The 52,269-nt window shown below is 46.3% G+C and carries 38 protein-coding genes and 1 other RNA gene (1 of these 39 cut by a window edge); 23 read left to right on the top strand and 16 right to left on the bottom strand.

Annotated elements, in window-relative coordinates:
• On the bottom strand, positions 1-2,149 hold the 5' portion of the coding sequence (locus tag AAA939_RS06930; protein WP_338208189.1) for an NAD(P)H-dependent oxidoreductase. It extends 242 nt beyond the left edge of the window; only the first 2,149 of its 2,391 coding nucleotides appear in the window; the start codon lies at positions 2,147-2,149; the stop codon falls past the left edge of the window.
• Between the two features lie 161 nt (positions 2,150-2,310).
• Here AAA939_RS06930 and AAA939_RS06935 point away from each other — a divergent pair, with 161 nt between their 5' ends.
• A complete protein-coding gene (locus AAA939_RS06935; protein WP_338208450.1) occupies positions 2,311-3,228 on the top strand; it encodes a LysR family transcriptional regulator in 918 nt (305 codons plus the stop codon).
• 137 nt (positions 3,229-3,365) lie between these two features.
• Here AAA939_RS06935 and AAA939_RS06940 read toward each other — a convergent pair whose 3' ends face one another.
• From AAA939_RS06940 to AAA939_RS06950, 3 genes are all read right to left on the bottom strand, one after another.
• Positions 3,366-3,677 carry a hypothetical protein gene (locus AAA939_RS06940; RefSeq protein WP_338208190.1) on the bottom strand — a complete coding sequence of 104 codons (312 nt, stop codon included), beginning with the start codon at positions 3,675-3,677 and terminating at the stop codon, positions 3,366-3,368.
• Positions 3,678-3,937: 260 nt separating this feature from the next.
• On the bottom strand, positions 3,938-7,048 hold the full coding sequence (locus AAA939_RS06945; protein ID WP_338230650.1) for a MucBP domain-containing protein: 3,111 nt from the start codon (positions 7,046-7,048) through the stop codon (positions 3,938-3,940).
• 188 nt (positions 7,049-7,236) lie between these two features.
• Positions 7,237-10,356 carry a MucBP domain-containing protein gene (locus AAA939_RS06950; protein ID WP_338208192.1) on the bottom strand — a complete coding sequence of 1,040 codons (3,120 nt, stop codon included), beginning with the start codon at positions 10,354-10,356 and terminating at the stop codon, positions 7,237-7,239.
• A 394-nt stretch (positions 10,357-10,750) separates the two neighbouring features.
• Here AAA939_RS06950 and AAA939_RS06955 point away from each other — a divergent pair, with 394 nt between their 5' ends.
• A complete protein-coding gene (locus AAA939_RS06955; protein ID WP_338208193.1) occupies positions 10,751-11,377 on the top strand; it encodes a hypothetical protein in 627 nt (208 codons plus the stop codon).
• A 142-nt stretch (positions 11,378-11,519) separates the two neighbouring features.
• Complete coding sequence (locus AAA939_RS06960; protein ID WP_338208194.1) at positions 11,520-12,092, top strand: NADPH-dependent F420 reductase; 573 nt, start codon at positions 11,520-11,522, stop codon at positions 12,090-12,092.
• A 341-nt stretch (positions 12,093-12,433) separates the two neighbouring features.
• On the opposite strand, the gene AAA939_RS06965 is transcribed toward AAA939_RS06960, so the two are convergent.
• From AAA939_RS06965 to AAA939_RS06980, 4 genes are all read right to left on the bottom strand, one after another.
• Positions 12,434-13,180, bottom strand: coding sequence for an alpha/beta hydrolase (locus AAA939_RS06965; RefSeq protein ID WP_338208195.1), 747 nt, complete (start codon positions 13,178-13,180; stop codon positions 12,434-12,436).
• A 103-nt stretch (positions 13,181-13,283) separates the two neighbouring features.
• Positions 13,284-13,550 carry a hypothetical protein gene (locus AAA939_RS06970; RefSeq protein WP_338208196.1) on the bottom strand — a complete coding sequence of 89 codons (267 nt, stop codon included), beginning with the start codon at positions 13,548-13,550 and terminating at the stop codon, positions 13,284-13,286.
• Positions 13,551-13,768: 218 nt separating this feature from the next.
• Positions 13,769-15,520, bottom strand: coding sequence for a 1-deoxy-D-xylulose-5-phosphate synthase (locus tag AAA939_RS06975; protein ID WP_338208451.1), 1,752 nt, complete (start codon positions 15,518-15,520; stop codon positions 13,769-13,771).
• 146 nt (positions 15,521-15,666) lie between these two features.
• A complete protein-coding gene (locus AAA939_RS06980; RefSeq protein WP_338208197.1) occupies positions 15,667-17,106 on the bottom strand; it encodes a C69 family dipeptidase in 1,440 nt (479 codons plus the stop codon).
• 121 nt (positions 17,107-17,227) lie between these two features.
• Between AAA939_RS06980 and AAA939_RS06985 the strand changes: the two genes are divergently transcribed.
• The 8 genes from AAA939_RS06985 to AAA939_RS07020 all read left to right on the top strand — a co-directional run bounded on the left by AAA939_RS06985 (position 17,228) and on the right by AAA939_RS07020 (position 24,384).
• Positions 17,228-18,124 carry a YitT family protein gene (locus AAA939_RS06985; RefSeq protein ID WP_338208198.1) on the top strand — a complete coding sequence of 299 codons (897 nt, stop codon included), beginning with the start codon at positions 17,228-17,230 and terminating at the stop codon, positions 18,122-18,124.
• 51 nt (positions 18,125-18,175) lie between these two features.
• The gene (locus AAA939_RS06990; protein ID WP_057707072.1) at positions 18,176-18,370 is read left to right on the top strand and encodes a 2-hydroxymuconate tautomerase; all 195 of its coding nucleotides are present in this window, start codon (positions 18,176-18,178) and stop codon (positions 18,368-18,370) included.
• Between the two features lie 76 nt (positions 18,371-18,446).
• Positions 18,447-19,772: a diaminopimelate decarboxylase gene (gene lysA, locus AAA939_RS06995; protein ID WP_338208199.1), complete on the top strand. Its 1,326-nt coding sequence runs from the start codon at positions 18,447-18,449 to the stop codon at positions 19,770-19,772.
• A 240-nt stretch (positions 19,773-20,012) separates the two neighbouring features.
• A complete protein-coding gene (locus AAA939_RS07000) occupies positions 20,013-20,927 on the top strand; it encodes a prenyltransferase (protein WP_338208200.1) in 915 nt (304 codons plus the stop codon).
• Positions 20,928-21,097: 170 nt separating this feature from the next.
• On the top strand, positions 21,098-21,874 hold the full coding sequence (locus AAA939_RS07005; RefSeq protein ID WP_338208201.1) for a potassium channel family protein: 777 nt from the start codon (positions 21,098-21,100) through the stop codon (positions 21,872-21,874).
• Positions 21,875-22,082: 208 nt separating this feature from the next.
• Positions 22,083-22,802 (top strand): WxL domain-containing protein, encoded by a 720-nt coding sequence (locus tag AAA939_RS07010; protein ID WP_338208202.1) that lies wholly within the window; start codon positions 22,083-22,085, stop codon positions 22,800-22,802.
• 38 nt (positions 22,803-22,840) lie between these two features.
• On the top strand, positions 22,841-23,884 hold the full coding sequence (locus AAA939_RS07015; protein WP_338208203.1) for a WxLIP family cell surface protein: 1,044 nt from the start codon (positions 22,841-22,843) through the stop codon (positions 23,882-23,884).
• A 224-nt stretch (positions 23,885-24,108) separates the two neighbouring features.
• Complete coding sequence (locus AAA939_RS07020) at positions 24,109-24,384, top strand: hypothetical protein (protein WP_338208204.1); 276 nt, start codon at positions 24,109-24,111, stop codon at positions 24,382-24,384.
• Positions 24,385-24,559: 175 nt separating this feature from the next.
• Here the strand turns inward: AAA939_RS07020 and AAA939_RS07025 are convergent, their stop codons facing one another.
• On the bottom strand, positions 24,560-25,369 hold the full coding sequence (locus AAA939_RS07025; RefSeq protein WP_338208205.1) for a Cof-type HAD-IIB family hydrolase: 810 nt from the start codon (positions 25,367-25,369) through the stop codon (positions 24,560-24,562).
• Between the two features lie 142 nt (positions 25,370-25,511).
• Between AAA939_RS07025 and AAA939_RS07030 the strand changes: the two genes are divergently transcribed.
• Positions 25,512-26,882, top strand: coding sequence for an RsmB/NOP family class I SAM-dependent RNA methyltransferase (locus AAA939_RS07030; RefSeq protein ID WP_338208206.1), 1,371 nt, complete (start codon positions 25,512-25,514; stop codon positions 26,880-26,882).
• Positions 26,883-26,976: 94 nt separating this feature from the next.
• Here AAA939_RS07030 and AAA939_RS07035 read toward each other — a convergent pair whose 3' ends face one another.
• The 5 genes from AAA939_RS07035 to mvk form a co-directional block, all read right to left on the bottom strand.
• Positions 26,977-27,147 carry a hypothetical protein gene (locus tag AAA939_RS07035; RefSeq protein WP_338208207.1) on the bottom strand — a complete coding sequence of 57 codons (171 nt, stop codon included), beginning with the start codon at positions 27,145-27,147 and terminating at the stop codon, positions 26,977-26,979.
• Between the two features lie 167 nt (positions 27,148-27,314).
• Positions 27,315-28,355 (bottom strand): type 2 isopentenyl-diphosphate Delta-isomerase, encoded by a 1,041-nt coding sequence (gene fni / locus AAA939_RS07040; protein ID WP_338208208.1) that lies wholly within the window; start codon positions 28,353-28,355, stop codon positions 27,315-27,317.
• Between the two features lie 114 nt (positions 28,356-28,469).
• Entirely contained in the window at positions 28,470-29,561 is a 1,092-nt protein-coding gene (locus AAA939_RS07045; protein WP_338208453.1) for a phosphomevalonate kinase, read from the bottom strand.
• Positions 29,562-29,619: 58 nt separating this feature from the next.
• Positions 29,620-30,600, bottom strand: coding sequence for a diphosphomevalonate decarboxylase (gene mvaD, locus AAA939_RS07050; protein WP_338208209.1), 981 nt, complete (start codon positions 30,598-30,600; stop codon positions 29,620-29,622).
• Between the two features lie 15 nt (positions 30,601-30,615).
• Positions 30,616-31,554: a mevalonate kinase gene (gene mvk / locus AAA939_RS07055; protein ID WP_338230653.1), complete on the bottom strand. Its 939-nt coding sequence runs from the start codon at positions 31,552-31,554 to the stop codon at positions 30,616-30,618.
• A 406-nt stretch (positions 31,555-31,960) separates the two neighbouring features.
• Between mvk and AAA939_RS07060 the strand changes: the two genes are divergently transcribed.
• From AAA939_RS07060 to AAA939_RS07085, 6 genes are all read left to right on the top strand, one after another.
• A complete protein-coding gene (locus AAA939_RS07060; protein ID WP_338230656.1) occupies positions 31,961-34,765 on the top strand; it encodes a helicase C-terminal domain-containing protein in 2,805 nt (934 codons plus the stop codon).
• A gap of 72 nt (positions 34,766-34,837) precedes the next feature.
• Positions 34,838-35,338, top strand: a complete 501-nt coding sequence (locus AAA939_RS07065; RefSeq protein ID WP_338208212.1) for a cell wall elongation regulator TseB-like domain-containing protein — start codon at positions 34,838-34,840, stop codon at positions 35,336-35,338.
• Positions 35,339-35,359: 21 nt separating this feature from the next.
• Complete coding sequence (locus AAA939_RS07070; protein WP_338208213.1) at positions 35,360-36,559, top strand: pyridoxal phosphate-dependent aminotransferase; 1,200 nt, start codon at positions 35,360-35,362, stop codon at positions 36,557-36,559.
• A 20-nt stretch (positions 36,560-36,579) separates the two neighbouring features.
• Positions 36,580-37,875: an asparagine--tRNA ligase gene (gene asnS, locus AAA939_RS07075; protein ID WP_057707333.1), complete on the top strand. Its 1,296-nt coding sequence runs from the start codon at positions 36,580-36,582 to the stop codon at positions 37,873-37,875.
• Between the two features lie 79 nt (positions 37,876-37,954).
• Positions 37,955-38,689 carry a DnaD domain-containing protein gene (locus AAA939_RS07080; RefSeq protein ID WP_338208214.1) on the top strand — a complete coding sequence of 245 codons (735 nt, stop codon included), beginning with the start codon at positions 37,955-37,957 and terminating at the stop codon, positions 38,687-38,689.
• Between the two features lie 473 nt (positions 38,690-39,162).
• Positions 39,163-44,664, top strand: coding sequence for a BspA family leucine-rich repeat surface protein (locus tag AAA939_RS07085; protein WP_338208215.1), 5,502 nt, complete (start codon positions 39,163-39,165; stop codon positions 44,662-44,664).
• Between the two features lie 326 nt (positions 44,665-44,990).
• Here AAA939_RS07085 and AAA939_RS07090 read toward each other — a convergent pair whose 3' ends face one another.
• Both AAA939_RS07090 and recU read right to left on the bottom strand, forming a co-directional pair.
• Positions 44,991-47,297, bottom strand: coding sequence for a PBP1A family penicillin-binding protein (locus tag AAA939_RS07090; protein WP_338208216.1), 2,307 nt, complete (start codon positions 47,295-47,297; stop codon positions 44,991-44,993).
• An 11-nt stretch (positions 47,298-47,308) separates the two neighbouring features.
• Positions 47,309-47,932 (bottom strand): Holliday junction resolvase RecU, encoded by a 624-nt coding sequence (recU, locus tag AAA939_RS07095; RefSeq protein WP_338208217.1) that lies wholly within the window; start codon positions 47,930-47,932, stop codon positions 47,309-47,311.
• A 279-nt stretch (positions 47,933-48,211) separates the two neighbouring features.
• On the opposite strand from recU, the gene AAA939_RS07100 reads away from it, so the two are divergent.
• The 5 genes from AAA939_RS07100 to AAA939_RS07120 all read left to right on the top strand — a co-directional run bounded on the left by AAA939_RS07100 (position 48,212) and on the right by AAA939_RS07120 (position 52,166).
• Complete coding sequence (locus tag AAA939_RS07100) at positions 48,212-48,781, top strand: SLOG family protein (RefSeq protein WP_338208218.1); 570 nt, start codon at positions 48,212-48,214, stop codon at positions 48,779-48,781.
• Positions 48,782-48,855: 74 nt separating this feature from the next.
• Entirely contained in the window at positions 48,856-49,197 is a 342-nt protein-coding gene (gene gpsB, locus AAA939_RS07105; RefSeq protein ID WP_057707095.1) for a cell division regulator GpsB, read from the top strand.
• A gap of 16 nt (positions 49,198-49,213) precedes the next feature.
• Positions 49,214-49,590: RNase P RNA component class B (rnpB, locus tag AAA939_RS07110), an RNA gene on the top strand.
• Positions 49,591-49,764: 174 nt separating this feature from the next.
• Positions 49,765-50,913, top strand: coding sequence for a THUMP domain-containing class I SAM-dependent RNA methyltransferase (locus AAA939_RS07115; protein WP_338208219.1), 1,149 nt, complete (start codon positions 49,765-49,767; stop codon positions 50,911-50,913).
• A gap of 407 nt (positions 50,914-51,320) precedes the next feature.
• Entirely contained in the window at positions 51,321-52,166 is an 846-nt protein-coding gene (locus AAA939_RS07120) for an aldo/keto reductase family protein (protein WP_338208220.1), read from the top strand.
• The last annotated feature ends 103 nt before the right edge of the window (positions 52,167-52,269 follow it).

The following is a 52,269-nucleotide window of genomic DNA, read 5'->3' on the forward strand; positions in this document are numbered from 1 at the left end:
TAACGCCCAAGTATTGATTTGGTTCCAAATCGATGTCATCAAGGTTGGTTTGTGCAAGGTCGTTTTGTGGCGTAACACTAGCGATTTTACTTGGTTCAGCATGATTATCTGAAGTAGCAGTGTCACTCTTGGGCTTGGCCGCATTTTCGCCAGCAATTTTACCAAAGATGAGGCATTCTGCTAAGTTATTACCACCTTGATACAGATTGGTGTTAATCCCACCTAATTCACCGGCACCGTAAAGATGGGGCACAGGTTCACCATTTAAGCCAATGATTTCTGCATTCGCGTTTCGTTTTGGCCCACCTTGCGTGTTGAGCATCGTATGGGTTAACGCGGCTGCATAGAAGGGGCCGTTGTCAAATTTTCGCATGGATGATGGTTCACGGTGGTACTCATAATCTTTTCCTTGTTCAGCAAATAAGTTGAAGTCGGTCACAGTATTGACGAGGTTGTCCGAATCAACATTGAGCTTTTGTGCCAACTGCTTGATGCTATCGGCCTTAACTAGTGTGTCCAAGAAATCAGAATAAGGGATGTTTTTATTAGCCTTGATCTGTTCTAACTGAGCCTGATCAAAAATCAAGTATGGATGCAGGTTTGCACGAGGGATACGCCATGTCCCGTGGTCCCAAATATGACCGTGACGGCATTCTTCGTCTTCTTTGAAGTAACGGGTCGCATCGTCCGCAATGGTTAAAATACTCCCGGTATATAGGTCTGGCCAGTAGTCGAGAATCAAGCGCGCACGTTTGCCGTCTGGAACCTTAAAAGCGAGTCCGTGAAGGAAGCCAACCGCTTCGTAGTTATGCATATGCCATAACTTAGCGCCAACTTCGGAGGCCATTCGAATACCATCGCCACGGTTATAAAGGGTGCCGAGTGGTGACAACTTTGCTTCGCCAAGGTAATCTTGGATTTGTTCTTTATTATTTTCAAAGCCACCAACGGTTAAAACGACCCCATTTTTCGCACGAACGTTGTAAGTTTCTCCGTTACGTTCGATTTGTGCACCCAAAACAACTTTACTGATTGGATCTTGAATTAAATGCATTGCCCGGGAGTTTAACCAAATATCAATTGAATCCGAACGATCAATTACTTTTTGGCGAATGATTTTCCAAAGTGCCGCGTCAAAGATCCCGTTATGCACGGTCAAAGCGTCCGTTGAATCCGCGCCAGCAAGTTCTGGGAATTCTGAGATGACACTTTTGGCAAATGCGGATAACTGACCACCACTGTGCTTGAAACTATACGGTTTAACGTCCAAATAGTTTTGAAGATAGTTAGGAAAATCGACCATTTTTTCAACGAAAATGTCGATCATTTTTTCGTCGAGATCAAATGGTGCGGTCATGGCTTTATAGTAGGCCTTTAGTCCAGAAACATCATCTCCAGAAGCTAAAATTTGAGCAGCGTAGCGGGTGTTACCACCTTCGTGACCAGCGGGTGCGGCATCAACTAATAATACTTTGGCACCACTGTCCGCTGCGTGGCGGGCTGCGGTAGCGCCAGCACCACCAAATCCGAGTACTAATGTGTCATAGGTTGTACTCCAAGTGATTTTATCGACATAGTTCATTTCAGTATCCTCCTCAGTTAAATCTGGGACCATTTTATGAATGAAATCTAGATAGTTATCGAAACATTCCGTTAAGAATGTGATAGTTTGTTTATTTTTTAACTTGTGATTGGCATCAAATTCATCCCGACAGTTTCCTAATAAAAATTCATTACCTGGAAGTACTAGCGCGTTAACACCGGGTGAGTCCAAAATCTGTTTTAAATTAGTTTGGGCACGTGAGGTTCCCTGACTGCCATAAGATGCGCCAACGACCATGACGGGTTTGTCTTTAAAGGGATGACTAGTACATGATAGCCATTCAATCATACTTTTTAAGGCAGCTGGAATTGCGTGATCGTATTCTGAAGTTGCGATAATGACACCGTCAGCATCGTTGATTTGTTGTGAGATTTCTTTGACAGATGCTGGGACGTTATGACAATTGTTTTCATTAAAAAGCGGTAATTGATCGATTTCAACGAGATCGATTTTTGCCCGGTCGCTAAAAATACTTTGCATGTATTTTAGTAGAAAGCGATTGAATGAATAGTCAGCATTAGTCCCTGTTATACCAATGAGTTTCATTACTTCACCAGCCTTTGTGTTATTATTAACAAGTCTTGTTAAATTGAGCGTTCCTAATTAGTTCTCCTTCATTATGAAACCGTTTTCTGTTAAAGTAAAAGTACTTATCGGCATATGGCTATAACTGATTAGTTATAGAAAGGGGCCTAATATTGAGTGCGATGAATGATAAATTAAAAGATATTTTGGAAGGCGTTACGAAGTATTCAACGATTACGCAAGTTTCGCAGGCGTGCTACGTCAGTCAGCCCTACATTAGTCGTCTACTAACAGAAACCGAAACCAATTTTGGCACTAAACTTGTTAATCGAAACTTAACGCCGATTAGTCTGACGTATGCTGGGACCCGGGTTTTAGCATACTTACAAGAAGAAGTTTTGATTGATCGGAAAATGCAATCAGAAATGCAACAACTTTCGGAGCATCAGGGTGGTTCATTGACCATAGCCGTGTACCCCGGGTTTGCTAATTTTTGGATGCCACGGTTGTTGTTTAAAATTCAACGCCATTTTCCGGCGCTACACATCAAGATCGTTGAAGAAACGACGAGTATTGCTGAACGTGACCTACCATCTGGAAAAATTGATATTTTTATTGGAAAGGTTATTTACAATGAAAAAATTAATAGTTCAAGTTTAGGGCGGATTCCACTGTATTTAGTGATTCCAGAGTATTCTAAATTATTTAAGCGGGGTCACTTATACCGAGATAGCGTGAGTGATGACATTAAAATCCTGAATGGCGCGCCCTTCATAACCATTTCACAAGAGTCACGGTTCCAAGAAATGATTGATCATTTTTTAAAGGATAACGGGGTTCGGGTTAGAAACGTCGTGGAAGTTCAAAATACGATGTTAGCAACTTTACTCGCTGCAAACGGGGGTGGGTATACAATTACGATGAAACAGATTATTGAGAATCTTCCCAAAATTGGGGACATCAACGGGCTAAAATTACCGATCGATCAATTCTCTTTAGACGTTGGCATTTCGTATTGTGAATCAAGTTCAACGTCTAAGTTTATCAAGGAAACGGTCTCAATAATAAAAGGGGTTGGGTTGAGCGGATTAGGTTGTTGAAGCTTAAAATAATTGATTTAGAGATTAAAGAAAGCGACTCACCGACGAATGATCGTTGTCGGTGAGCCACTATTTTACTGTAAGAAGGCAATTCTTAATCTAAGGAATTCTTTTGCTAGAAAGAATTATATTTATGCTTAAACCGGGTCAGGAGCGGGACTTGCATAATAAAAGAATAAGACTTTGTATACGTTGAAACTATTTGCCACAAAGCCATTAGCTTGAAAATGATAGGGACTAATATCATACTGCTTTCCGCCGGCTCTAAGAGAACTGGTTGGTGTTGTGGATACTTTAGGGTTTACCTTCATGACTGTCCGAAATTGTCCATTTATTAACATGTTCATTTTGATTGCATTTATAGGTGACGTTGCGAGTATTAAAGTTGTTACAATGAAAATACCTAGTACCGCAATTATCGATTTCAACCAATGCTTACGCTTGATCATGGAAACTTACCACCTTACTAAGGCTAAATTATTTAGCTAAAATTCCAGTTAACGTCGAATACCCATCTTAACAAATCCGGATTGGCGAATTTGTTAAGGGACTATAGCAAATTACGTTGGTCACAGACATCTAAATACTAGCTAGTACCTTCAGTATACTAGGCCTTGTAAACACTTTCGAGTGCTTTTGTTCCAAATAAAGTACCGCCATCCCCTTGAGGTGAACATTAAGGGGATGGCGGTACTTTATTTATGATTAATTAAAAACGTTTGAAAAACTTGACGCCTAAACCAATTAATCCTAGTAGGCCAGCAACGGCAATCCAACGAGTGCGGGATTCGTTAGTTGCTGGGAGGGCTTTATCAGTTGTTGACTTTGTTTGAACCTTTGCCGTCGTCACCGTTTTAATTGGTGACGTTGGTAGGGGCTTGGTTGTTTCTGGCTTCTTAGATGGTGTACCAGGCTGGTCGGGTTTAACCAAGTCCGGCTCACCGGATGGGTCTGTGGGGAGGACTGGAGGCTCAGTCGAATTGCCGTCGCCATCACCGTTATCACCACTATCGGGAGCCGCTTGCACGTGCAAGCGAACGAGTAAGGTTTGGCCATCGGTGGTACTCAAAGTAACGGGATAGGTGCCAACTTTATGACGATTAGTTTGACTAAGGTCGACGCGCACACTCAAAGCTTGACCATGTTTATCCTGCGCCACGGCTTTGAAATCACTGGCCGTCGGTGCTGGGCCGTCCACGACCATCGTAAAGTCCTGCCCGGTTAATTTCCGGTGATCCTTGTCAGGAGTCTGTTGCTGGTAAAAGTAACTGACAGTCTGAGCCTGTTCGTTGAACGTTCCGGTAGCGGCACCCGTTGTTTTAACGTGGGTATAGCCGGCAATTGCTTTAACGGCAGTGGTGTACGCCGTCTCTAATGGGCCAGTCAGCGTATCTTGAGGTGCTAAGGTGTGGCCGTCTAAATCCAAATAGTTGACGATTACTTGTCCTAATTTAGCAGCTTGCTTAGCGTACGTTAGTGTAACAGTGGCTGATTTTTCACTAAACTGTCCGGTCAGGCCGCCATCAGCGTGCTGGTATTGGTAATCCTTAAACGTCGGTGGCGTAATGGTATAAGTGGCCGCAATGGTTCCGGTCAATTCAGTATCGGGTGCCAGGGTTTGACCATCGGTAGTTTGGTACTTAACGATGACTTGCCCTTGCTTTTCCTCGGTGGCGTGGTAAATCAACGTGACGGCTTGATCGTCTTTGGCAAAGGTACCAGTTAAGTTGCCTTCAGCATGGTGATACGTGTAACCCGCAATGTTTGGTTGGCTAACGACGTAGGGCGTGTCGACATCGCCAGTTAAACTGGTCGCGGGAGCCAACGTTTTACCCTGATCATCCAAGTAGCTGACGGTAACTTTTCCCTGGGCCACGGCATCCTTGCGGTAAGTTAGGGTAACGGTCTTAGCGGTCGTCGTAAATTGTCCGGTCAGGTCACCTTGAAGGAAGGTATAGCCGTCAATGGCTTTCTTTTCAATTGTGTAATCGGTTGCGACTGGTCCGGTCATCGTCGTGGATTCGGCCAATTGTTTGCCTTGTTCATCAACGTAGTTCACGGTGACCGTTCCTTGAGCAACTTGTTTGCGATAAATGAGATTGACAGATTGACTAGTCGTTGTATAAGTTCCGGTCAGTTGGCCCGATTCAAAAGTATAGCCGTCAATGGTTAATGGTTCGATAGTATAGGCGCTACCGAGTTTGCCCATCATGGTTGTCGGCTTAGCTAGAACGTGACCGTCGGAATCAAGATAGTTTACAGTAATACTACCCTCGGTTGGAATTTTGCGGTAAGTCAACGTGACGGTCTGGTCGCTGCTAGTGAACGTGCCAGTTAAGTTACCGGATAAGTAATTGTAGCCGTCAATGGCTTGTGGCTCAATCTCGTAGCTGGTTCCTAAGTCGCCCGTCATTGTCTTTGATGGCGCAATGGTTGTGCCCGCTTCATCTTGATAATTGACGGTCACTTGTCCCTGTTTGGCATAATTGAGCGTAATGGTCTGTGCGGTGCCACTGATGGTACCCGTAAGTGGCACGTCATCTTGAGTGCCCTGATAAGTGTAGCCCGCAATGTCCGGTGGCGTTATGGTGAACGGATCGTCGATTGCACCCGTAATCGTGGTGGCTGACTTGATTGGGTGAGTCGGGTCATCCTGATCGACATAGTTGACCGTTACTGGCTCAGCGGCTTTAGGTTGCCAAACGAAGGTGTCAACCGCGGGGGTGCTGTTCCCATCGTAGATCGATACCAATTGGTCAGTCGTTAAAACCTGGTCCCCATTTGGCTGACTAGCCGTTCCCGTGCCGATGTTTTGCCAATAGCCCGTATATTTATTGGTCTCAGAAACTGAGCGCAGACCGGTGCCAGCAAGCTTGGAATTGGGGCCCAGTTTAATTTCTTTAAGTAGCATGGCACTGTTAAACATTCGCCAAGTCCCACCGTAAGAAGTGCTTAAATTGCGCATGTCAAAAGAGGAGATATCAATGTTGTTGATACCAGCCAGGGTGAACATGCTCTCCATATTGGTGATATGGCTAGTGTTTTGCCAATCGGAAGTGTCAATTGATAGCGCTTGCAATTGATAACCAAAGGTAGCTAGGCTAACTTTGGGCGCCTGAAAATCCCACCCAGATAAATTTAATAGTTTAAATAAACGCTGACTATTGTCATCGAAGGCACCCGCACGACAGAATGTCATGGAGCTACTAGTTAACGAACCGACGTCCCAGTGACTGAGGTCAAGGGTCCCGACTAACGCGGTTGCGAAGAAGGTTCGATCGATGGTCTTAACTTTACTGGTATCCCAGTGTTCGACACCGGTCAAATCCATTAATTGTGAGTCTGCGTAAAATAGATCGTTAAGGTTCGTCGTCCGACTGGTATCGACTTGATCCAGGCCATCAATCTGAGTTAGGTTGCTCAAGCCAGCAAAGAGTCCCGCAGCTGCGGTGTTAAACGTAACTGGTCCGGTGATTTCAATCTTAGTAATTGAGGCGTTGTAAGCTTTCCACGGCGACTTGTCGGTCGTGTTGTTTGCAAAGTCACCGGGGCCAATCGTCAGGGTACCGTCTTGCAATGACCAGGCGCTGGAACCAAACGTTCCCGTGATTGGTTCACTGGTCGTTGTGGTCAAGGCTAAGGACGTCAGATTCTGAGTGGCCAAGGGTGTCACTGGCGTGGATGATTGCGTCAATGAAGAAAAAGGATCAGGTGAGGATGCGTGAACTGATAATTGAGAAAGCGCTGTTATTGTGCTGAAACTTAAAACGACGAGACTGACTGTTTTCCAACGAGTTCTGGATAGTTGGTTGGTAACCATAAATTTTACTCCTTTTAATTTAGTAAATGCGGTTAACAATTAAATCATAGTATATTATGAATGTTGACCAATGTACATTATTCGCAATTGTAATAAATGGGGTATAAAAAAGGCTTTGATTCGATAAAATTGGGTGTTGATAGCTTGTCATCAACACCCAATTTTTGATAAAGCATCATGTAACTGACCTATGATTTAAAACGTTTAAATAAAGCAATCCCTAGTCCGAGTAATCCGATTAAACCCGTAACTGCGACCCAACGAGATCGTTGCTCGCTAGTTGCGGGGAGGACCTTGTCTCTTGTTGACTTTACCTGAGCCCGCTCCGTCGTTGCCGTTTCAATTGGCGACGTGGGTAGTGGGATCGTTGTTTTCGGAACTTCAGTTTTTGAAATACCTGGTTGGTCAGGCTTAACTAAGTCCGGTTCACCCGCTAGGTCAGTTGGAAGAACCGGTGGCTTCGTGGAATTGCCGTCGCCATTGTCGCCGTCTCCGTTGTCACCACCGTCGGGAGCCGCCCGTACGTGCAAGTGAACGATTAACGTTTGACCATCACTGGTCCGCAACGTGACCAGGTAAGTGCCGACTTGGTCAAGCTGTGCTTGAGTGAGATCCACTTCAACCGGTAATGGCTGCCCATTTCTGTCCTGTGCGCTGGCTTTAAAATCGTCAGCCGTTGGGGTTGGGCCATTCACCACCATCGAAAAGTCCTGGCCAGTCAGTTGACGCTGATCGACCTCGGTTGTTGCTGGTTGATAGTAATAGTTGACCGTTTGCGTCTCAGCTGTAAACGTTCCGGTGGGGGCACCCGTCGTTTTGATATACTTGTAACCCGCAATTTGCTTAATGGTAGTCGTGTAGGCCGTATCAATTGCGCCCGTTAAAGTCGTCTTTGGTGCAATCGGTTGCCCGTCCATATCTAAATAATTAACGGTGACTTGTCCGTTGGCAACGGCATCCTTTTGGTAAATCAAGGTAATGGTCGGTGTCGTTGCGCTAAACGTCCCCGTTAACTGGTCACTTGCATGTTGAAAGTGATAGTTTGTAAAGGTCGGTGGCGTAATGGTGTACGCCGAACCAATCGTCCCGGTGAGTTGGGTGTCGTCAGCCAGGGTTTGTCCGTCGCTTGTCTGATATTTGACGTTAACTTGGCCTTGAGGTTCCGGGGTTGCTTGATAAATCAAGGTCACGGTCTGAGGCGCTTTAGTAAATACACCGGTTAGCGGACCGTCAGCGTGTTGGTAAGTGTAGCCGTCAATTGTTAGCTGGCTAACGGCAAACGGGGTATCCACGTCTCCCGATAACGTCTGCGATGGCGCAAGTGTCTTACCCTGATCATCTTGATAATTGATGGTGACCGTTCCCTGTGCGAGCGGGTCTTTGCGGTAGGTCAGTGTGACCGTCTTGTCGGTCGTCGTGAAGTTACCAGTTAATTCACCAGTCAAGAAGGTGTAGCCCGGGATGGCTGCTTTTTCAATGGTGTATTCACTGTCAACGGGGCCGGTCAGCGTTGTTGGCTCGGCAAGCACATGATCTTGTTCATCAACGTAGCGGACGGTCACGGTGCCATGAACAACGTCTTTTTGGTAAATCAGTGTGACCGATTGATTAGTGGCTGTAAATGTTCCGGATAATTGTCCCGATTGGTACGTGTAACCATTAATTGCCGGTGGCGTGATGGTGTAGGCGCTACCAATTTTGCCCGTCATGGTCGTTGGCTTTTCAAGCGTGTGACCTTCATCGTCTAAATAATTAACTGTAATACTGCCTTCAGTTGGGATGGCACGGTAGGTTAAGTTCACGGTTTGTGGGGCTTCCGTAAAGGTTCCTTGAAGGTCACCCGCGACGTAGTCATAACCGGGGATGTCAAGTTGATCAATCGTATACGTGGTTCCCACGTCACCGGTCTTTTTCTGGGCCGGCGCAATCACGTTGCCCGCTTCATCCAGGTAGTTCACTGTGACCTGAGCCTGTTTAGTGTACAGTAAGGTGATGTCCTGAGCAGTCGTGCTAAACGTCCCAGTTAATGCTACGTTACCTTGCGTGTTGCGATAAGTGTAGCCGTCAATTGTGGGCGGGGTGACCGTAAATGGATCATCGATTGCACCCGTAAGTGAGTCCGTTGGGTGAATGACTTGGCTAGGATCGGCCTGATCGACGTAGTTCACCGTCACCGGTTCCCCAGTGTGACGTTGCCAAACGAACGTATCCGTTGCGGGGGTCTGAATTCCGTCGTAGCGGGCGACCAGTTGATTGGTCGTTAACACTAGGTCGCCCTTAGGTTGACGCGTCGTTCCGCTGCCGATATTTTGCCAGTAGCCCGTATATTTATTGTCATTCGGAACCTGGGTGAGATTGGTTCCAGTCAATTTGGAATATGGACCGAGTTTAAGTTCTTTGAGGTTCTCGTTGTTCGAAAACATTTTCCGGGTGCCATCCGTGGAAGTGGGCAAGTGGCGCATGTCAAACGAAGAAATATCAACCTTGGACACCCTTGAATAGTAGAACATGTATTGCATGTCTGAGATGTTACTGGTATTTTTCCAGTCGGAAGTATCAAGGTCGATGTCCGCTAGTTCTTGGAGAAATAGGGCTAGGGAGGCCTTGGGGCTTTTAAAATCCCATCCGGACAAATCGAGCCGTTTAAACTGGGATGTTCCGGTACGTGCAAACGCCAGCGTGGTTCTAGTCAGTGAACTAATGTCCCAATGACTGAGGTCCAGCGTGCCAGTTAAGCCGGTCGTCATGAAGAGGTAGGAAATGTTTTTGACGTTGCCCGTATTCCAGTACTCGATGCCGGGGACGCTTTCTAAGTTAGGGTTGTACGCAAAAAGGTTGGACATGTCGGTCGTCTTGCTGGCATCAACTTTTTCGAGACCATCAATTTGGGTCAGTTTAGGAAAATTCGCAAACAGCGAGTTGGCCGTCGTATTGAGGGTCACTGGGCCCGTGATTTCAATTTTAGTAATCAGGGAGCGGTAGTCAGTCCAGGGAGAACTGTTGACCGCATTATTCGCAAAGTCACCAGTTTCAATAGTCAGCGTATCGTCTTGTAGTGACCAATTACTGGTGCCAAATTGACCCGTGATTGGGTCTTCCTTAGTCGCCGGTGTGGTTAGGTCAAGTAAGGTCGCTGGCGCTGGTAGTGAATCTATTGGCTGGGACTGCGTGACTGAATTGGCTAGTGATAGTGGGGCTGTAAAAGTGGTGGCTTGGGCTGATTGAGCAGTGAGTGTAATGGCGCCGGCACTTAAAAGTACGAGGCCAAGGCCAGTCCACTGGGGGCCGGGATGCCGTTTTGTAAGCATGGGGGCGTTCTCCTTTAGCTGGTTAGTCAGTTTAGTTAACGATTTAAAATCAATTAAATTATAATATGGATAATGACCGGTGTACAACAAATGCTAATGTGAAATATAAAGCATTTGATATGTTGAACATTAAAAATAGATGCTGTATACAATAATACGTGATATCACTGTCCATGTGGTGAAAACAATTTGTGAATTGAGTCGGTGGGACGTGTCATAAGAATCAATATTGATGGTATAGTTGTCACTCAAAAAGATGGCTGTATCACGCAACTAAATATTACACAAAGTTAATTGCAGTTTTCTCAAAAATAAAAATGAAATCGGCAGTAAATGCGTAACTAATAATCACTGTGATAAAATCATGAAAGTTCATTGTTGGGGGAGATTTTGTTTGAAACGAGTAAAGTCAGTTAGCTTAGGGCTATTGTTGGTCATGATGGGGACCGTTTTGGTGGGGTGCAGTAGTGGTGAAATAACGGCTACAACGGATGAAACGTCGTCTTCACAGGTCGAACGGTCAGCGAGTGAATCAGAGGAAGATGAAGCAAGTAGTTCATCAGAGAATGATAAGGTGCCGAGCTCTTCAGAAGATGAAGCGGAAACCAGTTCTTCAACGGACGAAAAGGCGACGAGTTCTTCAGAAGATGAGACGGAGACTAGTTCTTCATCGACCAGTGCCTCATCTGAAAGTCAGGCTACCGCTGAAAGTAGTTCGGCTAGTCAACCAAGTACCAGTGTAACGACCGCGTCTTCTAGTGCAGTTACACCAGCACCACGCCAGAATCCTGGTCAATCTCAAGGTGATTCTGGCCAAGTACAGCCCCATACTAACGGGGTTCCAGATCATAAGGTGTCCACGGCTGGTGATCCACGAATTTGGGGGAATCCGCGCACCAAGCTATATTACACACCAGCTCAAAATTACCGCGGCTTTCGGCCACGACATGCCGTTCCTTTTGATAATGAGGCGGCGGCTAAAGCGGCTGGTTACGTGCAATCATCACGCCGTCCACGATAACGCTAAGCTAATTTTTTAAAAATATAAAAGCACTAATTTCAGACATGTCGATAGATACAGCTATCGTTGAGCTAATTAGTTGACCTTTTTAATTAAATCCCGTATGTTGAAAATAACATAATTTATTAGGAGGTCTGTCTATATGGCAAAAATAACGATTTTTGGTCAAGGCAATATGGGTCAAGCGATTGGGGATGTTTTCAAACAAGGTGGTAACCAAGTCACCTATTTGGGACATCACGATGCAGTGACGGATTTAGGTGAAATTGTGGTATTAGCAGTTCCTTATCCCGCCGCAATTAGCATTGCAAAGGCTAACCAAGCCGTATTAGCGGGTAAAATTGTCGTGGATATTACTAACCCATTGAACTTTGAGACTTGGGATGAATTGGTCGTTCCAGCGGATAGTTCGGCGGCAGCGCAGATTGCCCAGTTATTACCAGACGCAAAGGTCGTTAAGGCGTTTAACACGACCTTCGCCGCAACTTTACAAAGTCGTAAAGTTGGTGACAATCAAACAACCGTCATGGCAGCGAGTGACGCGGAAGACGCCAAGGCGACTTTAGCGGATGCGTTGACTGATAGCGGGGTGGCTTTCGTCGATGCCGGTTCCTTGAAACGGGCACGTGAAATGGAAAGCTTAGGCTTCTTGCAAATGACCTTGGCAGCTAAAGAAAAGATTGGCTGGACCGGTGGCTTTGCATTAATTAAATAAGCGAGACTAATAAAAAGTGGTCAAAATCAGCGTTGATTTTGACCACTTTTTTGATGAAATTATTGATATAGCTAGTTTTGCTCGGTTAAAGCGTGGGGTGCCATGGGACTTGCACCGGATGCGTAGAATAAGGTTAATGCCATGATTTTTTTAAAGGCCGATGCTTGCTTAGTTATGTTGAATAGTGAATGGCAGTATAGTTATGAGGAAAGAAAATAGTTGTGGTCTGAAAATACAATTGGGTATTTTGGATAGTCTAAACGACGATTCTAACTCATAAAAAAGCGCCATGTCGCAATCTTATCAGCGACATGGCGTTTTTGTGATGTTATCAAAATTTGTTAATCTGAAATAAAGTCAGTTGCTAACTGGAGCACCGTTTTCCGAGCAGCACCGTCTAAACGGTGGCTGGCACCGGGGATGAGGTGGAAGGTACTGTTTTGATAGACGTTGTCGTATCGTTGTGAAGCTTGGTTGGAAACGATATTATCGGCGTCTCCGTGAATCAAGCAAACGGGACCAGTGTAATTCTGTGCGGTTTCGTAGATGGGGAGCAATTGCGCCGTGCGAAGGTAAAATCCGCCCAAGACCTTGCCGTTATCCATTGGTAGTTGTGCAGGAATGTGATGCGGATCGTAAGTGAGACCGCGGGTGTGCCCGGCAATTGCATCGTCTTTGAGGGTCGCAGCGGGTGCCATGAGAACTAATTTGTGAATCAAGTCGGGATAGTAACCGGCTAACATGCTGCTGACAACACCGCCTTGAGAATGGCCCAGTAGGTCGATTTGCTTGGGTGCGATTCGGGTCTGAACGGCTGTTAAGACAGCTTGGGCGTCAGCAATTTCACTGAGTACGGTCATGTCGGTGAAATTCCCGTCACTGTGGCCGAGACCGTTAAAATCAAAACGCACCGTACCCACGCCAATCTTGCGTAAGGATTGCGCGAGTTGGACTAGTAAGGCCGTGTCCGTATAACCCCGGTCGCTCATAAAACCATGCATGAGGATGGCAATCGTGCCATTAGGTTGGGGTGCGGGTTCATAAATACCAGCTAAAGTTAAGCCATCACGTGTTACGTTAAATTCCATCTTGAGAAGCCTCCATTTTTCATCGGTACCTCTCTAGGATAGTCGGAAATTGTTAATATTGCTAAACTTTTTTTAAAAGACAGTGGTGCAGCCCCATTAATTGCTAGTGCCATTCGGTCAGCAGTGCGATAAAAATGGCGGCAATGTACGCCGACATTAGGCGTTCTCGGATGCCAGCGGGTAGTTGTCGCAAGGGACGCGTTTTGAGACTACTAATGATGACTAAGAGAATCATGGCAGCGCTGACACCTAAGTTGAGGTAGGCAAATTTTTGACTGGTCACGAGTCCGGACCAATGTGCTAACCCAATCAGCAAGTTCACAAAGCAGCCAATCACAATTGTCACCCACAAGTTATTGAAACGTTTCATCACCCAAAACCTCCCATCAAGACTAAAATAATCGCACTGACCATACACCCGTTCAAACCGAATTTCGATTACAAATTTTTGTACGGTCATTGTCCAAACCAATTAGCGGAACAAATTGCCTTTTGTCACACGTTTCGACCATAGTAATAAGGAAAGCCATCCAGAAATAGCAGTTGATTTCTGGATGGCTTTTTGAGTGTTCATAAGATTGTCAAAAATTAGTTCAAATGGGTCGTGATTTCGGTCACCACTTGTTCAGGGGTGAGTTTGAATTCGTGCCAGAGTGCTGCGGTCGTCTCACGGTCGTTAAACCGCTTGGCAGCACCAAGGTTAATCACGCGCATGGCAGTATCACCATAGTAGCGGCTCACTTTTTCACCAAAGCCGCCACTTAGACTAGCTTCTTCTAACGTTACGACTAGTTTGTGGGTTTCATTTAACCGGTTTAAGGTTGCCGTATCAAGTTCTGAAATGTCGCGTGGATCAATGACCGTCGCGTCAACCTGGTGTTCTAGTAATTGTTGCTGGACTTGTTCAGCCAATGGCAACAAACTACCCACACCAATAATGGCCACGTCTTTACCTGCGTGTAAGGTGTGCATTTGATGAACATCAAAGTCTGGTGCTAATGGTGCCGAATGCACCCCGTTACTAGGTACGCGGATTGCCACGGGACCGGTCGTTTGATGGAGTGACCAGCGCATCATTGCAGCTAACTCTTCCTTGGTAGTTGGTGCTAAGTAGGTCAAGTTAGGAATGTTGCTGAGCATTGCAATATCAAAAATTCCTTGATGGGTAGGATCGCCAGCACTGATACGACCACCCGAAACCATGATTGTAACGGGTAACTGGTTGATTCCTAGGTCGTGTGACAATTGATCGTAAGCCCGTTGAAGGAACGTGCCAGAATGAAAGACGATTGGCCGCAAGCCTTGTTGGGCTTGGCCCGCTGCAAAAGTGATTGACTCTTGTTCAGCAATTCCCACGTCAAAGTAACGGTTAGGATGACGTTTGCCGAAACGCTTTAAGTCGTAACCACCAGGGATGGCCGCCGTAATGGCCGTCAGCGGTGTATGGTGAGTCGTTAATTCATCTTCGAGCACGCTGTGGATGGTATCGTTATAACTTTCACCAGTTGCGGGGTGTAATGTAATCCCCGTTTTTAGGTCAAACGGAACGTGCCAGTGGAAGGCTTCCTTATTTTCAATGGCGGGAGCGTAACCGTGGCCCTTTTCGGTGTGAACGTGAAGGACGATGGGGTGATCGATATCTTTGATGGCTTTAAAGGCATCCAGCATGCTAGCAAGGTCGTTGCCGTTATCGACGTAGCGGTAGTCCAATCCCATGGCTTTGAACAAATTATTTTCACTCTGACCCTGGGTGTCACGAAGTTCCTTTAGATTACGGTATAAGCCACCGTGATCTTCCGCGATTGCCATCCCGTTATCGTTGACTAAGATAATCAAGTTGGAATGCAGCGTTGCCGCGATGTTTAAGCCTTCTAAGGCCAAACCACCGGACAATGAACCGTCACCGATGACGGCCATGACGTTGCCGGATTTGTTTTGTAAATCCCGAGCACTGGCCATCCCCGTTGCGAGTGCAATCGAAGTAGAAGTATGCCCGATGTTGAAGTAATCATGGGGACTTTCTTCTGGTGACGTATAGCCACTGACATCGTCGTAGTGGTCCGGGTCAAGCCAGGCTTCTTTACGACCAGTCAAAATTTTATGGGTGTAGGCCTGGTGTGAAACGTCCCAGACGACTTTATCGATTGGCGAATTGAAGATCGTGTGAAAAGCAATGGTCAACTCAACGACGCCCAGGTTAGGGCCAACGTGACCGCCAGTTTGGCTCACTTTGGTGAGTAAAACGTGGCGAATTTCAGTCGCTAATTCTGTTAACTCGGCCAGTGACAATGTTTTCAGGTCAGCCGGTTGATTGATTTTATTTAAAATAGGGGTGTTCATATGATCGCTCACTTTCTGTTTCAAGGTTACTTTACTAGGTTAGCACCTTCGAGTAACGCTAAGACAAGGTTTTTTTGAAAAAATTAGCAAAAAACCGTTCAGAAATATTTAAAATTTCTGAACGGTTTTTGCGATTAGTCGTTGAATTATAAGTTTAAATCGGTTTGATAATTGAGTGGTGACATATCGGTACTCTTAGTAATTAAATCCGCGGTTAAAGTTTGCATTGCTTGAATCGCCATATCGGCGGCTTCCTGGTTGGCTTGTGTTAATTTAGCCGTTAAAGCGTCGCCAGTGAGTGACGCGATTTCATGATCGGTCACAATTAGGTGGTGACCGAGTGCAATTGCCAATTCCTTTTGCGCAGCTTGCATGTCGCCATGAAGTTCGTGGTAGTGGGCATCAACGAGTACGCCAACGTGCTTAAAAATCCAGTAGGCGGAAGTTGGGTCGTACTTTTCAGTTGCCACTTGGTACGCTGCGGGGGTGTCGCTAGCCCCGGCGTAAAATGGGACGTAGACACTTTCAGCAGCAACGCCCATGGCTAACCAGTGTATGCCACAAGTTTCTTTAGGCAAGTCCTCGCGAATTTGTAAGACGTGTGATTCTTGCGTCTTTGCGAGGCTGATTGGCCGGTAAGTGTGCTTTTCCGCTGCCGTACCACTACCAACCGGATCGAACGGTGTGCCTTCATAATGGGAAGCTAAGTAGTGTTGCACCTGATCGATGTGAATCAGACCACTTGCCCGTTGGATGAATGGTAAGGTAAACGACTCTGGTTCTTGTGGCACGTCCGGTGTGAAGTACTTTTGCCCGTACCAAACGCGGGGCGTATTGTAATGAAGGTCAGAGAGGTCGGCCGTCCCGAAAACTTCGCGGAAGTTTAGCCCGTTGTCCATTGAAGCTAATTGATTGTCTAATACAAAATTGCGGATTCCCTTAGCATACAAGAAGTTGTCATGGTCTGCCAAATCAATTTCTTGAATGGCTAACTGGTTGGCCACGACGGCGTAAGCGTCGTCCGGAATGCGCTGAGCGACCCAATAATGACCAGCCCCCGTTTCCATGTACCAGACTTCGTCAGCGTCGCTAAATAAAATTCCGTTGGTTTCATAGGTTCCGTGTTCTTCAACAATGCGACCGAGGTGTTCAACACCTTCACGTGCGGAGTGGATATATGGCAAGGTCACGGTGACCATGGCCTCTTCGCCAATCCCGTCTTTGACGTAAGGATCAGCGGCCAAAACCCGGGCGTTACAGTAGGCACTTTCAGTCGCACTCATGGCGACCCCGTATTCATTGATCCCGTCTTCTTCAAATAAACCGTATTTAGGCGTCCATTCGGGGGTCGCCGTATATTTGGCCCGAATGGTTGGCAAGGTCATCGTAAACGGGTGGTCTTCGTCATTTGATTTGAAGACTTGGGGCGTCTCAAATTCAGTATGGGGATGAACGACGAACTTTTTTGCCCAAGCGGACCGGGAGTCCTCGTTACGACCAATCATAGTGGAGCCGTCCGCGCTGGCGTTTTTACCAACGAGGATGCTCGTACAAGCAGAATAAGGATTAAACTGATGGGTCAGCATAAACTTCCTTCTTTCTATAATAGTTAACTTTACTGATTTAATTTTAGCATTTTTGCGAATCAATGCGTATTTTTTAGTTATAATAAGGACGGCTTAAAATACATATAAAGAAGGTCTAGTTATGGCGCATATTTCTAATCCCCGGTTGGCTTTTGCATGGCAACTCGTGATAATGCTAGCATCGGCAATTATTTCCGCCGTCGCACTGAATGAATTTTTAATTCCGGCAAATACCTTTAGTGGTGGTGTGAACGGGATTGCTCAGTTACTGTATTCCCTCGGCCAACCAATGGGGATTCACATCAATACCGGTTGGTACATTCTGATTTTTAACATTCCAATTGCGTTATTAGGGTGGTTCAAGTTAGGACACTTGTTCACGATTATGAGCTTCGCCACGGCGTTTCTAACGTCAATGGCGGCGGTGATTGTTCCCGTGGTTAACGTTGCCCATAACGCGCTACTCGGAGCGTTATTTGGCGGAATTTTAACGGGAATCGGTATCGGGATTACGATGCGCTACGGTTTTTCAACTGGTGGTTTCGACATTATCGTGTTGGTGCTAGAACGCGTGACTGGGCGGACGGTCGGCAGTCTGATGTTTCTCACCAACCTACTGATTATCGTGATGTCAGGCCTGCTATTTAGCTGGCAAAACGCTTTATTCACGATTATCGCCATTTATGCGTCAACTAAACTTGTCGATTTGATTCATACGCGACACCAAAAATTGACGGCGATTATTGTGACGGGGCATCCGGATGAGGTGGCCAAATCTATTCAGCACGCTATTTTGCGTGGGGTCACGATTATTGGCTCTAAGGGTGCTTACTCGGGCCAACCGAACGCAACGTTATTAGTGGTCCTAAGTCGCTACGAATTATACGCGCTACAGCGGGCCGTTCAGACGAACGATGAGCACGCGTTTATCGACATTTTAAACACCGTCGATACGTCCGGATTATTCATGAGTGAACGGGAACAAGCGGCTCAGCGAGAAAGTTTGCAAAAACCGTAAAATTAAAGTAAGATTAGTTTCTGTAAGAATAATAAGAGGAGTGTGAACCCAATGCCAATCGTACACATTGATCTAATTGCCGGTCGTTCACAAGAACAATTAAAGAACTTAGTGAAAGATGTTACCGATGCTGTTAGCAAGAATACCGGTGCACCGGCCGAACATATTCACGTTATTTTAAGTGAAATGCAAAAAAACCGTTACAGTGTTGGCGGTGTTTTAAAGAGCGACGAAGAAGCTAAGTAGGCTTTTTATTGTGAAACCGGCCCGAATCATCGGCCGGTTTTTTTGAAACAAATGCACGTTGAGAAGGGGTTAGATCGTGAACGAACAAATTAGTGCTGACGCCCTGAATGCGGCCCACCATTTGACCGTTGGCGGTGTTGATACTTTAGCCTTAGCTAAGCAGTATCAAACGCCGTTATACGTCTATGATACTGGTGCGATTCGGGACGAGATTGCGGCTTTTAAAGAAGTATTTGAAACGAATCAAGTTAAGTATCAGATTAGTTATGCCAGTAAGGCTTTCGCTACCGTTGCGATGTATCAGTTGATTGCGCAAGAAAGCATTCATTGTGACGTCGTTTCCGGTGGTGAATTGTATACCGCCCAACGCGCCGGGTTTCCAATGGAAAAGGTGTCATTTCACGGTAACAATAAGTCGATTGATGAGCTCACCATGGCGTTGGACGCTGGCGTGGGCTGCATTATGGTTGATAACTTTTATGAACTAAAGATGTTGGCCGATTTAGCGGCTACTCGTCAGCAGATGACGACGGTCATGTTGCGGATTGCACCGGGAATTTCAGCGCATACCCACGATTACATCTCAACTGGGCAAGAAGATTCTAAGTTTGGGTTTGATTTGAACAGTGGTCAGGCTGACCAGGCCGTAAAGCAGGCGCTATCAGCTGAATATCTGGACTTAGTCGGGATTCACTGTCACATCGGGTCACAAATTTTTGAATTAAATGGTTTTGAAATGATCGTCGATAAGTTAGTCAGTGTCTTTGCGCGCTGGCAAACGGAATTGGGCTTCTACCCGAAAATCATGAACGTTGGTGGGGGCTTTGGGGTCAAGTATACGTCCGAAGACCAACCACTCCAGCCAACGGAATTTGTCGATGCGATTCTGAAAGAAACGTTGGCCCAGACAAAGGCACACCACGTCCCAATGTTAGAAGTTTGGATCGAACCCGGACGATCATTAGTCGCAACCGCTGGGATGACGTTATACACGCTCGGATCCTCTAAAGATATTCCGGGCATTCGGAAATACTTAGCAGTTGATGGTGGGATGGGCGACAATATTCGTCCGGCCCTCTATGAAGCTAAATACGAAGCAGTATTGGCTAAAGACCCAACGTTGCCGACTGAACAAGTGGCCTCCATTGCCGGTAAATATTGTGAATCCGGTGATATGGTGATTTGGGACCAAGCGTTGCCCGCAACTAAACCGGGGGATGTTTTGGCAGTCCTCGATACCGGGGCGTACGGCTATTCAATGGCTAGCAATTATAACCGTAATCCACGCCCAGCCGTGGTCTTCTGTGAAGACGGTCAGAGCCAATTAGTCGTCGAACGGGAAACGTACGCGGATTTAACGCGGTTAGATCTCCCGTTAGCAGTACCGGAAAAAACGGAATAGGATGAATGAAAAAACGTGTGTTGATGGGCATTCCCACCGCACACGTTTTAATTTACTCGCAATCCTTTGGTAGCTTAATTTTGGTATTGGCAAGTGGTTGAATGATACTACCAATAGAGCAAAATTCAAGTGTTATTGGCCAAGCGAACCAAGCCGATAAATGATAGATGCGAAAAGTAGGCAAGGCGATTATGAAAGGGTACGATAATGGTAGTAATAAGCTGTTAGGAGTGGCAAAGGATGCAAAAGTGGTTAACTTGGCGTGTGTTTTATGAATTAACGGAAATTTATACCGCACCGCTAAACGTGATGTGGTTTATTTTAGGGGTGGCGATTGCGCAGTACCACCTCGGTACGGTGAACTGGATCAATGTCGGATTATGCTTGATTGCCGTTTTTATTTTTGATTTAGCAGTCAATGTTTCGGATAATTATTATGATTACCAGCACGCCCTGGATCGAACGGACTACGCGCAAAAGACGAATCCCATCGGTCGGCTCAACTTGCCCGTGGCTGGTGTTGGCTACTTGGCACTAGGATTATACGTGCTTTCGCTCGTTCCCGGAATCTGGCTAGTCATGCGGACCGGCTGGTTGGTTTTGTTATTAGGATTATTAGGTTATACGATTGGCATTTTTTATACGGCGGGACCGCACCCGATTAACGCTACCCCGTTATGTGAAACGGTCGTGGCACTATCCATCGCGTTTTTGATTCAGTTGACGTGTGTTGTCGTTTCGACGTACGGTCAGCGGCCCGTCACTTGGTCGATGGTGGGGGCGACCTTTTTACTGTGCTTACCGTTGACATTAATTTTCTTTACCATTCAATTAGCCAATAACACGGCGGACCGGGACGAAGATATCCGCAACCACCGGTATACCTTAGCTTGCTATTTAGGCAAAAAGGGTTCAGTCCGTCTGATTCAACTGTTCTTAGTCATCGGGAGTTTGTGGCCCATCGTAAACGCACTTCTTGGGCTGGCACCCGCGATTACGCTAGGCGTCGTTTTGTTGCTGCCGTTTATGTGGCGGGGGATGCGACCATTTTTTGCGGTGCAAGATAAGCGGACGACGTTTATGACCACGGTTAAGAGCGCCTCACTATTTTTTATTTTGTATCCACTATTATTCGTGGCGGGCACGTGGTTATAAGAAAATGTAAAGGTCGCTTAAATGGTGGGTTATTACGTAACGAGTGGCTTATATTATTATTTAGCCAAAGGTTGAAAAGTGAATTTGGGGAATAATAGGTATTGCAACGACGTGACTATAATTCTAATCTTTTCAATCTTCGTTTTAATTTATAAAGTGGGGTAAGTGTCATGAAGGCAAAACAACGCCGGTGGATCGGTGGCTATCATTTAAGCGTGACCATTCTCACGATTTGGTCCGTCATTAACGCACTCTTACTGAGCTTTCATGTCGGTAATTGGCGAGTGGAGGCACAGATTTCAAACGGACTATTAGTCGTTTTTGTGGTCGATTATTTTGTTCGGCTGACGCTGTCTAAGGACCGGAAGACGTTTTTAATTCATTCCGCCTTTGATTTGATGGGAATCGTGCCCATGCATCCCATATTTGCGGTATTTCGACTAGGGCGACTGGCACGGATGATTCAGTACCACCATTTGTTTTGGAAACTAGGGTTAGATGGCAAGTGGACCCATGATTTCCATCGGTTTATTTATAGTACGGGATTTATTTACTTATTCTCAATCAGTATCGCTATTATTGTCCTCAGTGCGTTATTATTTTCCGTATTTGAACACCAGAGCTTGTCGGATTCACTCTGGTGGGCCATCACGACGGCGACGACGGTCGGTTATGGGGATGATACGCCACATACGGCAGTTGGGAAAATTATTGCGGTCGGCTTGATGTTTGGTGGAATTGGGTTTATTGGTTTACTGACAAGTACAATCACGGATTTCTTCACCAAGGAGACGAGTGAAGCCGTCCAAATGACGGATAGTGAAGATCAACAAAATTTACAACAGTTACTCATTAAAGTTGAAACGCTCACGCAAAAAATTGATCAACTACAAACGGAAGTCCATCAGTTAAAAGGCGGAGACGCTAAAAAAAAGGGTCATCATTGATGGGCCACTAAATTTGAGACAAAACAAAAAGATCATTCAGAAATATCAATTATTTCTGAATGATTTTTTACTAGTATGCAAAGTTGCCGAACAAAATTTTTAATATCACCTTTTTTGTACAATCATGGTATCGTCTGGTTACTGACAGAACGAGAACGATGCTTAGTCTTAAGTCATCCGCAAAATAAATTAGAATGGAGGAATTATCATGCGTTCAGTAAAAATTATGGCCGGCCTGAGTAGTACCGTCACGCTGGCATTACTAGCACTGAGCCCCGTAGCTGCCATGGCGGCCGGTCCTGGAACCACGACGAGCAATTTGACCACGGTTTCAAGCGGCTATACTGCTGACACGACTGGTTCTGCTGAAGCGGCTTCGAATGCAGAATTCACCGTCTCACCAGGCAGTTTGACCTTAAATCAAGTGCCAAATATTTCATTAGGTAGTGCTGGGGTCAAAAGTATTGCAACCGCTGACACAACGTTGCCAGTTGTCAGCAGTACCACAACGAGCGGGACTAACTACGATGGAAATAACTCTGGCACCTTAAGCGTCAGCGACTATCGTGGTAATCACGCTGGTTGGTCATTATCGGTCGGCATGGGGCCTTTCACTTCTGGCACCAATACCGTCACCGACGCTAAATTAACGTTGAATGAAACGGCCGGTACGTTAGATAACACCGCGACGGCTGCTCCAGTCAACCTGCTGTTATCCCAAGGCACTGTCACTAGCGGCTGGATCAGCAATCCCGAAAACTTGTGGAATGCGGACACCAACACCGGTGAAGGTAGTAACACCGCAACGACGGCAACCAGCAGCAGTTTATTGATCAGTAAGCAACCTTTGATTTCAGCTGGCACTTATACCGCAACTTTGTACTGGGCACTCGACAGCGCGCCGGTAACGGTCAAACCAGCAAGTTAACTCAATTGAAACGCTTAGTATGACTGGAGGTGGCCAGGATGTCGATGCGTAAACTGATTTGGGGTTTATTAATGTTAGGCCTATTCGGCGTACAAGCATTCGGATTCCCGCTGCCAGTTCAAGCTGATCCAACACCGACTGCAAACTTTGTCGTTACCCCTTTGCTTCCTAAGAATCAATTATCAACTAAAGATGGCTACTTCAATCTCAAAGTCACGCCGGGAAGTACCCAAACGTTAAAACTGTCAGTGACCAATCCCGGGACGACCCGATGCGAGCTGCAGATCATTCCGGTCAATGCGACGACCGCGGATTCTGGCACGATCGTTTACATTCCGTCCAATCGCACTGATCCATCCGCGAAAACGACTTTTACCAAAATGACTTCGCCAGCGGTGACCGTTGACTTAGCGCCACACCAAGGAAAGACCGTCACGTTTGCAACCAAAATTCCTAAGAGTGGTTTTACCGGCGAAATCTTAGGTGGTCTCTTTGTCACCAATCCTAAAACTAGCAAGGCTAGTACGAAACGGACGGCGCAAAATTTCCAATTGGCCAACCGCTATGCGGTAACCACCGCCGTTGCACTTTGGTGTCAGCCTAACCAAGCGGTGCCTGCCAAGGTCCAATTAGCTAGTACGAAAGTCATCACCAACGATGCTAGTGCCGCACCAGTCGTCGTTGCCAAGCTCCGTAACTTAGCCCCCATTGCTTTTGGTGAACTTGAGATCAAGACTCAGGTTTTTGAAAAGGCGACTGGTCATAAGGTCGTTTCACAGGCCTTGAAAAATCGCGCCATGGCGCCTAATAGTTGGTTCAATTCTGAGATTGGTCTCGGTGATAAGTCCCTAGCTCCTGGTAAATATACTTTGAAAATGCAGTTAGCCAGTGGTGATCGTCATTGGCGTTTTGTCCAAGACTTTACGCTATCGAAAGTGCGGGCTCAGGAACATAATACGCGCACTAAATTGGGCAAAAAAACAGCAACAACCGAATGGTACTGGTTTGCTCTCGCGGGTGGTTTAGCGGTAGTTAGCGGTGGGCTCGCATACTGGCTTGGACGGCGGCAAAGGCATCACTAAGTTGAATGAGGTCATCAAAAATGGTCCTGACGACATGTGAAATCAACACGTTGTCAGGGCCTTTTTTGAATTTTAAGGACGTTAGCCATTATCTTGTCGCTAAATACATTGAACCGGTTAATAAGGAAAATAACGCAATAAAACTTGTTGTTAGGCTTTTCTAGACCAATTATTTTAAATTAAGGGTATCAGATCGGCATATCTGAGATGAGGAAGTGATGGCGATGAAAACCAGAAAACGAATTTTAATTGCGGTTTGGTGGCAGCACCAATACATGTGGCAGTGGATCATCGCGTTAACGGTAAGCTTATTGGTGTGGTTTGAGGATCGATTAGGGGCGTTGGCCGCCACGACCCATTTTCACGATCGTATGGAGGATGTCCGGTGGCTCTGGCGTGACCGGACCTTGCACTTTGGAACACTGGCCATGATTACGGTCGTGGTTGTACTAGGTCTAGTCCTCATGGCCAGTATCCAGCGGCGACACCACTTGGCGTAAAATTTAGGCAGGGCGGAAAAGGGAGTACGACAAAACGTGGAACAAATTGCCTTTTGATCCACGTTTCGGCCATAGTAATAAGGAAGGCCATTCAGAAATAGTTGATATTTCTGAATGGCCTTTTGAGTCTTGTCTCACACTCTTTTTTATATTTTAATTAATTTTATGATGGTGGTTATTCTGCCAATTCAAAATAATCGTTTAGGTAGCGGGCAACCCCGTTTTGATCATTATCGTAAGCCGTCGTATCGTCGGCCGCCGCTTTAATTGCAGGGGTGCCGTTGGCCATGGCGACCCCCAGACCAGCGTATTGCAGCATTTCCAAATCGTTATGTTCATCCCCGAACGCGATAATGTCGCGACGTGGAATCTTGAAGTAATCAGCTAAGTAAGCGACACCCTTGGCTTTATGAACGCCTTTAGACGTTACTTCCAAGATGGCGTTGGGGCCGCCCCAAACACCAACGTCTACGAAGTCGCCAAAGTGTTTGTTGATCCAATCGACCACGGCAGTACGACGATCCATCTGAACGATTAAGACCAGTGAATTCGGATTCCGGGTCAATGTTTCTGGCGTTAACCGGGGACTGTTAGCAATTTCTGGAAAAAACTTGCCCGCAATGAGGTCTTGACCAGCTGTCATGGTGCTATTCTTATTTTCAGCAATGATTTCACTAATGCCTAACTGTTCACGATATTTCACCAGTGCCAATACGATGGCCTTGTTAACCGTGAACTGGTATTCAGAATCCCACGACTGGTGTGGTAGGTGGCCCAATGAGCCGTTAAAGTTAATCATGGGGCTTACGAGCTGTAAGCTATCATAAATGGCTTGTGAGCCCTGATACGATCGACCAGTGATAATGCTAACAACGTGACCCGCAGCTTGCAAGCGCTGCATCGTTTGGATGGTTGCTGCGTTGAGCTCAGAATCTGCATTCAAGGTAGTGCCGTCTAAATCTAGCGCAATTAGTTTTCTTTCCATATCAATCAAACCTCTCATTCACCACAGTTAATTAGTTAAATTTAGCATAGATTTCTTATGATTGCGAATCTTTGAATCCTTGCGGTGCGGGTGAAATGTGGTAATCTAATTGAGGATACTTTTGTGACTAGGAGGGCTTTTTGTGGAATTACCAGCAGAATTTATTAGTAAATATAAAAAACTTTTGGGTGACGAAGCCCCAGCTTTTTTGGCCGCTTTTGACGGTACCGTTGAGAAGGGATTTCGAATCAACCCCAATAAAGCGGTGACGCCCGCCATGACGGCTAAAATGACTGAACAGATTCCATATAGCCCAATCGGCTACTACGGTCGGGTCAACGGCAATGCCATGGAACATTTGGCGGGTGCCGTGTATAGTCAGGAACCCAGTGCCATGACCGTGGGTGAATTTGCTCGTCCCGAACTAAACGAACGGGTGCTAGACCTCTGTGCGGCGCCCGGGGGAAAAACGACCCATTTACTCAGCTACTTGAAACAGACCGGACTATTAGTGACAAACGAGATCAACCCGAAGCGGGTGACCGCTTTAGGTGATAACGTTGAACGTTACGGCGCGTTGAATACGGTCATTACGAATGCGGCACCGGACGCGTTGGCAAAAGAATTTTCTGGCTTTTTTGACCGAATCTTAGTGGACGCACCGTGTTCTGGTGAAGGAATGTTCCGTAAAGACCCGGACGCCGTTCAGTACTGGACGCCTGATTATCCAGCAGAGTGTGCTACCCGGCAACGTGAAATTTTAACGGAAGCCGTCAAAATGCTTAAGCCCGGTGGTCACCTGATCTATTCGACTTGTACGTTTGCGCCTGAAGAAGACGAACAGATGATGGCTTGGTTATTAAAGACTTATCCCGAGTTTGAACTAGAACCATTGACGAAAACGGCGGGAATGGTCGACGCTAAGCCGGAATGGGCCGATGGTAATCCTGAATTAGCCAAAGCAGTTCGGTTATTCCCACATCGCATGCGTGGTGAAGGGCACTTTATCGCTAAGCTCGTGTACCATGGTGAAACGGCCGCAAAGTCAAAACGGACGGTGCGCGATGAATTGACGCCGGCTAATCGCCAACTCTGGCAAGACTTTTTGGATAAGGCGGGCGTGAAGCACTTTCCGCCATTGGTATTACAAGCACATGGCGACCAGCTCTACGGTATTCCAGCTGCGATGCCGTTAACGCGCAAGGCCAAAGTCTTTCGGTCCGGCATCTTACTAGGCAGCTTTAAAAAGAAGCGCTTTGAACCTAGTTACGCCTTAGCTTTAGCCAGCGATGCGATTGACTTACCTAAAATGGCGATTGATCATGACCAGTGGCAAAAGTACGTTCACGGTGAGACTTTCCAATTGGCAACGGCGGTGAAGACGAACGGATTCCGTGTTTTGACCTGTGACGGCTTACCAGTTGGTTTCGGGAAAATTGTCGGTTCGACGGTTAAGAACTTCTTTCCGAAGGGACTACGTTTTCTCGCGACGCCGGATAATACTAGTTTATAGATTGTTAAAAGTGATTTAATAGTGGTAAAAAAAGTAATACTTTGGAAAATATTTTTCCGAAGTATTACTTTTTTGATCTGGACCGTTAAAGATGCTAGCTGAAAGTCTTTGTCTGAACAATTTGCACGCAGTCGGGGCAGTACACCACCGCGTTGACTTGTAAGAAACTGCGAATTTCACCTAGTGTTCGGTGTGGGACTTGCAATAAGAAATAGGCGCGGTCCGGCCGTTTTAGTGGCTGACCACAATTTTGACAGACTAACATAGCCATTTCCCCCTCGTTGATTTTCTTAATCATAACGAGGTATCAATCAAAATGATAATATAGTCAATTGTAAACTAAATTGCCTTATTAAAAGAAAGTTGGGTATAACAATAAGCTTAAAACCGCCACTGAAAAGGATCTTTTTCAGTGGCAGTTTTTATAGGAAATTATGAATTTAGTGACTGTTTGTACGCAACAAGATCGGCTGAATACGTTATTTTATCCGTCATCGTGTGTAACTGCGTGACGGTGGTCGCACCGACTAGTGCCATCAGCAGGCGTAACTGTTCCTGCCAGGCCTTAATCATGGCTTCGACCTCTTCGTTAGTATGATGCAATAAGGCGTGTAGGATGGTTCCGGCAACGCCCACCGCATCGGCGCCTAGCATTAACGCTTTTAAGACGTCGAGCGGCTGCCGAACGCCCCCGGTCGCTAGAATGGTAAGGTCGGCGGGGTGTTCTTGAACAGCCAAGAGTGATTCAACGGTCGTTAAGCCAAAATCATGGAGGTAGGCCATGTCGCGGGATTCTCGCCGTCGGTTTTCAATGTCCACGAAGTTGGTGCCACCGTGACCACCCAAATCGAGGTAACGGACACCAGCCTGATAGAGTTGGGTCATCGTTGGGCGTGAAATGCCAAACCCAACTTCCTTAGCGATAACGGGAACGTCCAAGTGACGAACGATGTTTTCGATGTTTGCTAACCAGTGAAAGTCACGGTCACCTTCGGGCATGACGATTTCTTGAACAACGTTTAAATGGAGTTCCAAGGCGTCGGCCTGCAACATGGCAACGGCCGTTTGTGCCGCCGTCAGCGAATGGCCCGCACCTAAATTACCAAAGACGAGGCCATCGGGATTGTTTTTTCGAACGGTCGCAAATGTGGGCGCTAGGTCGGGGTCTTTAATCGCAACGCTTTGTGACCCGGTGGCAATTGGTAGGTGGCACGCCGCTGCAATTTGGCTTAAGCGGGTATTAAGTTTGCCAGTCTGTTGCGAGCCACCAGTCATGGCTTCGATATAAAGCGGACTTTCCCAGTGCCACTGACCAACGGTTGTCGCTAGGGTGACGTCTGCGACCCGAGTCTCTGGAAGAGCGTCATGGCGAATCTTCACTTGGTCAAATGAGTTGGGTTGTGTGCCGTGATAATATTTTTCTGCCAGCGAAACGTGTTCGTCTTTACGGTGTGATTGTTGACTTTGCGGCACAGAGGCCACCTCCAATTTAAAAAGGGCCCGGGACGAATTTCCCGGACTCGTTTCGGATTTCTAGATCTTAGTTAATGACAATCGTGATTAAAGTTAGAAGTTGTAGCTAACCGATTATACGTTAGATATTGAGTCATCACTGACCGTATGAACGGTCAAGTTCAACTGTTCAATGCCATCGTGTGCCCATTGTTTTAATAAGCTTGCTGGGTTGATTGCTCGGTCGATTAAGACAATCCCACAATCACCACCACCGGCACCGGAAGTTTTAGCGGCGGCACCCGCAGCTTCAGCAAGGTGAATCATTTTTTTTAAGATGGGGGTCTCGATGGTCACGTGACTGAAAGTCCCTAAAGTTTGTAATAAGTGGCGGTTACAACGAATTTCGGTTTGAATCGCCTGTAAATCCCCAGCTTGAAAGCCAGCAATCATTCGTTTCAGACAGGCCTTACTGTCTTGTAAGAAGGTCTGGTATTCCCCCCGTTGCTTAGCTTTAACTAAAGCCACTTTGTCGACTAAATGAGAGGTCGATGCGGGGGAGCCGGTCCACCCAATCATCAAGCGTAAATCAGCTGGTGGGGTGAGCAGGTCGATTTTTAAGTCTGGCCAGTTCATATTCAGCAGTTCACTTAAACTCGTTTGTTTTCTTTGAACGTGTAACCAGTCCCGATCAAAGGAATGGTAGGCGATCCAGCCACCGTAAACACTAGCGGCGATGTCACCTAAAGAACCGTTGCCTTGTACGGATAGGTGGGCAATTGCGGCTAATTTGAACAGCTTCGGTTTGTCCATGGGCAGGTGGTAGAAGCGACAAAGCGCTTTGACCGTAGCCACGGTGACCGCCGCGGATGAACCCAGCCCGTATTTTTTGCCGTCCGCACTATCCAGTTCACTATTGATGCCTAAGTGGTAGACGCCTAGTTCGCGCCCTAGTTCGTGGGCGTAGGCTTCCGTCAGACTAATTGCAGAGAGAATGTAATGAAACGGGTTATCCCGGTTGTCAAAAACCATCGCATCTCCCTTACGGCGCCAGACGATTGAGTTTTCCTGATACTGCTTGGAAACAATGCTCCCAACCGTATCACTGGATGAAATTGTAGCGGTCACAAATTGATCTAACGCCACGATAATCGCTGGAAACCCACTTTCAACCACGGCGTATTCCCCCGCAATGTAAAGTTTTCCAGGTGCTTTCACCGTAATCATGCCATCATGTCCTTTCATGGCCTGCGCAGACGGTTCACGTAGCCATTTCTAAATTAACTTATGCTTCTGTCATTGTAATCCCAGGTCCCGGTTTAGCAACAATCAGTTGTTCCGGGGCAAAGTATTGTTGTAGGGCTGTCTTAATCACAGCCGTATCGCGACCCGCACAGATGATCTTCACGTTCGGGCCAGCATCCAAAGTATAATAACAGTTTATCCCGTGTGCACGCAAGTCTGTCACTGCCTGAATCGCAGTAAGCGTGTCAGCCGTGAAGTAGTTAAAGGCGGGGGCTGCGCTTAAATTAAGGGCGTGCATCCGCATTGCGTTAGTTTCAGCAATGGATCCGACCGCTTCTAAGTCCTTAGCGGCAATTGCTGCGCGCATTCGGGTTAGATCAGTTTCAGCAGTTGCGACCCAAGCGGGGTAGTACGGGGAGGTCGCGACGACGCGTGCCATACCATCCGTTGAACTGATCGGCTTTTTAGTCGCTTTAAGAATGACGGCAATCATTTGAATATCCCAATCCACGGGGTCTTGAATCACTTCAGCAAATGAAGATTGGTCGTCGTGGCCAGCGTGCCATTCGACAAAGCCACCAAAAACGGAGCGGGTGGCGGAACCGGAACCCCGGCGTGCTAACCGACTCAGCGCGGTCGCATCTAAATCCATGCCAGCAGCGCGACTGCCGGCAGTCGCGAGCGCTGCAAAGCCAGAGGCCGACGAAGCGAGCCCTGCCGAAGTGGGCACGTGATTCATTGTTCTGACCGCAGCCGGGGCGTGCACACCGCTTCGTTGGCGAATGAGGTCTAAAAAGCGACTGATCCGTTGCGATTGGGCTGGTTGGAGTAATTGATCGTTGAAGTAGACTTGATCGTGCTTTAGTTGGGAATCAAACGTGACACTCGTTTCGGTATAAAAATGATCCAACGTCAAAGAAATGCTACCATTTTGTGGCAACATTAAGTGCGTATCTTTTTTTCCCCAGTATTTGACGAGTGCGATATTCGTATGGGCTTTCGCCGTTACTGTTTTAGCCATGTTGTTCCTCCAAAGTTAATCATTCGCAAGCAGGGGTTCGACCCACGTTGCCGTGGCGCCCGCTGCGGACAGCTTTTGTGATAAATCGTTTGCGATACTTTCTTCAGGTGCGACGGCAATCATGCAGCCACCCTGACCACTGCCAGTCAACTTAGCAGCGACCGCACCGTTTTTCCGGGCAACGGCTAAGAGCTGTTCTAAAGCGGGATGACTGACGCCTAGTGAGCGTAAATCATCTTGAGCACCGTTTAACGCCCGCGCTAATTTTGGTAGGTTACCGTCAGAAAGGGCGTCCCTAGTCATCCGGGTAAGATGGCCGAGATCGTCGATCCGTTGTTGAATGGTCTCGCCTTCGACAATTAGCAGGTTTCTAACCGTTGCAACGGCAACCTTAGTTTGACTTTTAATCCCCGTATCAGCAATGACTAAGTAGCCTGGTAGCTTGACGGGAATCGGGTAATTTTCACGGCCCTTAACAAACCATACCGGTGAAGTGGCACTGGCCGTGGCAACGTCTAAGCCGCTTGGTTGACCGTGCGTGTAACTTTCAGCTACGTTTGCCGTCTTCAATAGGGTCTGATGGGACAAAGGTTGTTCAAAAAAGTCATAGAACGCCCGGGTGACGGCCACCGCCGCAGCCGCTGAGGAACCCATCCCACGCTCAGACGGGATGTCACTTGTAATGTGGATATCAAAACCCTGATCAAGCGCGTCAAAGCGGGTCAAGAGAGCTTTGATCAACGCCTGGATGCCGCCTAAGTTGGCGGTCATGCTGTTGAAGTCTCCATTAAAGTAACGGCTTTTAACCAGTTGTGCCGTTTCACGTCGGTGAATGACGGCTTGCATTTGAATCGTCGAGATTGGGAGGGCGATGGCGGGTTGGCCGTAGACAACGCCGTGCTCTCCAATCAAAATAATTTTGGCATGACTAGTACCGGTAGCTAGATTTTTCAATCGTGTCGCTGCCTTTCTAAAATGAATTAATAATAGGATTATGATACCTTATTATCACGCTTTTTACCACGGTTGCCCGGTGACAAGTCCCAGTCGGACCGAATCATTAGAAATTTTAGGCCTCAACTATGTTTGGTTAACAATCATTGCAATGACCGTCTTTCCGTTCACTTGCTTGAAAATTTATGGCTAGGTGGAAAGTCATAATTGGCGTGTGTATGATAAAATGAGAAACAGATTAAATTCAGGCTTGCTGACCAGTTCGCAAAGGCGGATTTAGGGCGGGTGTTCCTAGTGACCAAACGGAACGGATTCACTTTACTGGTATGCTATAATTTAATTTGAGAATGTTGGCATGAATTCAGTGCCAGCACATTGATATAGACTAAAATTTGGGGAAATGACCATGAAACCAAACACAACCTATGCCGTCGTCGATATTGAAACGACTGGTACTAGCGTTAAGGATGGCGACCGTATTATCCAAATCGGCTGTGCGTTCGTCAAAAATAATAAAATAATTAATACGTTTGCGACCGACGTCAATCCACTGACCACGGTACCGCCAGTGATCGAAAACCTGACGGGAATTAGTAACGCGCGGGTTCGAAAAGCACCGCCGTTTGATGACTTAGCGGGCACCGTGTACAGTCTGTTACAGGGAACGGTGTTTGTGGCGCACAACGTTAATTTTGACTTGCCGTTTATCAACGCCGAATTATCCCGCGTTGGTTATCCAGAATTGCCAATTCAGGCCGTTGACACGGTCTCGTTGAGTCAGATTCTATTACCAACGGCGTCGAGCTTTCGGCTACGGGATTTGAGCCAACTACTAAATATTGACCATGAGCATCCGCATTCCGCGGATAGTGACGCAATCGCAACCGCCCATTTATTTATCTTTTTGCAAAAACGACTGGCGCAGTTGCCTTTGATTACCTTGCAACAGATGGTGCAGTTGACACCAGAGCTGCCGCGAGAAACGTCCGAACTCTTTTCGTACGCGTTTCAGCAGGGCAAACAACACCCGACGCGTTTACCAAAAGATTTGATGATTCGCAACGGGATTGCTTTGAGAAAGCAGTCGTTGCCACAGCAGGCCGTTGGCCGAAAAGCGCCACGGTATCCGTTGACTAAGGCCCAAAAAGTACATCTGTTTGGACATAATTTAACTTACCGGCCACAACAGGCGCGGATGATGAATCAAATCTACCGGCACTACACGAAGGATCAAACCAAAGAAAATCCATTACTAATCGAAGCACCTACCGGGACGGGAAAAACGTTAGGGTACTTATTACCACTCGCTTATTTAGCCCACGATGATCAGCAAGTGATTGTCAGCACCGCAACGACGGTCTTACAGACCCAGTTGCTTGATCAAGGTGTTCAGTTGTTGAACGCGTTGCTTCCAAATCCAGTGACGGCCGTGGTCATTAAAGGAAACCAACACTACGTTGATTTGAACCGCTTTGCACGGGGCTTAGCCCTGCACGAGCATTCAAAGCAAACGCAACTTTTGAAATTGCGGGTGCTGGTCTGGTTAACAATGACGACGACTGGCGATTTAGATGAGTTGCACTTAACGACGTATCAAGCGCCGTACTTCTCAGAAATCGCGCACCACGGGATCGGTTCACTAAAAGCTGACGACCCGTTCTTTAAGGAAGACTTCTTACGCTTTCGGGATCAGTTAACGGCCCAAGCGACGTTCATCATTACAAATCACGCCTATTTGATGCAACACGTTGCGCAACTAGGGAGTCGCCAGCAGCGACCGTTACTCGTTTTGGACGAAGCCCAGCATTTAGCTGACGGGGTCTTGCGAGAATCACGGCAAAAATTTGATTTTAATTATTACATGTCGGCTTGTCACAGCTTGACGAGTCGAATCGATCAAGATCACGGCTTGAGCCTGCGAGCCTTGTTTGCGGAACAACCCCAGGCGGATTACCGGTTGAAACTGTTAGATAATTCACTAGGTGATACTGATTTGCATTTACAGCAAGTGCAAGCAGCGTTGGCACGTGAGTTTGTGCCGCATCAAAAGGGCGGTAGCCAACCAGTCGAGATTGGTGTCAATACGAGCCAAATCACCGAGTTCTTCGCGGAACATAATCCGTTGATCAAGCAATTACAAACGGCGATTGAAAACTGTTTCTTGCAGTTTCAACAGCTTAACGAGCAGTACCACCATGACCAAGCACAGATTTTGCCTACCGAGCAACACGTCTTAGATGATTTTTATAACCGGCTACAAGTTTTACGTCACGGGTATGACTTACTACAAACTTGGCTAATGCCAGCGACCCGGGAACAACGGGTCTTCTGGATCACGCTGAATCAATGGCATGACCGTGGAAGCTTGAACTTATCTGGGAGCTTGATCGATACTCAGGGCTACTTTAAAGAACGACTGTATCCGTACTTCAGCGCACCATTACTAACTGGTGCAACCCTGTTTTCAACGGGTAAGTCTCAGTACGTTTACAGCCAGTTGGACATTGACGCGGCCACGGCGGAGCACCATCAACTTTCGACGCCGTTTGATTTGGAAAAACAGGCCCGGTTAATGATTGCGACGGATGCAACCCCGGCCGAACAACCGAGTGGGAAGCAACGGGTTGCCTATTTATCACGCGCCATCGAACAAATCGTGACCGCAACGCCTAAACAGACCTTAATCTTGTTCAACTCGTTGAATATGATTGAAGGGGTCTTCTACGGGTTGCACCAAGGAAATCTAAGTGCTAATCGCGAAATCTTGGCACAAGGAGTCAATGGGAGCCGTGAAAAGCTTTTACGCCGGTTTATTCAAGGCGACAACGCCATCCTATTAGGGGCGGCTAGTTTCTGGGAAGGCATTGACTTACCACAAGATCAGTTGGAATTGTTGATCATCACGCAGCTACCGTTTGAGTCGCCCGACCAAACGACGACGAAGGCGCGTTATCAACAATTACGGCAAGCTAAATTAAACCCGTTTTATAATGAAGCGGTTCCTAAGGCGGCACTGAAATTACGTCAGGGACTAGGCCGTTTGATTCGGACGAGTCAGGACCGGGGCGCTGCAGTCATCTTAGATGATCGCTTGGTCACGAAGCGTTACGGGCAAACGATTTTAAAGGCGTTACCTAAAACGTTACCGCCAAGCAATGGCTCGTTAGATGAAATTACGGGTAAACTTCAAAGTTTTTTCAAAACTGAGTAAGAAAGCATTCCGCTGACAGTTAAATTTGCTATAATTAATTTATCTGTTTTTTGAAAGGATCAGGATAAAGATATGCGAGTTCAACGTAGAAGACGCCCGGAACGGGTGATCATGATCGTTTTGTTAGTCGTATTAGCGCTAATTGTCGCCATCTACGGGACGTTGTGGGTTGCTCAGCGGCCGATGCACCAGGCACAAAAAACGGCGTACAGTTTAGCTGTCAGCAAAGGCAAGTTAAAAACGACGACCGGGTTCTCGCAGTATAACGGAGAACAGAGTTATTACGCCGTAACCGGGACAACGAAGAAAAACGTGCCAGTCTACGCCATCATTAACACCAATTCTAAGCACCAAACGACCGTGGTTAAGCAGACGGCGGGAATCTCCCGCACGAAGGCACTGCGCAAAGTTTGGTCCAAACGTAATCCCAGCAAGGTCATCAAGGCCACGCTAGGTAAGTACGATGGTGAAGTGGTCTGGGAAGTTACTTATCTCAATAAAAAGAACAATTTGTGTTATGAAGTTTTACAATATTCAAATGGTAATCAGTTAAAATCAATACTCAATATCTAATGCTAAGGGGTGCGGATATTTATGAAATTATCACGAAAAGTCATGCAAATTCAACCGTCAGCTACGTTAAAGACTAGTGCGATGGCCAAACAAATGATTGCTGATGGAATCGATGTTATTAATCTGGGTATTGGTGAGCCAGATTATCAGACACCGGACAATATTAAGCAAGCCGCGATTGATAGTATTCAAAACGGAAAAGCTAGTTTTTATACGCCTGCGACTGGATTGCCAGAATTAAAGCGTGTAATCAGTGCTCGCATCGAGGCCGACCACGGCTATCATTTCGATCCTAGCCAAATCGTCGTCACTGACGGGGCCAAGATGGCGTTGTTTACGCTGTTTCAAGTGATTTTGAATCCGGACGACGAGGTCTTATTACCAGTCCCATACTGGGTCAGTTACTCTGAACAAGTTAAATTGGCGAGTGGCGTTCCGGTTGAAGTTGGGACGGACCGACAGTTGCGGTTCACCGTTGCGGACTTAGAAGCCCAACGGACCCCAAAGACCAAGGCCTTAGTCTTGAATTCACCACAAAATCCATCGGGACTCGTCTTCAGTCAGGAAGAATTAACGGCCATTATTAATTGGGCGGTTAAAAATGATATCCTGATCATTGCCGATGAAATCTACGAGAAGTTGCTCTATAACGGGAATCATTTTACGTCCGTTTTGGAGTTAGGTGATGCCAATATGGACCACATCGTCTTGATCAACGGTGTCTCTAAAGCTTATTCAATGACCGGTTGGCGAATCGGTTACGCGGCGGGCCCTAAAGCCATTATGGCGAAAATGGGGGTCGTTCTTGGCCACGCAGCCAGCAATCCGGCCGCCGTTTCACAGTATGCGGCGATTGAAGCCTTTAGTGGTGACCAGTCGTCAGTTGAAACGATGCGTCAGGGTTTTGAAGCGCGGTTGAATGAACTCTATCCGTTAATCTCAGGATTACCAGGCTTTAAGATGCCGGGTGGCAAACCAGCGGGGGCCTTTTACATGTTCCCAGACGTGACTGAAGCGTTACGTTTGACTGGTTATTCAGACACACCAGCTTTTGTACAGGCCGTGTTAGAAGATGCTCACGTTGGATTAGTGCCAGGTGAAGCCTTTGGGTTACCTGGTCACATTCGGTTGAGTTATGCGACTGACATGGATTCGTTACGCGAAGCTTATCGACGTTTACAAAAATTTATTGAACAAAAAATTGCTGAACAAGCAAAGTAATTGGAGGATGTAAGTAAATGGTGCAACAGATCAGCATTATGGATGCAAAAAGCCACGTAGATGAAAAAGTCAAAATTGGGGTTTGGCTAACCAATAAACGCTCCAGCGGTAAAATTGCCTTCCTACAATTACGTGATGGGACTGCCTTTTTCCAAGGAGTAGTTGTGAAGAGCCAAGTCACACCAGAAGTTTTTGAACTGGCTAAAGAAGTTAAGCAAGAAACTAGCATGTGGATCACGGGTGTGATTCATGAAGATAGTCGTTCCAAGTTCGGTTACGAAATCGAAGTGGAAGACTTAGAAGTTGTTGGTGAAAGTGAAGAATACCCAATCACACCTAAGGAACACGGGGTTGATTTCTTACTTGACCACCGCCACTTATGGTTACGTTCAAAACAACCATGGGCAACGATGAACATTCGTAATGAAGTGATTCGTGCCACTTATGAATTTTTCAATCAAGAAGGATTCATCAAGATGGACTCACCAATCTTGACTGGGAGTGCGCCAGAAGGAACGACTGAATTGTTCCATACGGAATACTTTGACCGGGATGCTTACTTGTCACAAAGTGGGCAGTTATACGCCGAAGCTGGTGCCTTGGCTTATGGCAAAGTCTTTACCTTTGGCCCAACGTTCCGTGCTGAAAAGTCAAAGACGCGTCGTCATTTGATTGAATTTTGGATGATTGAACCCGAAATGGCGTTCATGCACCAAGAACAAAGCTTGGAAGTTCAAGAACGTTACATCGCGCACTTAGTTCAATCAGTCATTGACAACTGTCAATACGCGTTAGATATTTTAGGGCGCGACGTTGAAACACTCAAAAAGTATACGAAGTTACCTTACCCACGGATCAGTTACGATGAAGCCATCGACTTATTAAAAGCCAACGACTTTGACGTTGACTGGGGTGTGGACTTTGGATCGCCAGAAGAAACGTTCTTGGCTGATCACTTTGACCAACCTGTCTTCGTCTTAAACTATCCAAAAGCTATCAAGCCATTCTACATGAAGCCACACCCAACTCGTGACGACGTGGTCATCTGTGCCGACTTATTGGCACCAGAAGGCTATGGTGAAATCATTGGTGGATCTGAACGGGCGACGGACTACGAATACCTACTTGACCAAGTCAAAAAGGCCGGCTTAGATCCTAAGGACTACGCTTGGTACTTAGACTTACGGAAGTACGGTAGTGTACCGCACTCTGGTTTCGGGTTAGGGCTAGAACGCTTCTTAACTTGGATCACAGCGGAAGATCACGTTAGAGAGACCATTCCGTTCCCACGTTTGTTAAACCGCATTTACCCGTAAACTTAAAAATGAAACAATTGAGTAAGAGCGTGAGGCGCTGGTCTCACGCTCTTACTGTTCAAAGGAGGTTGCTGTTGCTATGGAACCTTTAGCACACGCATTGATTTATGATGGCGAGACCACGTTATCCAACGCCTTATTAGCGCATTACCGTGAAATTGGCGTGACTAACGATGAGTTCTTAGTGTATCTGCAGTTCAAACGCCTGATGGATCGGGGCAATCAGTTTCCCGATGCCGCGGTCGTTGCTAAGAGCCTTGGTGAATCGTCAAATACCGTTTTTCAGCGACTCCACGAAATGTTAGCGAAAAAGTTACTGACGATTGAATCGGTCACGGGAGACGATCAAAAGATTCATGATCGTTATAACTTTGATGGGCTGTATGATAAATTGGTCGTTGCACTCAAGCAACCGGAACGGGCCCAGGCAACTCAGGACGAGACGACAACAAAGGCCAATCCCCGGCAGAAAGTTTTTACGGATATTCAGCAGGAGTTTGGCCGCGCGTTATCGCCGATTGAAATGGAGAGCATTAGTAAGTGGTTCGATGAGGACCATTACGATCCAGACGTGATTGGATTAGCGCTACGGGAAGCCGTATTGCGGCAAGTCTATAATTTAACGTACATGGATCGAATCTTACTAAATTGGCAAAAACGGGGGCTTAAGACGCCCGTACAAGTGGAAGCAGAACGCCAACGCAGCATTGAGCAACGGTTGAATTCAGAGCCCAAGCCGAAGCGCCAAGTCGGTCAGAACGCCAAACCTAAGATTCCGTTATTTAAGATTGGCGAAGAAAATTCTAAACAGTAAATCAAGTAACCCCCAAGGTTTGAATCCTAACCTTGGGGGTTTTATCGTCGACAAAAAATTTAAAGCTATTTGTGAACAGTGAAACAAGTCAATGTGCTTAACTTGTTTCGAAACTTAGTACTAATGGGCCTTATCAGCTGGATATAATTATTTATAATATTAAGAAATACCGATGAATAATAAAAATGCCAAATTGGGCCTTAAATTAGCTTAGCGGGTAGATGATTCATAATAAATATTAATAGTCAATTTAAAACTGGAATTTGGGAGACCACACAAGTTCCAGTTTTTGTATATATAAAACACACTGTAAATGGCGGTATATCAACGTTTGTGAGCTTGAACGTTATAAGTTTAACAGGTACACTATTTATGACGATAAAGATTAAACTAATTTAAATATACGAGCAAATAGTTTATCAGACTAGATTCAAATTAAGTTTGACGGATTGGTAAGACAAGGGGCGTTTTAAATGCATAAGAGTCAGCGAGAAGAATTGAATCGTAATAATTTCAATAACAAAGTAGCCAACAGAGGGCGTTTGTGGGTGTTCGCTGGGGTATTAATGATGACGACCTGGCAGGGCAATCAGATGCTTGTTCACGCTGATGAAACCAAAGCGGACAGTACCAGTAATGATGCTTCTTCAGTGACAAGTAATGCGAGTCAATTAAGTGCTAAAGCTGTGACGTTGAGTAGCAGCGCTAAAAATAGTGCGGCTAGTTCAGCCGCTTCAACGACTTCGTCCGCGGCAAGCGGTACTTCAACCAGCAGCACGAGTGCGACAACGGTTAGTTCAACTTCGGCTCAGAGTAGTAAGACAGCGACAAGTGCAGTAGCGGGTAGTTCCAGCGAAAAGAGTCAGTCCAGTAGCACGACTGCCACTAGTACTTCAGCTAGTGCGGGTAAGACTAGTCAGGCGGGTCACACGGCAGCAGCTTTATCTGCTGATACTCAAAAAAGTAGTGCAACTGCCGCTAGTACGGCTACAGCTGCGCCAGTCAGTTCAGGCTCAGATGCGGCACAAGCTAATGACCAACAGGCACAGACGTCACAGTCAGCGACTGGTAATCAGACAGTGACGACCGCAGTTGCGGCAATTGATTCAACTGTTGATGGGACAACTAATACCGAATTAGTTAATGACATGGTCAATCAAGACAGCCCAGTTATGGCTGATAAAGTGATGACGACGATGGCCATGGCTAGTTCTAACCAACAAGTGACGAATAAGCGGGCAGCCTTATTACGGGCGGCCGTTGTTGCGGCTGACATTGATGCTGGTACTGACTGGAATATTGATAGCAACGGGGTATTACATCTTAATACTGGGGTACTGACTGCGAATACGGCGTCGGATTTGAATAATGCGTGGACACCGAATGCGGCCAAAATCACCGCGATTTCAATTGATAGTCCCGTGACTGCTGGAACCAGTACAGCCAATTTATTCAAAAATTTAAACCAAGTAACGACTATTAATGGATTGACTAATCTTGATACGAGCCAGTCGACTAGTTTTTCGGATATGTTTTTTGGGATGACTAGTTTAACGAGCTTGGATTTGTCGAGTTTTAAGACTAGTAAGGTGACCAATTTAGGAAATATGGTTGCAGGTGATTCTAGCTTAACGAGTTTAAACGTGAGCGGCTGGGATACTAGTAAAGTGACTAACATGAGCCGGACTTTTAACACGTGTCAAAAGCTGACTAATTTGGACCTGTCTAGCTGGGATACAAGTGCGGCCACTAATATGGACTCCATGTTTTTTGCGGATAGTGGTCTGACCAGTCTGGATCTTAAAAATTGGGATGTCAGCCAAGTGACATCGCTAAACAATATATTTGTGGGTGATACGGGGTTAAGCACGTTAAACGTTTCTGGTTGGCAGTTGAATTCCAAAATCACAAGTTTGAACAAGCTTTTTGCTGGACTTAATAGCTTAACTGAATTAGATGCGGATAACTTTAGTGCGAGTGCTGCGACAACGGTTGATAATCTGTTTAATGGTGACGATGCCCTCACGACCTTGAAGGCTAATAATTGGAATTTGAGTAGCGTGACGAGTTTGGACAGTCTTTTTGCTGGACTTAAGAGTTTAACTGAATTAGACGCGGATAATTTTAGTGCGGGTGCTGTGACAACGGTTAATAACTTGTTTAATGGTGACGTTGCCCTCACGACTGTGAAGGCTAATAATTGGAATTTGAGTAGCGTGACGAGTTTGGCGAGTCTCTGGCAAGCATTGCCAGCGTTGACGACGGTCAAGGCCGCAAACTGGCAAGTTGGCCAAGTAGCGACGGCCTTTCAGATTCTTTACAATGATCCTAAGTTGACCACGGTCGATTTAAGCAATTGGCAGACGGATAGTTTAACGACGATTCGGGGAGCCTTTAATCAGGATACAAGTTTAACCAGTGTTAATCTGGCAAACTGGGGGACTAGCAAAGTAACCGATATGGGTTATCTTTTCCACGATGATAGCGCGCTAACTGATTTGACACTCACCAATTGGCAGACGGATAGCTTAAGCCAAGCAGATAGTATGTTTAACAAAACTAGCAGCTTGACGGCCGTAGACGTTGTCAACTGGGATACGAGTCACCTGCAAAATGCGGAAAATATGTTTGGTAACATGACTAATTTAACTGATTTAGATACATTAAAGTGGAATTTAGACCAGTTAACAGATGCTAGTGACATGTTCAATGAGGATACAAATCTTGCGACATTAGACACGGGTAGTTGGGGCCTTAGCAATTTGCAAAATGCCTACGGGATGTTTAGACACATGACTAATTTAACTGATATAGATACATCAAAGTGGAAATTAGACCAGTTAACAGATGCTAGTGACATGTTCCTTGGAGATACAAAACTTACCACATTAGACACGAGTGATTGGATCCTTAGCAATTTGCAAAAAGCGGGAAATATGTTTGGTAATGTGACTAATTTAACTGATTTAGATACATCAAAGTGGAATTTAAACCAATTAACGGATGCTAGTGACATGTTCTATGGGGATACAAAGCTCACCACATTGGACACGAGTGGTTGGGGCCTCAGCAATTTGCAAAATGCCTACGCGATGTTTAATGGGGATCAAGCATTGGTCACGTTAGATACCAGTCATTGGAATCTGAGTAACGTGACGCAATCTAATTTTATGTTTGCTAATGATGTTAGTTTGACTAACCTAGATACATCGCAGTGGGGGCTCGGAAAAGATACCAACACGAATGAAATGTTTGCCGGTGATGTGGCACTAACAACGTTGGGGCAAACTAATTGGGATTTGAGTCAGGTTACGGATGCTAGTAACATGTTTAACAATGACCCTCTTTTGGCCAGCTTGAATACGGAAGATTGGGCGATTAATGGGCCAATCAATGTGACTAAGATGTTTACTGGTGATACAAGTTTAAAGACGCTTGATCTATCAAACTGGGATTTGAGTTCGGCGACGGCAATTACAGATATGTTACTTGGTACACCAACTTTACAAGTACTGAAATTGGGTTCCAAAGTGGCATTTTTAAATAGTGACCAAAGTGCAGTGCTTGGCGATGCGCCGTTAAATGATACTTACACTGGCAAGTGGATCAATACGACGGGACAAACGTTCACGGCAGCCGAATTGATGCAACTGTACAACGATACGTCTACGGCGGTAGCGGATACTTACGTTTGGCAAACGGATCAGACGAACGTTACTGTGCATGATTCTGTGGTTGACCAGAGTGGCCAAAATAATTGGAGTGCTGCGGATAATTTTGACAGTGCGACGGATGCTAACGGACTTTCTGTGGCAGTTACTGATAGTACCGTTACTGGGCAAGTCGATACCACGACTCCGGGAACCTATCAGGTGACTTACAGCATTTTAAATACGGCTGGAAACGCCGTTAAGGCTATTGCAACCGTCAAAGTGATTGCTAGTCAGGTTTCAGTGGCTGCACATGATGCGACGGTGATGCAGGGTCAAGCTTGGCAGGCTGCGGATACTTTTGATTCGGCCACTGATTTTGAGGGCCAGCCGGTTGATTTTAGTCAAGTAACGGTGACCGGTGCGGACCAAGTTAAAACTAAGATACCGGGAACGTATGATGTGACCTATCATTATACTGACAGCCAGGGCAATGTCGCAACTAAGATTATTATGGTCACGGTAACGCCTAGTCAGGTAGCCGTGACGGCTAAAAACATGACGGTGATGCAGGGTCAAACGTGGCGGGCTGCGGATGCTTTTGTTAATGCCAGCGATGCTACTGGTCAATCAGTTGCATTAAGTGCTGTAAAAGTCACCGGAGCGGTTGATACGCAGACACCTGGACAATATCAGGTCATCTATAGTTACACGGATGCTTATGGGAACCAAGCTAATCAACTTGCAACGATTACGGTTGAAAAGTCGGCCGTCGCAATTGCGGCAAACGACGTCACGGTGATGCAAGGTCAACCATGGACGTCCGCCGAATCCTTTGTGAGTGCAACGGATGCTAGTGGTGATCCAGTTGACCTTTCAGCAGTGACAGTCACGGGTGCCGATACTGTTGACACTCAGACGCCTGGTCGCTATTCGGTGACTTACAGTTACACGGATAAGTATGGTAATCAAGCTAGCAAAGTTGTCACGGTGGTCGTTAAAAAGTCGGCCGTTGCAATTGAAGCTAACGGGATGACAATTATGCAAAACCAGTCATGGACACCCGCTGACGCATTCGTTAGTGCGAACGATGCCAATGGTCAGCCCGTTGCGTTTAGCCAGGTCACGGTGGTCGGTGCGAACCGAGTAGCGACCCAGACACCGGGGAATTATGAACTGACTTATCGTTACACGGATGCTTACGGCAATACTGCCAGCAAGACTGTTGTGCTCATGGTTAAAGCCAGTCAAGTGGCAGTAGTTGCAAACAATGCTAGCCTAATGCAAGGTCAGTTTTGGACGGCGGCTGATAGCTTTGTGAGCGCGACGGATGCACAAGGACAATTAGTTCAGTTGAACAAGGTCATTGTCAGTGGCGAAAAGCAAGTCACTACGACCGTTCCTGGCGTTTATCGGGTCACTTATCGCAACACGGATGTTTACGGCAACGTGGCTACTAAGACGATTACAATTACGGTTAAAGCTAGTCAGGTTGCAATCGATGCGAAGAACGTGACGTTGACGCAAGGCAAAGCTTGGACGCCCGTTGATAGTTTTGTAAGTGCTCAAGCTGCTGACGGTCAGGCGTTAGCCTTTAAACAAGTTAGCGTTTTGGGTGCCGACCAAGTCAATGTCAAGGTGCCCGGGACTTACGCGGTCACATATCGGGTGACTGACAGCTATGGTAATTCGGTGCAAAAGACCATTCTTGTCACCGTCAAAGCCAGTCAATTAGGGCTAACTGTCAAAAATATGACGGTCAAGCAGGGGACGGCTTGGACGGCTGCTGACGCGTTGGTCAGTGCAACCGATGCAACTGGTCAGGCAGTCGGAGTAAAGCAGCTCAACGTGACCGGAGCGGTTGATACGTCTAAAGTTGGAAGTTACGCCGTACGCTATCAAAATACGGATGCTTACAGCAATCAGGTTGAGCGGACCGCGATGATCACGGTGACGCCGACTAGCCTTAACCATAGTGCAAGTAAACCGAATAAGCCCCAACCAATTGTTGAACCAGGACAAGCGGCGGTGGTGAAACCTGCTAAAGTACCGACGCAATCAAGTCAGTCAATCAGTACTCGGACCAATGCTAAGCAGAAGTCAGTTGAGAAGGTTCAAGCGGCCGTTGTTGCTAAGGCAGGAACGACTAAGCAGCCTACGGGTAAACTACGGGAAACTCATTCAAAAGCACCCGCTAAGGCGGCTAAAGCAACTAGCTTGCCACGGACCGATGAAAGTTCAGCAAATGGTGCGGCTGCTTTAGGGGCGCTAGTAATCAGTTTTACCGGGTTGCTAAGTTTCTTCAATAAGAAACGGCGGAATTAATAAAGTAAGACCACGTTTAGTTAAGACTTAAAAAAGGTAGTTCCGAGAAATCACTTGATTTCTTAGAGCTACCTTTTTATGTCAGTCAGTCTAATCTTGAGGGCTTTTAGAAAAATACTAAATCGAGATTTTAGTGGAAAGACCTGATAGAAAACCAAAACATTCTCAGTAATCCGTCAAACTTAGCATGGTTGCAGCAGTCATTGGATCAGGCTAAGCATGGGCAAGTTGAATAGCATGAATAGGTGGGCCAGTCGATAACAACGAATAATATGGCAATAAAAAAATGGCGGCTTGCAATTTGCAAGTCGTCATTTTTTAAATCTTTAGTTATTTTCTTGATGATCATTATTGGTGTCAGTAGCGGGTTTCTCGGATGAACTAGATTCAGATGAAGCTTCCGAACTAGAACTTTCTTCGTGACTGCTACTTGCTTCACTACTGCTTTCTTCAGAAGACGATTCTTTTGAAGATTCCTCAGAGGATGATTCCTTTGAAGATTCTGAGGACGACTCTTCGTGACTACTGCTGCTTTCTTTTTCAGCAGAACTAGAAGCTGCTGATGAGCTAACGTTGTTCTTGCTGGACGTCCCCGAAGCGGCCTCCGAGTTTGAGAAGAGGTGACCGACAACGTAAAGTTCTTCGATGCCGTTCTTCTTAACCGTCCCAACGGAACTAGGCTTGCTCCAGTCAGAGTTAGGCGAGTGTTCCTGCAAGTACGTCATCATTTCACGGTAAATATCTTGTGAAATCTTCGACGTCGTGTTGTCAATATAGTTGACTTTAGAGAAGTCACCAGGCGTATCATAACCCGTCCAAACACTGACGGAGTAGTTCTTGGTGTAACCAGCCATCCAAGAATCGGGCTCAGCGTCTGACGGCACCTTGTCCTTGTACTTATCTTCATAATTACTTGTCCCGGTCTTACCGGCTTGATAAACACCGCCGATTTTGGCCGTGGTCCCAGTCCCAGTGGCGCTGTTAATAACGCCCTTGAGCATGTCAGTAATAATATAAGCGGTCGATTGTTTCATGACCCGGGTCCCAGTGCTATCGAAATTAGTTGTCTTATTATCTGGTGTCACGATCTTGTTAATGTAGTACGGCTTGTGGTAAGTCCCACCGTTAGCAAAAGCGGCGTACGCGCCGGCAACTTGTAAGGAGGAAACTTCAGCCCCAATCGCGTTAGAGTAAACGACGTGATCCAAGCCCATTCCTAAACTATTAGCAAATTCCTTAGCACGTGTTACACCAACGGCCTCGAGGGTCCGAACGGCCGGAATATTCCGTGACTGGACGAGGGCCTGACGCATGGTCATGTTACCCAAGTGCCGGTTATCAAAGTCATTGACCGTGATGTCAGTACCAGGGTACTTATACTTCGTATCAGCGACGGTCTTGTACGTTGGCCAGCTGTCGTATTCGATTGCGGGACCGTAATCCAAGATTGGTTTCATCGTTGAAGCGTTCGAGCGGTCTGTTTGGACGGCCCGGTTCAACCCGTAGGTCACGTCCGTATGTTTCCGACCACCAATCATTGCGGAAATCTTTCCGGTATACGAATCAACCACGGAAACCCCTAATTGGAAACGGTTGTTAGGGTAGTTGACGTATTTAGAAGTGTTCGCAATGTCGAACAAACGCTGTTGAGCGTTCATGTTCAAGTTGGTGTAGACCTTAAGGTTATCGGTCGCAGGATCGTAACCCTTTTTGACTAAGTCCTTTTTAACTTCCGTGATGTAGGCGTCAGCGACCTTGCTCTTATATTGTTGAGCGGCCAGTGATTTTTGCCCCGCGGATGAAAGGCCAGACTTGATATTAACGTTCATTGCGGCCGTTTCTTGTTCCTTAGTAATGGCTTTGTTATCGTACATTGCTTGTAGGACCAAGTCGCGCCGACTTTTGGCGTAAGCGGGGTAGGCGGTTGGATCGTAGTAAGTTGGGGATTGTGGCATCCCGGCAAGTAGGGCTAATTGACTCAAATTGAGATCCTTTAGCGACTTGTTGTAGTAATACTGTGCCGCGGTTCCCATCCCGTAAACACCGTTACCCATGTAGACTTTGTTGACGTAAAATTCCAAGATTTGGGATTTGCTGAAATGTTTTTCAACGTTTAAGGCCAACCAAGCTTCCTGCGCTTTGACCCTTAGATTTCGGTCGGAAGTTTTGGTTGAAAAGACTGATAATTTAACGAGTTGCATCGTCAGCGTACTCCCACCTTGCATACCGAGGGAGCTTCCCTTTAAGTTCCCGAGGGCGGCCCCTAAGATCCGGGTGTAATCGACCCCCTTATGCTTATAGAAACGCCGGTCTTCAATGGAAACGACCGCGCTCTTGAGCGTATCAGGAATTTGATTAGATTTAACGTATTTGCGACTGTTGGCGCCCAGGTCAACGATTAACTTACCGTTTGAATCGTAAAGGCGAGTCGAAGGTTCCCCCTGCATTTTAGCCTCGGAAATTGACGGTGAGGTTTGAGCGTAATAAAAGAACAACCCGACCCCTGATAAGATGCCAATCACAAACAGTGCTAATAACGTCAAAATTATCCGCCGAAACCAGTGTTTCTTCGGTGGTTGGGTTTGGTTCTTATTGCGAGCCACCCGTGAGTTTTGTTCATTGTTACCTGCCATGATGTTCTCCTTTAATGACTTGATGATCCTTCATCAATGATGTTATCAATCGCATCCAAGTAAGGAATGAGGGGATTGATATGGTACTTCAGCTCCGCAGCCTGCTGTTCAATGTCCGTGAGTGGAATTGATTTGCGACCACCATCTTGCTGGTGATCCCAATAAGTAAACAGGTCAGTTGCTTTCAATAAAAATAGGCGATCCAAACTAGCAAAACGGATGATGACAAAACAAATTCCGCCCTGGTGTAAACACTGGCGCATGTGTTCAATTTGGTGCTCATGAAAGTTTTTGAGTGGAAAAGCCGTTTTGCTTTTCGTCTCCTTAGCTTCAAAATCTAAGTACTTACCGCGGTAAACTCCGTTGTAGTCAGTCGTCGAAGCGTGTTTAAAGTACGCTTCTTTAATAACGGCGGCGCTACGGTTGGGGTAGTCAACTTTGACGATTTGAATCGGGGTTGGCTTCTTATGAATAACTGCGATTTCATGTTCTAGATAGTAAGTATTGCTATCATTGATTTCTTCTTCTAAACTCATTCCCCGGTCGCCAAAGTTTGTATTGGCAAACTTGGAAGGTTTTGATTTTGAATGGCTAGGTTGGCGATAGACTTTGCCGTTTGGATAGCGAATCGTCACATTAATCAACCTCCTAATAATGTAATATTTTACCATTATTAGGCTTAATGTGAAACCAATCAAACGTAGCGCGGCGTTTAAGGACCGGGCAACGGGCAATAAAAGTGACGGATTGAGGTTTCTGGGGATGCGGTCGGGGGTGACTTTTCTGAATTTGTAAGGCGAACTCACAGCCAATTGCGGGGAAGCGATGGTGTAAACCGCTAAGCTGGTCGTCGCGGTAGTTGTGCGGTAAAATTGATATCATAAGATATGGTAAAGATGGAAAGGGGTCTGGTTATGAGTCGGTTATGGCTGAGTGGTTATCGCAGCTACGAATTAAATGTGTTTGGTGATCAAGATGATAAACTCAAAGTGATTAAATATGCATTGACGAATTACCTGACGACCCAAATCGAAGATGGCGTGGACTGGCTAATTACGGGCGGCCAACTAGGAATTGAACAGTGGAGTGCCGAAGTTGGACTCGAATTAAAAAAAACGTATCCCGAGTTAAAAGTGGCCATGATGTTACCGTACGGTGAATTTGGGGGACGGTGGAATGAAAATAACCAGGCAAAGTTGCAAGCTTTATTGTCGCGGGTTGATTTTCACGCACCGGTTAGTAAGCAAACTTATGAAAATCCCCAACAATTAAAAAATTACCAAGATTTCATGGTGACCCATACTGACGCGGCTGCTTTGGTGTATGATCCTGATAACCCCGGAAAACCATCGTACGATTATGACTTGATTCGGTCATACGGAGAGGCGCATCCGTATCCAATCACGCTAATTGATTTCGACTGGTTACAGGAAAGTGCCAATGAATATGCAGAAAAGCAGAATAATGGTTTTAATTTTGAATAAAGTCTGCTACAATGTTTTAAGTAATGCGGATGCTTAGTAGGCATTGCGCGAATAACAATGAGGTGTTTTTAAATATGGCTAAACGTAATTTTACTCCCAAAGACATCCTTCAAAAAGAATTCAAACCAAAAATGCGGGGCTATGATCCTGCTGACGTGGATGGGTTCTTAGATAATGTCATTAAGGACTATGAGTCATTTACTAAAGATAACCAACAACTTTCAGATGAAAACGAACGGTTACGTGCCAAGGTTGACGAGTTGACAAAACAAGTTGCCGTTGGTGCGTCCACACCATCTTCACAACCGGCAAGTACGGTAACGAATATGGATATTCTGAAACGTTTATCTAACTTGGAACGCCATGTTTTCGGTGCACAATTAGATAATAATCAAAATGAATCACACCGGCTTTAAGGCGTGATTCAGTGTAAATCCTAGGTAATCGCGGCCGGCTTATGTCGGCTGAGGAAGGTCCATGCCCGCACAAGCTGCGATGCTTGTAGTGTCCGTGCTCGGCTATAAACCGGGGGATTGATGCTTGTCATCAATTACGGCGACAAAAACGGCTAAGGCGCAAGCTATGCCCGAGTATGTCTGAAAAGTGCCACAGTGACGATAACTAGTTGGAAACGACTAGTTTGGAACGCGGTAAACCCCACGAGCGGGAAACCCAAACTACGGTAGGGGAGCCTCACACACTGGAATTGAACAAAGTGTGAGGGGAGATTAATAATCTTGAGATAGATGATTACCGCCATACTGACTGTCGTCTGTGCTTCAGTATGGTACAAAACGTGGCCTACAGGGATTTACATGTTGACAGAGCGCTAGGACAAAAGTTCGCTTTTGTCCTAGTTTTTTTGTATGGTCATTTAACGAACGACCCGTAGCGCTATCGCTTAGTGAAATATGCTAAACTAGGTAGGGTAGTTTTTAACAGAATTAGCTAAATAGAAATTATGAGGAATGCAGGAGGATTTTATGCAAGAATTTAAATTAATCGCGACCGCTGCGAGTGGGATTGAAGCTTTAGTGGGTCGGGAATTACGCGACTTAGGCTATCACACGCAGGTTGAAAACAGCCGGGTGCGCTTTGACGGAACCATCAAGGATATTTTACGGACCAACTTATGGTTACGGACCGCTGACCGAATCAAGATTATTGTCGGTGAATTTGACGCCTACACGTTTGATGAATTATTTGAAAAGACGCTCGCTTTACCATGGGATCAGTTGCTACCAATGGACGCAGAATTCCCAGTTGAAGGTAAGTCACGTAATTCTAAATTACACAGTGTGCCAGATGTGCAGTCGATCGTTAAAAAAGCCATCGTCAACCAACTCGCATCAACGTATCACCGTAATGGCCATTTACCAGAAACCGGTGCGTTATTCCCACTAGAAGTGGCCATCAATAAGGACCACGTTTTACTGACGCTAGATACGACCGGCTCAAGTTTATTCAAGCGGGGCTACCGGGTTGAAAAAGGTGGCGCGCCATTGAAGGAAAACATGGCAGCGGCCTTAGTCATGTTAGCCAAGTGGTATCCGGACAACCCGTTCATTGACCCCGTATGTGGGTCGGGAACGATTCCGATTGAAGCAGCGTTATTAGCGCGAAACATTGCACCTGGGTTTAACCGGTCCTTTGCTTGTGAAAAGTGGGACTGGGTTCCTGCCGGCCTAAGTCAAGAATTACGGGATGAAGCGGATAGCCAAGCCGATTACGATACCGAATTGGATATTAGTGGTTACGATATTGATGGGAAAATGATCGATATTGCAAAGCTAAACGCCAGTGAAGCCGGTTTGTTACACGACATCAACTTCAAGCAGTTAGCGGTTAAAGACTTTACGACCGATAAAATCAACGGAGTCATCATTGCCAATCCACCTTACGGGGAACGGTTGAGCGACCGTGACAGTGTCCGGATCTTATACCGTCAAATGGGTCAGGTTTACGCTAAGTTGCCAAGTTGGAGTAAGTATATCTTGACGAGTGACTTGGAATTTGAAGACTACTATGGTCAAAAAGCGACTAAACGTCGTAAGTTATATAACGGGGCGCTACGGACCGATTACTTCCAGTACTGGGGTAAACGGATTCGTCCAGCGCGAACTGAAAACTAGATCCGTTCAAAGCGGCTTGCAATTGCGGGTCGCTTTTTTTGATGGAAATTTAGTCCGGCTGGCGCTGATAACATGCGGTCGTGGGACCGGGTTAATCCTGAGGAGCGGTCTTAACCCTCGCCCGGAACACTTGCAAGGTACGCAATTGTCCCGAACCGTCCGTGGTGTAAAAGCGGCAAAAAAAGCCACTTAACGCCACCATCACGACCGATATTATCAGTGCCAACCTCCGAGTATCCGATAGAAATAACAAGTAGTACAACCATTTTTAGTGGGGTTGTGTAGACAAAGTTTAGTGGTGATCTAAAAGATCTGATGGAAATTTGAAAATTACGAGCAAAATGATTGCCTTCTAGTAGGGCGAAGGGCCTAAAGTAGCATTATAAACGATTCAGGAGGCTATTTTGATGACAACTATTACGGATACTTTTAAGTTAAACAACGATGTATTGATGCCTAAAGTTGGTTTTGGGACTTGGCAGACGCGTCCCGGTAAGGAAACCTACGACGCCGTTAGCAACGCCTTAAAGGCTGGTTATCGCTTTATTGATACGGCCAAGGCTTATCAGAATGAAAAAAGTGTTGGGGAAGCATTGCGCGATGCCGACGTTAACCGCGAAGACGTTTTTGTCCAAACTAAGTTACCTGGTGAAACGAAGACTTATGACCAAACGATGACCGATTTTGAGAGTAGTTTAAACGTGTTGGACTTGGACTACGTCGACTCATACATCATTCATGCGCCATGGCCATGGAACCAGATGGGCGCGAACTATGACGCTCAAAACCGCGATGTTTGGCGGGCAATGCAGGATATTTATAACAGTGGTCGGGCGAAAGCTATTGGGGTTTCAAACTTCAATTCCCACGACCTCGAAAATTTGTTGACTTGGGATGGCTTAACCGTCAAACCAGCCGTTGATCAAATCCAATATTACGTGGGTCATACGCAAGCTTCGATCGTTAAGACGGCGGAAGCTGCGGGGATCGTTGTCCAAGCGTACTCACCACTAGCAACGGGTGGCCTTTTATCCGACCCAACGTTGGAACGGTTAGCGGACAAGTACTCTGTTAGCTTGCCACAGTTAGCCCTACGCTTCATTATTCAAAATGGGGTTGCACCGCTACCAAAGGCCCGGGCAATGGCGCACGTGGAAGCTAACACGAAGTTGGACTTTGAAATCAGCACCGATGATATGACGTACATGAATCAATTGAGTGAAGATAACGGTTGGCATCCAGTTGGTGACTAGAGCCAAGAATACTAGAAGAGCCATAACAAAGCGCTAAGAAAAGCGACTAGATCCCAGTATGAGGTCTAGTCGCTTTTATTATGCCTTTAGGCCGAGTTGAGCG

Source organism: Lactiplantibacillus paraxiangfangensis (genome assembly GCF_036246185.1).
In the GTDB taxonomy this organism is placed as follows: Bacteria; Bacillota; Bacilli; order Lactobacillales; family Lactobacillaceae; genus Lactiplantibacillus; species Lactiplantibacillus paraxiangfangensis.

Excerpts from the sequence above, each read along its gene's own strand:
- gpsB (WP_057707095.1), top strand. The coding sequence starts at position 48,856 with ATGGCTAAACGTAATTTTACTCCCAAAGACATCCTTCAAAAAGAATTC.
- AAA939_RS07005 (WP_338208201.1), top strand. The coding sequence starts at position 21,098 with ATGAAGGCAAAACAACGCCGGTGGATCGGTGGCTATCATTTAAGCGTG.
- AAA939_RS06950 (WP_338208192.1), bottom strand. The coding sequence starts at position 10,356 with ATGCTTACAAAACGGCATCCCGGCCCCCAGTGGACTGGCCTTGGCCTC.
- AAA939_RS06975 (WP_338208451.1), bottom strand. The coding sequence starts at position 15,520 with ATGAACACCCCTATTTTAAATAAAATCAATCAACCGGCTGACCTGAAA.
- mvaD (WP_338208209.1), bottom strand. The coding sequence starts at position 30,600 with ATGGCTAAAACAGTAACGGCGAAAGCCCATACGAATATCGCACTCGTC.
- AAA939_RS07045 (WP_338208453.1), bottom strand. The coding sequence starts at position 29,561 with ATGATTACGGTGAAAGCACCTGGAAAACTTTACATTGCGGGGGAATAC.
- AAA939_RS07060 (WP_338230656.1), top strand. The coding sequence starts at position 31,961 with ATGAAACCAAACACAACCTATGCCGTCGTCGATATTGAAACGACTGGT.
- AAA939_RS07020 (WP_338208204.1), top strand. The coding sequence starts at position 24,109 with ATGAAAACCAGAAAACGAATTTTAATTGCGGTTTGGTGGCAGCACCAA.
- AAA939_RS07115 (WP_338208219.1), top strand. The coding sequence starts at position 49,765 with ATGCAAGAATTTAAATTAATCGCGACCGCTGCGAGTGGGATTGAAGCT.
- AAA939_RS07085 (WP_338208215.1), top strand. The coding sequence starts at position 39,163 with ATGCATAAGAGTCAGCGAGAAGAATTGAATCGTAATAATTTCAATAAC.
- AAA939_RS06940 (WP_338208190.1), bottom strand. The coding sequence starts at position 3,677 with ATGATCAAGCGTAAGCATTGGTTGAAATCGATAATTGCGGTACTAGGT.
- AAA939_RS07090 (WP_338208216.1), bottom strand. The coding sequence starts at position 47,297 with ATGGCAGGTAACAATGAACAAAACTCACGGGTGGCTCGCAATAAGAAC.
- AAA939_RS07065 (WP_338208212.1), top strand. The coding sequence starts at position 34,838 with ATGCGAGTTCAACGTAGAAGACGCCCGGAACGGGTGATCATGATCGTT.
- AAA939_RS07010 (WP_338208202.1), top strand. The coding sequence starts at position 22,083 with ATGCGTTCAGTAAAAATTATGGCCGGCCTGAGTAGTACCGTCACGCTG.
- AAA939_RS06965 (WP_338208195.1), bottom strand. The coding sequence starts at position 13,180 with ATGGAATTTAACGTAACACGTGATGGCTTAACTTTAGCTGGTATTTAT.
- AAA939_RS07000 (WP_338208200.1), top strand. The coding sequence starts at position 20,013 with ATGCAAAAGTGGTTAACTTGGCGTGTGTTTTATGAATTAACGGAAATT.
- AAA939_RS06990 (WP_057707072.1), top strand. The coding sequence starts at position 18,176 with ATGCCAATCGTACACATTGATCTAATTGCCGGTCGTTCACAAGAACAA.
- AAA939_RS06960 (WP_338208194.1), top strand. The coding sequence starts at position 11,520 with ATGGCAAAAATAACGATTTTTGGTCAAGGCAATATGGGTCAAGCGATT.
- AAA939_RS07120 (WP_338208220.1), top strand. The coding sequence starts at position 51,321 with ATGACAACTATTACGGATACTTTTAAGTTAAACAACGATGTATTGATG.
- AAA939_RS06985 (WP_338208198.1), top strand. The coding sequence starts at position 17,228 with ATGGCGCATATTTCTAATCCCCGGTTGGCTTTTGCATGGCAACTCGTG.
- AAA939_RS06935 (WP_338208450.1), top strand. The coding sequence starts at position 2,311 with ATGAATGATAAATTAAAAGATATTTTGGAAGGCGTTACGAAGTATTCA.
- AAA939_RS07035 (WP_338208207.1), bottom strand. The coding sequence starts at position 27,147 with ATGTTAGTCTGTCAAAATTGTGGTCAGCCACTAAAACGGCCGGACCGC.
- AAA939_RS06945 (WP_338230650.1), bottom strand. The coding sequence starts at position 7,048 with ATGGTTACCAACCAACTATCCAGAACTCGTTGGAAAACAGTCAGTCTC.
- AAA939_RS07100 (WP_338208218.1), top strand. The coding sequence starts at position 48,212 with ATGAGTCGGTTATGGCTGAGTGGTTATCGCAGCTACGAATTAAATGTG.
- AAA939_RS07015 (WP_338208203.1), top strand. The coding sequence starts at position 22,841 with ATGTCGATGCGTAAACTGATTTGGGGTTTATTAATGTTAGGCCTATTC.
- AAA939_RS07025 (WP_338208205.1), bottom strand. The coding sequence starts at position 25,369 with ATGGAAAGAAAACTAATTGCGCTAGATTTAGACGGCACTACCTTGAAT.
- AAA939_RS06970 (WP_338208196.1), bottom strand. The coding sequence starts at position 13,550 with ATGAAACGTTTCAATAACTTGTGGGTGACAATTGTGATTGGCTGCTTT.
- AAA939_RS07070 (WP_338208213.1), top strand. The coding sequence starts at position 35,360 with ATGAAATTATCACGAAAAGTCATGCAAATTCAACCGTCAGCTACGTTA.
- AAA939_RS07080 (WP_338208214.1), top strand. The coding sequence starts at position 37,955 with ATGGAACCTTTAGCACACGCATTGATTTATGATGGCGAGACCACGTTA.
- AAA939_RS06980 (WP_338208197.1), bottom strand. The coding sequence starts at position 17,106 with ATGCTGACCCATCAGTTTAATCCTTATTCTGCTTGTACGAGCATCCTC.